Source organism: Aestuariivirga sp. (assembly GCF_041738905.1).
Classification (GTDB): Bacteria; Pseudomonadota; Alphaproteobacteria; order Rhizobiales; family Aestuariivirgaceae; genus Aestuariivirga.
Map to the genome: position 1 here is coordinate 1 of NZ_JBGSOZ010000088.1, position 53,485 is coordinate 53,485.

Annotated in this window: 68 protein-coding genes and 1 pseudogene (1 of these 69 cut by a window edge); 54 read left to right on the top strand and 15 right to left on the bottom strand. The window is 61.6% G+C overall.

Annotated features, from left to right (window positions below; genetic code table 11):
* The 29 genes and pseudogenes from tuf to ACEW8Q_RS07785 all read left to right on the top strand — a co-directional run.
* Positions 1-145 (top strand): annotated as a pseudogene (gene tuf, locus ACEW8Q_RS07645) (elongation factor Tu); the annotation flags it as partial.
* A gap of 14 nt (positions 146-159) precedes the next feature.
* Positions 160-468: a 30S ribosomal protein S10 gene (rpsJ, locus tag ACEW8Q_RS07650; RefSeq protein WP_373503459.1), complete on the top strand. Its 309-nt coding sequence runs from the start codon at positions 160-162 to the stop codon at positions 466-468.
* A 26-nt stretch (positions 469-494) separates the two neighbouring features.
* Entirely contained in the window at positions 495-1,199 is a 705-nt protein-coding gene (gene rplC, locus ACEW8Q_RS07655) for a 50S ribosomal protein L3 (protein ID WP_373503460.1), read from the top strand.
* Between the two features lie 12 nt (positions 1,200-1,211).
* Positions 1,212-1,829: a 50S ribosomal protein L4 gene (rplD, locus tag ACEW8Q_RS07660; RefSeq protein ID WP_373503461.1), complete on the top strand. Its 618-nt coding sequence runs from the start codon at positions 1,212-1,214 to the stop codon at positions 1,827-1,829.
* On the top strand, positions 1,826-2,119 hold the full coding sequence (locus ACEW8Q_RS07665; protein ID WP_373503462.1) for a 50S ribosomal protein L23: 294 nt from the start codon (positions 1,826-1,828) through the stop codon (positions 2,117-2,119). The genes rplD and ACEW8Q_RS07665 overlap by 4 nt, the downstream gene beginning before the upstream one ends.
* Before the next feature lie 16 nt (positions 2,120-2,135).
* On the top strand, positions 2,136-2,966 hold the full coding sequence (rplB, locus tag ACEW8Q_RS07670) for a 50S ribosomal protein L2 (RefSeq protein WP_373503463.1): 831 nt from the start codon (positions 2,136-2,138) through the stop codon (positions 2,964-2,966).
* A gap of 10 nt (positions 2,967-2,976) precedes the next feature.
* A complete protein-coding gene (gene rpsS / locus ACEW8Q_RS07675) occupies positions 2,977-3,261 on the top strand; it encodes a 30S ribosomal protein S19 (protein ID WP_373503464.1) in 285 nt (94 codons plus the stop codon).
* 3 nt (positions 3,262-3,264) lie between these two features.
* Entirely contained in the window at positions 3,265-3,657 is a 393-nt protein-coding gene (gene rplV, locus ACEW8Q_RS07680; RefSeq protein ID WP_373503465.1) for a 50S ribosomal protein L22, read from the top strand.
* Positions 3,657-4,370 (top strand): 30S ribosomal protein S3, encoded by a 714-nt coding sequence (rpsC, locus tag ACEW8Q_RS07685; RefSeq protein WP_373503466.1) that lies wholly within the window; start codon positions 3,657-3,659, stop codon positions 4,368-4,370. Before rplV ends, rpsC begins: the two co-directional genes overlap by 1 nt.
* Positions 4,371-4,389: 19 nt before the next feature.
* Positions 4,390-4,803, top strand: a complete 414-nt coding sequence (gene rplP / locus ACEW8Q_RS07690) for a 50S ribosomal protein L16 (RefSeq protein WP_373503467.1) — start codon at positions 4,390-4,392, stop codon at positions 4,801-4,803.
* Between the two features lie 13 nt (positions 4,804-4,816).
* Positions 4,817-5,011 (top strand): 50S ribosomal protein L29, encoded by a 195-nt coding sequence (gene rpmC, locus ACEW8Q_RS07695; protein ID WP_373503468.1) that lies wholly within the window; start codon positions 4,817-4,819, stop codon positions 5,009-5,011.
* 11 nt (positions 5,012-5,022) lie between these two features.
* Complete coding sequence (rpsQ, locus tag ACEW8Q_RS07700; RefSeq protein WP_373503469.1) at positions 5,023-5,271, top strand: 30S ribosomal protein S17; 249 nt, start codon at positions 5,023-5,025, stop codon at positions 5,269-5,271.
* A 44-nt stretch (positions 5,272-5,315) separates the two neighbouring features.
* Positions 5,316-5,684 carry a 50S ribosomal protein L14 gene (gene rplN / locus ACEW8Q_RS07705; protein ID WP_373503470.1) on the top strand — a complete coding sequence of 123 codons (369 nt, stop codon included), beginning with the start codon at positions 5,316-5,318 and terminating at the stop codon, positions 5,682-5,684.
* On the top strand, positions 5,684-6,007 hold the full coding sequence (gene rplX / locus ACEW8Q_RS07710; protein ID WP_373503471.1) for a 50S ribosomal protein L24: 324 nt from the start codon (positions 5,684-5,686) through the stop codon (positions 6,005-6,007). Before rplN ends, rplX begins: the two co-directional genes overlap by 1 nt.
* Entirely contained in the window at positions 6,000-6,701 is a 702-nt protein-coding gene (gene rplE, locus ACEW8Q_RS07715; RefSeq protein ID WP_373503472.1) for a 50S ribosomal protein L5, read from the top strand. Before rplX ends, rplE begins: the two co-directional genes overlap by 8 nt.
* A 39-nt stretch (positions 6,702-6,740) precedes the next feature.
* On the top strand, positions 6,741-7,046 hold the full coding sequence (gene rpsN / locus ACEW8Q_RS07720) for a 30S ribosomal protein S14 (protein WP_373503473.1): 306 nt from the start codon (positions 6,741-6,743) through the stop codon (positions 7,044-7,046).
* A gap of 25 nt (positions 7,047-7,071) precedes the next feature.
* Entirely contained in the window at positions 7,072-7,470 is a 399-nt protein-coding gene (rpsH, locus tag ACEW8Q_RS07725) for a 30S ribosomal protein S8 (protein ID WP_373503474.1), read from the top strand.
* A 10-nt stretch (positions 7,471-7,480) separates the two neighbouring features.
* On the top strand, positions 7,481-8,014 hold the full coding sequence (gene rplF, locus ACEW8Q_RS07730) for a 50S ribosomal protein L6 (protein WP_373503475.1): 534 nt from the start codon (positions 7,481-7,483) through the stop codon (positions 8,012-8,014).
* Between the two features lie 6 nt (positions 8,015-8,020).
* Positions 8,021-8,383 (top strand): 50S ribosomal protein L18, encoded by a 363-nt coding sequence (rplR, locus tag ACEW8Q_RS07735; RefSeq protein ID WP_373503476.1) that lies wholly within the window; start codon positions 8,021-8,023, stop codon positions 8,381-8,383.
* 33 nt (positions 8,384-8,416) lie between these two features.
* The gene (gene rpsE, locus ACEW8Q_RS07740) at positions 8,417-8,989 is read left to right on the top strand and encodes a 30S ribosomal protein S5 (protein ID WP_373503477.1); all 573 of its coding nucleotides are present in this window, start codon (positions 8,417-8,419) and stop codon (positions 8,987-8,989) included.
* A gap of 16 nt (positions 8,990-9,005) precedes the next feature.
* Complete coding sequence (gene rpmD, locus ACEW8Q_RS07745; RefSeq protein ID WP_373503478.1) at positions 9,006-9,194, top strand: 50S ribosomal protein L30; 189 nt, start codon at positions 9,006-9,008, stop codon at positions 9,192-9,194.
* A 12-nt stretch (positions 9,195-9,206) separates the two neighbouring features.
* Positions 9,207-9,692, top strand: a complete 486-nt coding sequence (gene rplO / locus ACEW8Q_RS07750) for a 50S ribosomal protein L15 (protein WP_373503479.1) — start codon at positions 9,207-9,209, stop codon at positions 9,690-9,692.
* A gap of 62 nt (positions 9,693-9,754) precedes the next feature.
* Complete coding sequence (gene secY, locus ACEW8Q_RS07755; RefSeq protein WP_373503480.1) at positions 9,755-11,086, top strand: preprotein translocase subunit SecY; 1,332 nt, start codon at positions 9,755-9,757, stop codon at positions 11,084-11,086.
* Positions 11,083-11,733, top strand: a complete 651-nt coding sequence (locus ACEW8Q_RS07760; RefSeq protein ID WP_373503481.1) for an adenylate kinase — start codon at positions 11,083-11,085, stop codon at positions 11,731-11,733. Before secY ends, ACEW8Q_RS07760 begins: the two co-directional genes overlap by 4 nt.
* Positions 11,734-11,936: 203 nt before the next feature.
* Complete coding sequence (gene rpsM / locus ACEW8Q_RS07765) at positions 11,937-12,305, top strand: 30S ribosomal protein S13 (protein ID WP_373503482.1); 369 nt, start codon at positions 11,937-11,939, stop codon at positions 12,303-12,305.
* A gap of 13 nt (positions 12,306-12,318) precedes the next feature.
* Positions 12,319-12,708, top strand: a complete 390-nt coding sequence (gene rpsK / locus ACEW8Q_RS07770; protein WP_373503483.1) for a 30S ribosomal protein S11 — start codon at positions 12,319-12,321, stop codon at positions 12,706-12,708.
* Between the two features lie 100 nt (positions 12,709-12,808).
* On the top strand, positions 12,809-13,831 hold the full coding sequence (locus tag ACEW8Q_RS07775; RefSeq protein WP_373503484.1) for a DNA-directed RNA polymerase subunit alpha: 1,023 nt from the start codon (positions 12,809-12,811) through the stop codon (positions 13,829-13,831).
* A gap of 51 nt (positions 13,832-13,882) precedes the next feature.
* Positions 13,883-14,308, top strand: coding sequence for a 50S ribosomal protein L17 (gene rplQ / locus ACEW8Q_RS07780; RefSeq protein ID WP_373503485.1), 426 nt, complete (start codon positions 13,883-13,885; stop codon positions 14,306-14,308).
* A 226-nt stretch (positions 14,309-14,534) separates the two neighbouring features.
* Positions 14,535-15,206: a helix-turn-helix transcriptional regulator gene (locus ACEW8Q_RS07785; protein WP_373503486.1), complete on the top strand. Its 672-nt coding sequence runs from the start codon at positions 14,535-14,537 to the stop codon at positions 15,204-15,206.
* A gap of 55 nt (positions 15,207-15,261) precedes the next feature.
* Here the strand turns inward: ACEW8Q_RS07785 and ACEW8Q_RS07790 are convergent, their stop codons facing one another.
* On the bottom strand, positions 15,262-16,446 hold the full coding sequence (locus ACEW8Q_RS07790; RefSeq protein ID WP_373503487.1) for a hypothetical protein: 1,185 nt from the start codon (positions 16,444-16,446) through the stop codon (positions 15,262-15,264).
* Between the two features lie 133 nt (positions 16,447-16,579).
* Between ACEW8Q_RS07790 and ACEW8Q_RS07795 the strand changes: the two genes are divergently transcribed.
* The 3 genes from ACEW8Q_RS07795 to ACEW8Q_RS07805 are packed head-to-tail and all read left to right on the top strand — an operon-like array spanning position 16,580 to position 19,763.
* On the top strand, positions 16,580-17,017 hold the full coding sequence (locus ACEW8Q_RS07795) for an Lrp/AsnC family transcriptional regulator (RefSeq protein WP_373503488.1): 438 nt from the start codon (positions 16,580-16,582) through the stop codon (positions 17,015-17,017).
* Positions 17,018-17,046: 29 nt separating this feature from the next.
* Positions 17,047-18,453 (top strand): DegQ family serine endoprotease, encoded by a 1,407-nt coding sequence (locus ACEW8Q_RS07800; RefSeq protein WP_373503489.1) that lies wholly within the window; start codon positions 17,047-17,049, stop codon positions 18,451-18,453.
* Positions 18,453-19,763, top strand: coding sequence for a replication-associated recombination protein A (locus tag ACEW8Q_RS07805; protein ID WP_373503490.1), 1,311 nt, complete (start codon positions 18,453-18,455; stop codon positions 19,761-19,763). The genes ACEW8Q_RS07800 and ACEW8Q_RS07805 overlap by 1 nt, the downstream gene beginning before the upstream one ends.
* 14 nt (positions 19,764-19,777) lie before the next feature.
* Here ACEW8Q_RS07805 and ACEW8Q_RS07810 read toward each other — a convergent pair whose 3' ends face one another.
* From ACEW8Q_RS07810 to uvrA, 5 genes are all read right to left on the bottom strand, one after another.
* Positions 19,778-20,209, bottom strand: coding sequence for a VOC family protein (locus tag ACEW8Q_RS07810; RefSeq protein ID WP_373503491.1), 432 nt, complete (start codon positions 20,207-20,209; stop codon positions 19,778-19,780).
* The gene (locus tag ACEW8Q_RS07815) at positions 20,203-20,901 is read right to left on the bottom strand and encodes an SDR family NAD(P)-dependent oxidoreductase (protein WP_373503492.1); all 699 of its coding nucleotides are present in this window, start codon (positions 20,899-20,901) and stop codon (positions 20,203-20,205) included. The genes ACEW8Q_RS07810 and ACEW8Q_RS07815 overlap by 7 nt, the downstream gene beginning before the upstream one ends.
* A gap of 74 nt (positions 20,902-20,975) precedes the next feature.
* A complete protein-coding gene (locus tag ACEW8Q_RS07820) occupies positions 20,976-21,377 on the bottom strand; it encodes a DoxX family protein (protein WP_373503493.1) in 402 nt (133 codons plus the stop codon).
* Between the two features lie 112 nt (positions 21,378-21,489).
* Entirely contained in the window at positions 21,490-21,966 is a 477-nt protein-coding gene (locus ACEW8Q_RS07825) for a gamma-glutamylcyclotransferase family protein (protein ID WP_373503494.1), read from the bottom strand.
* Positions 21,967-21,973: 7 nt separating this feature from the next.
* Positions 21,974-24,895, bottom strand: coding sequence for an excinuclease ABC subunit UvrA (uvrA, locus tag ACEW8Q_RS07830; protein ID WP_373503495.1), 2,922 nt, complete (start codon positions 24,893-24,895; stop codon positions 21,974-21,976).
* 50 nt (positions 24,896-24,945) lie between these two features.
* Between uvrA and ACEW8Q_RS07835 the strand changes: the two genes are divergently transcribed.
* Positions 24,946-25,125 (top strand): hypothetical protein, encoded by a 180-nt coding sequence (locus ACEW8Q_RS07835; protein ID WP_373503496.1) that lies wholly within the window; start codon positions 24,946-24,948, stop codon positions 25,123-25,125.
* Positions 25,126-25,247: 122 nt separating this feature from the next.
* Here ACEW8Q_RS07835 and ACEW8Q_RS07840 read toward each other — a convergent pair whose 3' ends face one another.
* The gene (locus ACEW8Q_RS07840) at positions 25,248-25,910 is read right to left on the bottom strand and encodes a hypothetical protein (RefSeq protein ID WP_373503497.1); all 663 of its coding nucleotides are present in this window, start codon (positions 25,908-25,910) and stop codon (positions 25,248-25,250) included.
* A gap of 247 nt (positions 25,911-26,157) precedes the next feature.
* Here ACEW8Q_RS07840 and recQ point away from each other — a divergent pair, with 247 nt between their 5' ends.
* Together recQ and ACEW8Q_RS07850 are read left to right on the top strand one after the other, a co-directional pair.
* Positions 26,158-27,966: a DNA helicase RecQ gene (gene recQ, locus ACEW8Q_RS07845; RefSeq protein ID WP_373503498.1), complete on the top strand. Its 1,809-nt coding sequence runs from the start codon at positions 26,158-26,160 to the stop codon at positions 27,964-27,966.
* 59 nt (positions 27,967-28,025) lie between these two features.
* Positions 28,026-29,387: an MATE family efflux transporter gene (locus ACEW8Q_RS07850; RefSeq protein WP_373503499.1), complete on the top strand. Its 1,362-nt coding sequence runs from the start codon at positions 28,026-28,028 to the stop codon at positions 29,385-29,387.
* Positions 29,388-29,399: 12 nt separating this feature from the next.
* Here the strand turns inward: ACEW8Q_RS07850 and ACEW8Q_RS07855 are convergent, their stop codons facing one another.
* From ACEW8Q_RS07855 to ACEW8Q_RS07865, 3 genes are all read right to left on the bottom strand, one after another.
* Positions 29,400-29,777 carry a YkgJ family cysteine cluster protein gene (locus tag ACEW8Q_RS07855; protein ID WP_373503500.1) on the bottom strand — a complete coding sequence of 126 codons (378 nt, stop codon included), beginning with the start codon at positions 29,775-29,777 and terminating at the stop codon, positions 29,400-29,402.
* Between the two features lie 32 nt (positions 29,778-29,809).
* The gene (gene gcvA, locus ACEW8Q_RS07860; protein WP_373503501.1) at positions 29,810-30,754 is read right to left on the bottom strand and encodes a transcriptional regulator GcvA; all 945 of its coding nucleotides are present in this window, start codon (positions 30,752-30,754) and stop codon (positions 29,810-29,812) included.
* 416 nt (positions 30,755-31,170) lie between these two features.
* Positions 31,171-31,563: a RidA family protein gene (locus tag ACEW8Q_RS07865; RefSeq protein ID WP_373503502.1), complete on the bottom strand. Its 393-nt coding sequence runs from the start codon at positions 31,561-31,563 to the stop codon at positions 31,171-31,173.
* Positions 31,564-31,704: 141 nt separating this feature from the next.
* On the opposite strand from ACEW8Q_RS07865, the gene ACEW8Q_RS07870 reads away from it, so the two are divergent.
* The 4 genes from ACEW8Q_RS07870 to ACEW8Q_RS07885 all read left to right on the top strand — a co-directional run bounded on the left by ACEW8Q_RS07870 (position 31,705) and on the right by ACEW8Q_RS07885 (position 36,295).
* Positions 31,705-32,193, top strand: coding sequence for a single-stranded DNA-binding protein (locus tag ACEW8Q_RS07870; protein ID WP_373503503.1), 489 nt, complete (start codon positions 31,705-31,707; stop codon positions 32,191-32,193).
* A 159-nt stretch (positions 32,194-32,352) separates the two neighbouring features.
* Positions 32,353-35,070, top strand: a complete 2,718-nt coding sequence (gene gyrA / locus ACEW8Q_RS07875; RefSeq protein WP_373503504.1) for a DNA gyrase subunit A — start codon at positions 32,353-32,355, stop codon at positions 35,068-35,070.
* Positions 35,070-35,687: a LysE family translocator gene (locus ACEW8Q_RS07880; protein WP_373503505.1), complete on the top strand. Its 618-nt coding sequence runs from the start codon at positions 35,070-35,072 to the stop codon at positions 35,685-35,687. Before gyrA ends, ACEW8Q_RS07880 begins: the two co-directional genes overlap by 1 nt.
* Positions 35,684-36,295 carry a LysE family translocator gene (locus ACEW8Q_RS07885; protein ID WP_373503506.1) on the top strand — a complete coding sequence of 204 codons (612 nt, stop codon included), beginning with the start codon at positions 35,684-35,686 and terminating at the stop codon, positions 36,293-36,295. Before ACEW8Q_RS07880 ends, ACEW8Q_RS07885 begins: the two co-directional genes overlap by 4 nt.
* Positions 36,296-36,312: 17 nt before the next feature.
* Here the strand turns inward: ACEW8Q_RS07885 and ACEW8Q_RS07890 are convergent, their stop codons facing one another.
* Entirely contained in the window at positions 36,313-36,735 is a 423-nt protein-coding gene (locus ACEW8Q_RS07890; protein ID WP_373503507.1) for a VOC family protein, read from the bottom strand.
* 85 nt (positions 36,736-36,820) lie between these two features.
* On the opposite strand from ACEW8Q_RS07890, the gene coaD reads away from it, so the two are divergent.
* From coaD to ACEW8Q_RS07925, 7 genes are all read left to right on the top strand, one after another.
* On the top strand, positions 36,821-37,321 hold the full coding sequence (gene coaD / locus ACEW8Q_RS07895) for a pantetheine-phosphate adenylyltransferase (protein ID WP_373503508.1): 501 nt from the start codon (positions 36,821-36,823) through the stop codon (positions 37,319-37,321).
* Between the two features lie 89 nt (positions 37,322-37,410).
* Positions 37,411-37,923, top strand: coding sequence for a peptidylprolyl isomerase (locus ACEW8Q_RS07900; protein ID WP_373503509.1), 513 nt, complete (start codon positions 37,411-37,413; stop codon positions 37,921-37,923).
* Positions 37,923-38,408 (top strand): peptidylprolyl isomerase, encoded by a 486-nt coding sequence (locus tag ACEW8Q_RS07905; protein WP_373503510.1) that lies wholly within the window; start codon positions 37,923-37,925, stop codon positions 38,406-38,408. The genes ACEW8Q_RS07900 and ACEW8Q_RS07905 overlap by 1 nt, the downstream gene beginning before the upstream one ends.
* A gap of 1 nt (position 38,409) precedes the next feature.
* Positions 38,410-38,820, top strand: coding sequence for a hypothetical protein (locus ACEW8Q_RS07910; protein WP_373503511.1), 411 nt, complete (start codon positions 38,410-38,412; stop codon positions 38,818-38,820).
* Complete coding sequence (gene queA / locus ACEW8Q_RS07915) at positions 38,820-39,878, top strand: tRNA preQ1(34) S-adenosylmethionine ribosyltransferase-isomerase QueA (RefSeq protein WP_373503512.1); 1,059 nt, start codon at positions 38,820-38,822, stop codon at positions 39,876-39,878. Before ACEW8Q_RS07910 ends, queA begins: the two co-directional genes overlap by 1 nt.
* A complete protein-coding gene (tgt, locus tag ACEW8Q_RS07920) occupies positions 39,875-41,017 on the top strand; it encodes a tRNA guanosine(34) transglycosylase Tgt (protein ID WP_373503513.1) in 1,143 nt (380 codons plus the stop codon). Before queA ends, tgt begins: the two co-directional genes overlap by 4 nt.
* A 28-nt stretch (positions 41,018-41,045) precedes the next feature.
* Positions 41,046-41,489 carry a CoxG family protein gene (locus tag ACEW8Q_RS07925; protein WP_373503514.1) on the top strand — a complete coding sequence of 148 codons (444 nt, stop codon included), beginning with the start codon at positions 41,046-41,048 and terminating at the stop codon, positions 41,487-41,489.
* Between the two features lie 13 nt (positions 41,490-41,502).
* On the opposite strand, the gene ACEW8Q_RS07930 is transcribed toward ACEW8Q_RS07925, so the two are convergent.
* The 4 genes from ACEW8Q_RS07930 to ACEW8Q_RS07945 form a co-directional block, all read right to left on the bottom strand.
* A complete protein-coding gene (locus ACEW8Q_RS07930) occupies positions 41,503-42,318 on the bottom strand; it encodes an ABC transporter permease (protein WP_373503515.1) in 816 nt (271 codons plus the stop codon).
* Entirely contained in the window at positions 42,308-43,255 is a 948-nt protein-coding gene (locus tag ACEW8Q_RS07935) for an ABC transporter permease (protein ID WP_373503516.1), read from the bottom strand. Before ACEW8Q_RS07935 ends, ACEW8Q_RS07930 begins: the two co-directional genes overlap by 11 nt.
* Positions 43,252-44,265, bottom strand: coding sequence for an ABC transporter ATP-binding protein (locus tag ACEW8Q_RS07940; RefSeq protein WP_373503517.1), 1,014 nt, complete (start codon positions 44,263-44,265; stop codon positions 43,252-43,254). The genes ACEW8Q_RS07935 and ACEW8Q_RS07940 overlap by 4 nt, the downstream gene beginning before the upstream one ends.
* A gap of 125 nt (positions 44,266-44,390) precedes the next feature.
* A complete protein-coding gene (locus ACEW8Q_RS07945) occupies positions 44,391-45,566 on the bottom strand; it encodes an ABC transporter substrate-binding protein (protein WP_373503518.1) in 1,176 nt (391 codons plus the stop codon).
* A 126-nt stretch (positions 45,567-45,692) separates the two neighbouring features.
* Here ACEW8Q_RS07945 and ACEW8Q_RS07950 point away from each other — a divergent pair, with 126 nt between their 5' ends.
* The 8 genes from ACEW8Q_RS07950 to ACEW8Q_RS07985 all read left to right on the top strand — a co-directional run.
* Entirely contained in the window at positions 45,693-47,024 is a 1,332-nt protein-coding gene (locus ACEW8Q_RS07950; protein WP_373503519.1) for an 8-oxoguanine deaminase, read from the top strand.
* Between the two features lie 14 nt (positions 47,025-47,038).
* A complete protein-coding gene (locus tag ACEW8Q_RS07955) occupies positions 47,039-47,848 on the top strand; it encodes an alpha/beta hydrolase (protein ID WP_373503520.1) in 810 nt (269 codons plus the stop codon).
* Positions 47,849-48,132: 284 nt separating this feature from the next.
* The gene (locus ACEW8Q_RS07960) at positions 48,133-48,375 is read left to right on the top strand and encodes a DUF2934 domain-containing protein (protein WP_373503521.1); all 243 of its coding nucleotides are present in this window, start codon (positions 48,133-48,135) and stop codon (positions 48,373-48,375) included.
* A gap of 269 nt (positions 48,376-48,644) precedes the next feature.
* Positions 48,645-48,968 (top strand): ATP-dependent Clp protease adapter ClpS, encoded by a 324-nt coding sequence (clpS, locus tag ACEW8Q_RS07965; protein WP_373503522.1) that lies wholly within the window; start codon positions 48,645-48,647, stop codon positions 48,966-48,968.
* 3 nt (positions 48,969-48,971) lie between these two features.
* Entirely contained in the window at positions 48,972-51,389 is a 2,418-nt protein-coding gene (gene clpA, locus ACEW8Q_RS07970; RefSeq protein ID WP_373503523.1) for an ATP-dependent Clp protease ATP-binding subunit ClpA, read from the top strand.
* Between the two features lie 132 nt (positions 51,390-51,521).
* Positions 51,522-52,322: an ABC transporter ATP-binding protein gene (locus ACEW8Q_RS07975; protein WP_373503524.1), complete on the top strand. Its 801-nt coding sequence runs from the start codon at positions 51,522-51,524 to the stop codon at positions 52,320-52,322.
* Between the two features lie 80 nt (positions 52,323-52,402).
* Entirely contained in the window at positions 52,403-53,203 is an 801-nt protein-coding gene (locus ACEW8Q_RS07980) for a transporter substrate-binding domain-containing protein (protein WP_373503525.1), read from the top strand.
* Between the two features lie 51 nt (positions 53,204-53,254).
* On the top strand, positions 53,255-53,485 hold the 5' end (the start) of the coding sequence (locus ACEW8Q_RS07985; RefSeq protein ID WP_373503526.1) for an ABC transporter permease. Its footprint extends 492 nt past the window's final position; 231 of the gene's 723 nt are visible here — the first part of the coding sequence; the start codon lies at positions 53,255-53,257; its stop codon lies beyond the right edge, outside the window.

The window sequence follows — 53,485 nt, forward strand, 5'->3', positions numbered from 1 at the left end:
CACGGAAATGGTGATGCCTGGCGACAACATCTCGTTTGCCGTCGAGCTGATCACGCCGATCGCGATGGAAGAAAAGCTGCGCTTCGCCATCCGCGAAGGCGGCCGCACCGTCGGCGCCGGCGTCGTCGCCAAGATCACGGATTGAGGGCGGACACGAACATGCAACGTCAGAACATCCGTATCCGTCTGAAGGCCTTCGATCATCGCATTCTCGACTTGTCGACGCGCGAGATCGTGAACACGGCCAAGCGGACGGGCGCACAGATCAAGGGCCCGGTGCCCCTGCCGACCAGGATCGAGCGGTTCACGGTGAACCGTTCGCCCCATGTCGACAAGAAGAGCCGCGAGCAGTTCGAAATGCGGACTCACCGCCGCCTGCTCGATATCGTGGATCCGACCCCGCAGACCGTCGACGCTTTGATGAAGCTCGATCTGGCCGCTGGTGTCGATGTTGAAATCAAGCTCTGATTTCAGAGCTTTGAAGGAGTGAAGCGATGCGTTCTGGTCTCATCGCACAGAAGCTGGGCATGACCCGCATCTACACGGACGAGGGGACGGTTGTTCCCGTGACCGTGTTGAAGGTCGACAACTGTCAGGTCGTTGCTCAGAAGACGAGCGACAAGGATGGTTACACTGCCCTGCAGCTTGGTGCTGGCGTTCCGAAGATCAAGCGGCTGACGAAGGCCGAGCGTGGACACTTTGCGGTGGCCAAGGTCGAGCCGAAGCGGAAGCTCAAGGAATTCCGCGTCTCCCCGGATAACGTTATTCCGGTTGGCGCCGAAATCACGGTCGAGCATTTCGTGCCTGGCCAGTTCGTCGATGTCACCGCGACCTCGATGGGTAAGGGTTTTGCCGGCGGCATGAAGCGCTGGAACTTCCGCGGTCTGCGCGCCACACACGGCGTGTCGGTCAGCCACCGTTCCATCGGTTCGACTGGTAACCGTCAGGATCCCGGCAAGGTCTTCAAGAACAAGAAGATGCCTGGCCACTTGGGTTCCGAGACGGTGACCACGCAGAACATCGTGGTTGTGAAGACCGACGCCGGCCGTGGCCTGATCCTGGTCAAGGGCTCGGTTCCGGGTGTCAAGGGTGCGTGGGTTTCCGTGCGCGATGCGGTGAAGCGCAAGCTTCCCGACGCTGCGCCGAAGCCGGGCGCCTTCAAGATGCCGGACGCCGCAGCGGCACCGGCAGCAGAGTAAGGGTTGACGGACATGAAAGCCGACATTCAAACCATAGAGGCGAAGGCCGCAGGCTCGATCGAGCTCGCGGACCACATCTTCGGCCTCGAACCGCGCAGCGACATCATTCACCGCGTGATCCAGTGGCAGCTGAACAAGCGTCAGCAGGGTACGCACCAGGCGAAGTCGCGTGGCGAAATCAGCCGCACGACGAAGAAGCTCGGTCCCCAGAAGGGTTCGGGCGGCGCTCGCCACGGTTCGCGCAAGGCCGGCATCTTTGTCGGCGGCGGCAAGGCCTTCGGTCCCCGTTCGCGCAGCCACGAGACATCGCTGAACAAGAAGATCCGCGCTCTGGGCCTCCGCCATGCCATTTCGGCTAAGGTGAAGGATGCATCGCTGCTGATCATCGACAAGGCCGATTGTGACGGCAAGACCAAAACCCTGGTCAAGGCTTTCGAGCAGCTCGGTCTGGTCAATGCGCTTATCATCGATGGCGCCGCTGTGAACGACAGCTTCGCCAAGGCCGCTGCCAACATCCCGAACATCGACGTACTTCCGATCCAGGGCATCAATGTTTACGACATCCTCCGCCGCAGGAAGCTTGTGCTGACCAAGGCGGCCGTTGAAGCGCTGGAGGCGCGGTTCAAGTGAGCAAGGAACACTGGTACGACATCATCAAGAGCCCTGCGATCACCGAAAAGGGAACGCTGGTCTCCGAGCATAACACGATCGTCTTCAACGTGGCGAAGACCGCCACGAAGCCTGAGATCAAGAAGGCCATCGAAGGCCTGTTCGGTGTCAAGGTGAAGGCGGTCAACACGTTGATCCGCAAGGGCAAGCAGCGTCGTTTCAAGGGCCAGTTGGCCATGCTGAGCGACGTAAAGAAAGCCTATGTGACCCTCGAAGAGGGACAGCGGCTCGACGTGACGACGGGCCTCTGAGTGGTGAGATAGAACAATGGCACTCAAAACATTCAATCCGACCAGCGCCGGCCGCCGCCACCTTGTACAGGTCGATCGCAGCCAGCTGTGGAAGGGCAAGCCCGTCAAGGCGCTTGTCGAGGGACTGAGCAAGAACGGCGGCCGTGGCAACACGGGCCGGATCACCACGCGCGGACAAGGCGGCGGCCATAAGCAGGCCTATCGTCTCATCGACTTCCGCCGCACGAAGCATGACGTTTCGGCAGTCGTCGAGCGTCTTGAGTATGATCCGAACCGCACGGCCTTCATCGCCCTCATCAAGTATGCGGACGGCGAGCAGTCCTATATCCTGGCACCGCAGCGCCTCGCCGTTGGCGATACCGACATCTCCGGCAAGTCGGCGGACGTGAAGCCGGGCAATGCGATGCCGCTCGGCGCGATGCCGGTGGGCACCATAGTCCACAACATCGAGACGAAGCCCGGTAAGGGTGGCACGCTGGCACGTTCGGCTGGCACCTACGCCATGGTGGCCGGACGCGACCAGGGCTATGTCCTGCTGAAGCTCAAGTCGGGTGAAACCCGCATGGTCGACGCCACCTGCATGGCGAGCGTCGGTGCGGTGTCGAACCCGGATCACATGAATGAAGTGGTTGGCAAGGCCGGACGCGCCCGCTGGAAGGGCCAGCGCCCGATCTCGCGCGGTATCGCCCGGAACCCGGTCGACCATCCGAACGGTGGCCGTACCAACGGCGGCAAGCACTGGGCAACGCCCTGGGGCAAGCCGACGAAGGGCACCAAGACGCGCAGCAACAAACGGACCCAGAAGTTCGTTGTGCGCTCGCGCCATGACCGCAAGAAGTCGAGTTAAGAGGTAGACCGTGACACGCTCTGTTTGGAAAGGCCCGTTTGTGGACGGGTATCTCCTGAAAAAGGCGGATGCCGCGCGCGGCACTAGTGGCCGCGCTCAGGCTATCAAGACGTGGAGCCGCCGCTCCACGATCCTGCCGCAGTTCGTGGGCCTGACATTCCAGGTCCACAATGGCCACAAGTTCATTCCTGTCCTCGTGTCGGAGGAAATGGTGGGTCACAAACTCGGCGAGTTCGCGCCGACACGGACCTTCCATGGCCACTCCGCCGGCGACAAGAAATCCGGGGGCAAGTAAGCCATGAGCAAGAAAGCACATCCTCGCGCGCTGCCCGACAACGAGGCGAAGGCCGTCACTCGGTCGATCCGCATCTCGCCGCGCAAGCTCAATGACGTCGCTTCGGAAATCCGCGGCATGAAGGTCGACAAGGCGCTCGCCTACCTGACCTTCTCGCGCCGGCGCATCGCCAAGGACATCAAGAAGACGCTCGAGTCGGCGATTGCCAATGCCGAGAACAACCATGATCTCGACATCAACAACCTGATCGTGGCCCAGGCCTGGGTTGGCAAGAACCTAGTGATGAAGCGCTGGATGCCGAATGCCCGCGGCCGCGTGGGTCACATCCAGAAGTTCTTCAGCGAACTGACGATTATCGTCCGCGAAGTGCGTGAAGAGAGCAAGGAGGCCGCCTGATGGGTCAGAAAGTCAATCCGATTGGCCTGCGCCTCGGCATCAACCGCACGTGGGATTCCCGCTGGTTCGCGGGTTCGCGCGAGTACGGCAAGCTCCTTCACGAGGACATCGCGATCCGCGAGTACCTCAAGAAGGAACTGAAGCAGGCTGGCGTTTCCAAGGTGCTGATCGAGCGTCCGCACAAGAAGTGCCGCGTCACGATCTATTCGGCCCGTCCCGGTGTTGTCATCGGCAAGAAGGGCGCGGACATCGAGAAGTTGCGCCGCAAGGTGCAGGACATGACTGGCTCGGAAGTGCATCTCAACATCGTTGAAGTGCGCAAGCCCGAGGTCGACGCAACCCTGGTTGCCGAGAACATCGCCCAGCAGCTCGAACGCCGCGTGGCTTTCCGCCGTGCGATGAAGCGCGCCGTGCAGTCTGCACAGCGGATGGGCGCCGAGGGCATCAAGATCACCTGTTCCGGCCGTCTGGGTGGTGCAGAAATCGCCCGCACCGAATGGTATCGCGAGGGCCGGGTTCCGCTGCACACGCTTCGTGCGGATGTGGACTACGGCACGTCGACCGCCTTCACGACCTACGGCACCAACGGTGTCAAGGTCTGGATTTTCAAGGGCGAGATCCTCGAGCACGATCCGATGGCGCAGGACAAGCGCATGAATGAGCCGCAGGACACCGGGTCCCGTGGCGGCCGCCGCGACCGCGACGCGGCTTGAGGTTTGAGGGTTAGCTAAAATGCTGCAACCAAAGAAGACAAAGTACCGGAAGGCCTTCAAGGGGCGTATTCACGGTAAGTCCACCAGCTGCAACACGCTGGACTTCGGATCGTTCGGCCTCAAGGCTGTCGAGCCGGACCGTCTGACGGCCCGCCAGATCGAGGCGGCCCGCCGTGCTCTTGCCCGTGGCATGAAGCGCGCCGGCCGCATCTGGATTCGGGTGTTCCCGGACGTTCCGGTGTCGAAGAAGCCGGCCGAAGTCCGCATGGGCTCCGGCAAGGGTTCGACCGAGTACTGGGCGGCCCGCGTAAAGCCCGGCCGTGTGCTGTTCGAGGTCGACGGCGTGCCGCGCCAGGTCGCCGAGGAATCGCTGCATCTCGCAGCTGCCAAACTCCCGATCAAGACGCGCTTCGTGGCGCGTCTGGGCGAATAAGAGGGTGACCGCCATGGATATGAAGGACATCCGCGTTCTGACCAAGGACCAGGTCAAGGACGAGATTCTGAAGCTCAAGAAGGAGCAGTTCAATCTGCGCTTCCAGCGGGCGACGGGCCAAGTTGAGAATACCGCGCGCATCCGCCAGATCCGCCGCGACATCGCCCGTCTGAAGACGGCGCAGTCGCAGCAGGCCGCCGCGAAGTAGGAGAGAAGAACATGCCGAAGCGCATCCTGCAGGGCGTCGTGGTGAGCGACAAGAACGAGAAGACCATCGTGGTGCTCGTCGAGCGCCGCCTGCGTCACCCGGTTCTGAAGAAGACCGTGCGTCTTTCGAAGAAGTACCACGCCCACGACGAGAAGAATGAAGCCAAGGCTGGCGATATCGTCCGCATCGAGGAGACGCGCCCGCTGTCGAAGCAGAAGCGCTGGACCCTCGTCGAGAAGGTCGCCGCAGGTCAGGCATAACGAGAACAAGCGGGCTCACGCCCCACGAGTGAACGGGTGATCAGATGATCCAGCAAGAAACAAACCTCGATGTCGCGGACAATTCCGGTGCTCGCCGGGTGCAGTGCATCAAGGTGCTGGGCGGTTCGAAGCGGAAGTATGCCTCTGTCGGCGACATCATCGTGGTGTCGGTGAAGGATGCCATTCCGCGCGGCCGTGTGAAGAAGGGCAGCGTGATGAAGGCTATCGTCGTGCGGACCGCGAAGGACATCCGCCGCGCGGATGGCTCGGTGATCCGGTTCGACCGCAATGCGGCCGTTCTCATCAATGCCCAGGGCGAACCGGTCGGGACCCGTATCTTCGGACCCGTGCCGCGCGAATTGCGCGCCAAGAACCAGATGAAGATTATCTCACTTGCGCCGGAGGTGCTGTGATGGCGGCGAAACTGAAAATCAAGAAGGGTGACAAGGTTGTCGTCACCACCGGCAAGGACAAGGGCAAGCAGGGCGAAGTCGTCCGCATGATCCCCACCGAGAACCGGGCTGTTGTGCGCGGCGTCAATCTCGCCAAGCGCCATCAGAAGCAGACCGCTGCCCAGGAGGGTGGCATCGTCTCGAAGGAAATGCCGATCCATGTGTCGAACCTGGCTCTGCGTGACCCCAAGGACGGCAAGCCCACCCGCGTGGGCTACAAGACTCTGGCTGACGGCAAGAAAGTGCGTGTCGCCAAGCGTTCGGGAGAAGTGATCGATGGCTAAGGAAGAGGCAAAGAAGCCGGCGAAGGCCGCTTCCGCCGGCAAGGACAGCGCCAAGGTGCCTGTCGAGAAGAAGGTGAAGGCCGACAAGTCCGCGCCGAAGGCGGCGACGGTTCAGGAAGCCTTGCCCGCTGACTACGTTCCGCGCCTGCGCAAGCACTATGACGAGGTCGTGCGGCCGAAGCTGGTGCAGGAGTTCGGCTACAAGAACGCCATGCAGGTTCCGAAGATCACCAAGATCGTTCTGAACATGGGTGTCGGCGAAGCGACACAGGACTCGAAGCTGGTGCAGGTTGCCGTCAGCGAACTCGAGAAGATCGCCGGCCAGAAGGTCGTTGTCACCAAGGCCCGCAAGGCCATCGCGCAGTTCAAGATCCGCGAGAACCTGGCGATCGGCGCCAAGGTAACGCTCCGCAAGGTGCGCATGTACGAGTTCCTCGACAGGCTGATCAACATTGCGCTGCCGCGTGTCCGCGACTTCCGCGGCTTGGCCGACAAGAGCTTCGATGGCTATGGCAACTATGCCTTTGGCATCAAGGAACACATCATTTTCCCGGAGATCGATTACGACAAGATCGATCGCGTCTGGGGCATGGACGTCATCATCTGCACGTCGGCGAAGACCGATGCCGAAGCACGTGCTTTGATCGATGCCTTCAACTTCCCGTTCCGCAAGCCCGCCCGCAAGGCGGCGTGAGCGGCATTCGAAACAGATTAAGGCTGAGGTAAAGCCCATATGGCTAAGACGAGCTCGGTAGAGAAGAACAATCGCCGCCGCAAGATGGTGAAGCAGTACGCCGGCAAGCGTGCGAGGCTCAAGGCAATCATTCAGAGCAAGACCGCTCCGATCGAGGAGCGCTTTGCGGCCCAGCTGAAGCTTGCCGAAATGCCGCGGAACTCTGCCAAGACCCGGATCAGGAACCGTTGCGAAGTGACGGGCCGTCCCCGGGCCTACTACCGGAAACTTAAGATGTCGCGTCTGGCGCTTCGCGAGATGTCCAACCAGGGTCTGATCCCTGGCATGGTCAAGTCGAGCTGGTAACAGATACGGACTTCAGGAGAGAAGAATGAGTGTCAATGATCCGATCGGTGACATGCTCACCCGTATCCGGAACGCGCAGCAGCGGGGCAAGACGAAAGTCGGCGTCCCTCACTCGAAGCTGCGCGAGAACGTCCTGAACGTGCTTCAGGGCGAGGGCTTCATCCGTGGCTTTGCCGTGGTGCAGCAGGGTTCCAACAAAGCTGAGATCGAAGTCGAGCTCAAGTACTTCGACGGCGCCCCGGTGATCCGCGAGTTGCAGCGCGTGTCGAAGCCCGGCCGTCGCGTCTATGTGTCGGTATCGACACTCCCTACCGTCTACAACGGTCTTGGCATCTCGATCCTGTCGACGCCGAAGGGCGTCATGTCCGACGCGGATGCGCGAGCCCAGAACGTGGGCGGCGAAGTCCTCTGCACCGTATTCTGAGGTAGCAAAGATGTCTCGTATCGGTAAGAAATCAGTTCCTGTGCCAGCCAGCGTAACCGTGAATCTCGCGGGAAGCAACGTCTCGGTAAAGGGTCCCAAGGGCGAACTCAAGTTCGTGCTCACGGATGCCGTGATCGCGAAGATGGAAGAGGGTGCCGTCAAGGTCGACCCGAAGGACAAGTCCAAGCTGTCGCGCTCGCAGTGGGGCATGTCGCGCACCATGATCTCCAACATGATCACGGGTGTGACGGCGGGCTACACGAAGTCGCTGGAAATCACTGGCGTCGGCTATCGTGCGGCCGTTCAGGGCAAGACCCTGCAGCTGGCACTTGGTTACAGCCACGACATCAACTATCCGATCCCGGAAGGGATCGAGATCAAGACGCCGAAGCCCACGGAGATCGTGGTGTCCGGCATCGACAAGCAGCGCGTCGGCCAGGTGGCCGCCGAGATCCGCGAGTTCCGCGGTCCCGAGCCCTACAAGGGCAAGGGCGTGAAGTACGCTGGCGAATACATCTTCCGCAAGGAAGGCAAGAAGAAGTAACAGGTGATGGCCATGGCAACGAAATCTCAAGGACTCCGCAAGATCCGCGTGCGCAAGGCACTCGCGGCTCGCGGCAAGCTTCGCCCCCGGCTGTCGGTGTTCCGTTCTTCCAAGAACATCTATGCCCAGATCATCGACGACACCAAGGGCGTCACCGTCGCCGCGGCGTCGAGCCTCGAGAAGGATCTCAAGGGCTCGATCAAGACCGGAGCGGACAAGGCGGCGGCGACTGCAATCGGCAAGCTGATTGCCGAGCGCGCCCTCAAGGCCGGTGTCACGGATGTCGTGTTCGACCGCGGCGGATATCTCTACCACGGGCGCGTCAAGGCGCTCGCAGATGCCGCCCGCGAGGGCGGACTGAACTTCTAATTTTCTCCGACGCAAAGATAGGCGGAAAGCAATATGGCTAAAGAACGTTCGGAGCGCGGCGATCGCAAGGACCGCGATAACCGGGAAGACCGCGACAGCGAGTTCATCGACAAGCTCGTCCACATCAACCGCGTCGCCAAGGTGGTGAAGGGCGGCAAGCGCTTCGGCTTTGCTGCACTCGTCGTTGTGGGCGATCAGAAGGGCCGCGTCGGGTTCGGTCATGGCAAGGCGCGTGAAGTGCCGGAAGCTGTGCGGAAGGCCACCGAGTCCGCCAAGCGCGGTCTGATCCGCGTTCCGCTCCGCGAGGGCCGGACGCTGCATCACGACATCGATGGCCGCTGGGGTGCCGGCAAAGTCACGCTCCGCACCGCTCCTCCGGGAACGGGCATCATCGCGGGCGGCCCGATGCGCGCCGTCTTCGAGTCGGTGGGCATGCAGGACGTCGTTGCCAAGTCGAAGGGGTCATCCAACCCCTACAACATGGTTCGCGCCACGTTCGACGCGCTCAAGAAGCAGACTAGCCCCCGTGCAGTCGCCTCGCGCCGTGGTAAGAAGGTGTCTGACGTGCTTCGTCGCACGGGCGGCGCTGCCGCCGTCGCCGAGTAAGTGAAGGAATCTGATCATGGCAAATGAAAAGAAGACCGTCACGCTGAAGCAGGTTGCAAGCCCGCAGCGCCGTCCCGGCGAACAGCGTGCGACGCTCATCGGCCTCGGCCTCAACAAGATGAACAGGATCTCGACGCTGCAGGATACCCCTGCGGTCCGTGGCATGATCGCCAAGGTCGCGCACCTCGTGCGCGTCGTGGAATAAGGATTACCTCCCATGAAGCTCAATGAGATCGCCGACAATCCGGGCGCCAAGCACACCAAGAAGCGTGTTGGCCGCGGCATCGGTTCGGGCCTCGGCAAGACCGCGGGCCGTGGCGGCAAGGGTCAGACGGCCCGCAAGGGCGGCGCAAAGGCAGGCTTCGAAGGCGGCCAGATGCCGATCTATCGCCGTCTCCCGAAGCGCGGCTTCAACAAGCCGAACCAGGTCGACTACAACGAGGTCAACCTGTCGCGCGTGCAGGCTGCGGTCGATGCGAAGAAGCTCGATGCGTCGGCTCCCGTGACCTCCGCGGCACTCGTCGCTGCGGGCGTCATCTCGGCACCGCTCGGTGGCGTGCGTCTTCTCGGCAAGGGCGAAATCAAGTCCAAGCTGAATTTTGAAGTCTATCACGCGACGGCTGGTGCTGTTGCGGCGGTGGAGAAGGCTGGCGGCAGCGTCAAGATGCTGAAGCCGGTCGAAAAGGCTCCCGAGGCCAAGTAAGCTTGCAGGCTCTGGGTGGGGGCCCCACATGAGGGGTCCTGTCTCAGCCCGAGGACGTTAGAATGGCATCTGCCGCGGAACAACTTGCTGCGAACCTGAACTTCGGCGCACTCGCCAAGTCGGAAGACCTGAAGAACCGTATCTGGTTCACGCTTGGTGCGCTGATTGTCTATCGCCTCGGCAGTTACATTCCGATTCCCGGCATCGATGCCGCCGAGCTGGCAAAGTTTGCCGCCCAGAATTCGTCCGGTATTCTCGGCTGGGTGAACAATCTGGCGGGCGGCGCGCTCGGCCGCATGGCCATCTTCGCCCTCAACATCATGCCATACATCTCGGCGTCGATCATCATCCAGCTGATGACGTCCGTGTCGCCTCATCTTGAAGCACTCAAGAAGGAAGGCGAGCAGGGCCGCAAGAAGATCAATCAATACACGCGCTACGGCACGGTGTTCCTTGCTGCACTTCAGTCCTACGGTATCGCCGTCGGCCTCGAGGGGCAGGCGGGCCTGGTTTCCGATCCCGGCATGTTCTTCCGGATTTCAACCGTCATCACGCTGACGGGCGGAACCGTGTTCCTCATGTGGCTGGGCGAACAGATCACGTCGCGCGGCATCGGCAACGGTATTTCGCTCATCATTTTCGCCGGCATCGTGGCGGGGCTTCCCAGTGGCATCGCGGGTCTACTGGAGCTTGGCCGCACCGGTCAGATCTCGACCTTCGTGATCCTCGGCATCATCGTGATGGCGATTGCTGTCATCGCCTTCATCGTGCTGATGGAGCGGGCCCAGCGCCGCCTGCTGATCCAGTATCCGAAGCGCCAGGTCGGCAACAAGATGTTCCAGGGCGAAAGCTCTCACATGCCGCTGAAGCTGAACACATCGGGCGTCATTCCGCCGATCTTCGCGTCGTCGCTTCTGCTGCTGCCGATCACGGTCGCCAATTTCACCAGGGGGCAGGGGCCCGACTGGCTGAACACGCTGACGGCCATGCTTGGCCACGGCCAGCCGCTGTTCCTGTTCTTCTATGCCGTCCTCATCATCTTCTTCGCCTTCTTCTACACCTCCATCATGTTCAACCCGAAGGAGACCGCCGACAACCTGAAGAAGTATGGCGGCTTCATTCCGGGCATCCGGCCCGGCGAACGGACGGCGGAATACATCGACTATGTGCTGACTCGCATTACGCTTATCGGTGCGCTTTACCTGACCCTGGTGTGTTTGCTGCCTGAGTTCCTCATTGGCTACACCGGTGTGCCCTTCTACTTCGGCGGCACGTCGCTGCTGATCGTGGTGAGCGTCACCATGGATACGGTTGCTCAGGTGCAAGGACATCTTCTGGCCCAGCAGTACGAGGGCCTGATCAAGAAGTCCAAGCTCAGGGGTAGCAAACGGTGAACATCATTCTTCTTGGGCCTCCGGGTGCTGGCAAGGGCACCCAGGCCAAGCTTATCGAAGACCGCCACGGCATGAAGCAGCTCTCGACGGGCGACATGCTCAGGGCCGCGGTGGCCGCAGGTACTGAAACCGGCAACAAGGCCAAGGCGATCATGGATCGCGGTGAACTGGTTTCCGACGCCATCGTGGTCGGAATCATCGCGGACCGGCTGGACGCGCCTGATGTGAAGAAGGGCTTCATTCTCGACGGCTTCCCGCGCAACACGGCACAGGCAGAGGCGCTCGATGCCATGCTGTCCGGCAAGGGCCTGAAGCTCGATGCTGTGGTTGAGATGAAGGTGGACGACGAGGCGCTCGTGGAGCGCATCACGGGCCGCTATACCTGCGCCAAGTGCGGCAAGGGCTATCATGACCGGTTCCAGAAGCCGGAGAAATCAGGCGTTTGCGATGTGTGCGGGTCAACCGACTTCACGCGCCGCGCCGATGACAACGAGAAAACGGTCCGTGACCGCCTCGCTGTCTACAACAAGCAGACCGCGCCGCTGGTAGCGTATTATGGCGGGCGCGGAACGCTGAAGTCGATCGATGGTATGGCGGACATCTCTGAGGTGACCCGCCAGATCGAGGACGTGCTGAAAGGCGTTTGAGGCCTGATTATTGCGGAGTCTTGAGGTTGACGCGGAAGCGATTCCCCTCTAGATACTGCCGCAATCTCGGTCGAGGACAGGCTGACTTCAGGGGGAAATACCTCTTGGGGTACGGCCTTGTGCCATTGAAGGCACCCGGCAGAAGCACGAAAACAGATGTGAATTCGACAGATCAAGCTGTTGATACGATTAGGAGAACAGGCGTGGCCCGTATTGCAGGCGTCAACATCCCGACCAACAAGCCCGTGGCGATTTCGCTGCGCTATATCTATGGAATCGGGCCGGTCAACGCGCTCGAGATCTGCGCGAAGACGAAGATCGAGCCGGCAAAGCGCGTCAACGAGCTGTCCGACGCCGAAGTCCTGTCGATCCGCGAAGTGATCGACCGTGACTATATGGTCGAGGGCGACCTCCGTCGTGACGTCTCGATCAACATCAAGCGCCTCATCGATCTCGGCTGCTATCGCGGCCTGCGTCACCGCAAGGGACTTCCCGTCCGCGGCCAGCGCACCCACACCAACGCCCGCACCCGCAAGGGTCCCGCCAAGGCGATTGCAGGCAAGAAGAAGTAAAGGCTGAAAGATCATGGCTAAGGAAGCTGCACGTCCGCGCCGCAAAGAGCGCAAGAACATTTCCTCCGGCGTTGTCCACGTCAATTCGTCGTTCAACAACACGATGATCACGATCACCGATGTCCAGGGCAATGCAATCGTCTGGGCCTCCTCGGGCAAGCTGGGATTCAAGGGTTCGCGCAAATCCACTCCCTATGCGGCCCAGGTCGCGGCGGAGCAGGTTGGCCGCGCTGCCATGGAACACGGCATGCGCACCGTCGAAGTCGAAGTGTCGGGACCGGGCGCTGGCCGCGAGTCGGCTCTGCGTGCTCTTCAGGCTTGTGGCCTGCAGGTCACCTCGATCCGCGACGTGACACCCATTCCGCATAACGGCTGCCGTCCGCCGAAGCGCCGCCGCGTCTGATTACAGTCGCCGGTTCCCGCATTTACGGGAATGACAACATTGTCTTTGTGAAAAAGGGCTCCCCTTGCGGGGAGCCGGATTTTCGACAGGAAACAAACATATGCAAGTGAATCAGAAGAACTGGCAGGAATTGATCCGTCCGTCGAAGCTTGACGTTCAGCCGGGCCGCGACCGCCGCCGCGTCGCTACCTTCGTGGCGGAACCGCTGGAGCGCGGTTTCGGCACCACGCTCGGCAACGCCCTGCGCCGCATCCTGCTGTCTTCGCTTCAGGGCGCAGCGGTGACGTCGGTTCACATCGACGGCGTGCTGCATGAGTTCTCGTCCATTGCCGGCGTCCGCGAGGACGTGACGGACATGATCCTGAACATCAAGGAAATCGCCATTTCCATGCAGTCCGAGGGCCCCAAGCGCCTCATGCTGCGCAAGGAAGGCCCGGGCGTCGTCCGTGCCGGCGACATCCAGACGACTGGTGACATCCACGTCCTGAACCCCGAGCATGTGATCTGCACGCTCGACGAGGGTGCAGAGATCCGCGTCGAGTTCACCGTCAGCACCGGCAAGGGCTATGTCTCCGCCGAGCGCAACCGTCCGGAAGACGCGCCCATCGGCTTGATCCCGATCGATTCGATCTACAGCCCCGTCAAGCGCGTATCGTTCAAGATCGAGAACACCCGCGAGGGTCAGATCCTGGACTATGACAAGCTCATCATGACCGTCGAGACCGATGGTTCCGTGAGCCCCGAGGATTCGGTGGCCTATGCCGCCCGCATTCTTCAGGACCAGCTCTCCGTCTTCATCAACTTCTCGGAACCTTCCAAGGCCATCATCGAGGAAGCCCGTCCCGAGCTCGAGTTCAACGCCGCCCTTCTCAAGAAGGTCGACGAGCTGGAGCTGTCGGTGCGTTCGGCCAACTGCCTGAAGAACGACAACATCGTCTATATCGGCGACCTCATCCAGAAGACCGAGGCGGAAATGCTCCGCACGCCGAACTTCGGCCGCAAGTCGCTGAACGAGATCAAGGAAGTGCTGGCCCAGATGGGTCTGCACCTCGGCATGGAAGTGCAGAACTGGCCGCCCGAGAACATCGAAGAACTCGCGAAGAAATACGAACAACACTATTGAGAACAGCGCGGCGCTCCGTTAAGCGTGCGCCGGTATTGAAGGAGAACGGTTATGCATCATGGTTTCAGGGGACGCCGGTTCAACCGCACGGCGGAGCATCGTCAGGCGATGTTCGCCAATATGTCGGCGGCCCTCATCAAGCATGAGCAGATCATAACTACGCTTCCGAAGGCGAAGGACCTCCGTCCTGTCGTCGAGAAGCTGGTGACGCTGGCCAAGAAGGGTGGGCTTCACGCCCGCCGCCAGGCCATGTCGACGCTCCGCGACGAGACGCAGCTCAAGAAGCTGTTCGACGTTCTCTCGGCGCGCTATGCATCGCGTTCGGGCGGCTACCTCCGCATCATGAAGGCCGGTTTCCGCTACGGTGACTCTGCACCGATGGCTGTCATCGAGTTCGTCGACCGTGACGTCAATGCGCGCGGCCTCGACTCCGGCCCGGTGGAAGCCCGTGAGGAAATGGTCGAAGCCGCCGCCTGATTACGTCTGTAATGGATTGCAGAAAAGGCAGCAGCAATGCTGCCTTTTCTTTTTGTTCGCCATGTTCCGTAAAGTAAGCCGGTTCCAGACAATTCAATCTGCTTACTTGCACGCCGGTTCACGACTGCCCGCTAGCATGACACCTAAAAAATGGTTAATGCTGATTCACGGGCTGATGACAAACCGCTTCGACATATTCAACGCTTCCCTGTCTCCATTCGCAAGCATGAGCGAGTCGGGGGCCTTTCTGCAGTCCGCGCGGGACAGATTTGGCGTACTCAACCTGTCCTACTGGTTCCTGGGCGCATCGCCGGAACTTCCGGATCGCATGACCTGGCTCTCCACCTATGACGAGAGCTACATGGCGATCTACATGCGGGACTACACCCCGCTGAAAGACAAGGCATTCCAGATCTGTTTCCAGCGCCTTCTTCCGCTGGACTGGGATGAGGTGAGAAGTACTGAGCAGAGTGTTCAGGACATTCACGACGTGGCCGAGCAATATGGCGTGGGCCGCCATGGCATTTCGATTCCCATCCGCGATCCGGGTGTGGGCGACGCCATGTTTTCCATCAATTTCGAATGCGAGGACCGTCACTGGCTCGAAGTCCGCCAGCAACTGGTCAACAACATCCATCTCTTTGCGCACTACTATCATCTGCGGATGAAGGGCGTGATCGCGGCGCGTCCGGTCACTGCGGAGTTCGATCTCAGCCCCCGTGAGCGCGAAGTCCTGAGGTGGGCGGCTGACGGCAAGACGGCCTGGGAAACGGCTCAGTTGATCGGTGTCAGCGAACGCGCCATACGGCTTTACACCGAGAACGCGATGAACAAGCTCCGCGCCAAGACGAAGACTCAGGCCGTCGCCATCGCGATGAAGAACGCCATCCTGCACTGACGGTGGGATGATCGGGGCTTCTCATGGCAGCCCGGATCGTCCGCAAGACAGGTGTTCAGCCGTTGAAGACCGAACTCACCGGCATCACGGCATGGGCACCATAACCATTGAACATCGTGGACGTGGCAACACCATAGGCGCCGAGCGTTCCGAACTCGATGAAGTCCTCGTCGCGGATGTCCATCGGCAATTCGAGCTTCGCAGGCAATACGTCGAGCGGGTCGCAAGTGGGACCGAACACCTTCCACGGCTTGGTGGCGCCGTCCAGCACGCGTCCATCACGGATCACCCGATAGGGCGGCTGCAGCTCCGGCACCTGCATGAATTCCATGAGGCCGCCATAGACGCCATCATTGATGAAGATGTCGTCGCCATCGGTGCAGACGAGCTTGACCCGGGTGAGCAGCGACATGCAATTGGCGACAAGCCCGCGGCCCGGCTCGCATTCGAGTTCGGGTTCCGTGCCATTGCCGAAGTAGCGGGTCACGGCTTCGCCGATGGCGGTGAAGAAGTGGTCGAGAGGCGCGGGCTTGCTCAGGGGATAGCGCGCCGGAAAACCGCCGCCGACATTGAGCTTGCCCACATGCACGCCGGCCGCCTTCGCGATCCGGTGCGCGGCCTCGATGTGGCGGACATAGACCTGCGGATCGCGCGATTGCGAACCCGGATGGAACGTGAGCACCGGCACGAAGCCGCGGCGGTTGATATCCTGCAGCAGTTCGATAGCAATGTGTTCGGGCGCGCCGAACTTTGTCGAGAAGTCATGCGCCGAAGACGTGCGCTCACGCGGGAGCACGAAGCGCACGGCCAGTTCCACCGAGCGGTCCGCGCCCACGATGTCGGCGATCTTCTTCACTTCCTCGCGCGCATCGACGGCAAAGCGCCGGCAGCCGTGGATGTGATAGGCATCCGAAATCTCGCGGCGCGACTTTACCGGGTTATGATAGTGAAAATGGGCATGATCCGAGATCGAGTTCACCAACGCCATCTCGTGAACCGAGGCGACGTCCCAGTGCGCGAGGCCAGCCTCGGCCAGCGTTTTCACGACTTCCCGTGATGGGTTGGATTTCACCGCGAAGCTCACCGTTCCCGGAAAGCCGTCAGTGAAGAGCGCCAGCCTGGCCCGCAGTGCATCCGCGCTGAAGCAGAACGCGGCCTCTTCGGGCAGCATCGACTGGGACACTGCGATGGCGTCGGCGGCAAGCGGTGCGGGAACGACGTTCAGGGCGGTGCGGGACATTTTATCCTCCGATCGGCAGAAGCGATATGAGTTGGGTGACATAACGTGCGCGGCGGTTGGTTTACACACGGCATTATGCTGAAATATGACGGTTGAGTCGTCGCTCTGACGGTCGAGGACAGCGTTTCGCCGAATGGTGCAAATTACCCCCAAGGACGAGGAACTGATAGCACTCCTCAAGGTCGATTCACGCGAACCCGTGGCGGCGCTGGCGCGCAAGCTTGGCCTGTCTCGTACCACGGTTCAGGATCGCCTGAGGCGGCTGGAAGAGTCCGGTGTCATCGCCGCCTATTCGATCAAGCTCTCGCGCGAAATGGAACTGGGCGGCATGCGCGCCTATGTGACCCTCTCCGTGGAGCCGCGCCGCCAGGTGGAAGTGGCCCGCATGCTCGCGCGCTTTCCACAGATCGAGACATTGCATACGCTGAGCGGCAAGTTCGACCTGATCGCTCAGGTGAAGACCACATCGTCGGAGGCCATGGACCGCCTCATCGATGAAATGGGGCAGATGCCCGGAATTACCCGTATAGAAACATCGGTCATCTTGTCGACAAAGCTTGATCGCAGATAGGCGCGGAAAAGCGCCCCAAGAGGATGAACATGCGTATCGTCACAGCCCTACTGTCCGCCATTCTTCTGGCCGCAGCCAGCCCATCGTCCATGGCGGACAAGGCAGTTCCGCAGTCGCAGGCGGACGTTCAACTCTCCTTCGCGCCCATCGTGAAACGCACCGCGCCCGCTGTCGTCAACGTCTATTCCCAGCGCCGGGCGGCCAGCCGCGAGGATCGCAACCGCTACTTCGAAGACCCTTTCTTCCGCCGTTTCTTCGGCAATGACGGCTCCTTCGGGCGTCCGCGCGAGCGTGTTCAGAACTCGCTTGGGTCCGGCGTCATCGTCGATCCCGCGGGGCTGATCGTCACCAACAACCACGTGATTGCCGGCGGTACCGACATCACGGTGGTGCTGGCGGACCGCCGCGAGTTCGAGGCGCGCGTGCTTCTGACCGACGAGCGCACCGACCTGGCCGTGCTCAAGATCGATGTTCCCGACGAAGCGCTTCCGGCATTGACCCTCGGCGACTCCGATGCGCTTGAAGTGGGCGACCTGGTGCTCGCCATTGGCAATCCCTTCGGTGTGGGTCAGACCGTCACCAGCGGCATCGTGTCGGCGCTGGCCCGCACCAAGGTGGGGGTCAGCGACTACCAGTTCTTCGTGCAGACCGATGCCGCCATCAACCCCGGCAACTCGGGTGGCGCTCTTGTGAGCATGTCGGGCGAGCTGATCGGCATCAACACCGCCATCTTCTCGCGCAGCGGCGGGTCCATCGGCATCGGCTTCGCCATTCCGACCAACATGGTGAAGACCGTCGTCGCGACCGCCGAGAGCGGCAGCGCCGCGATCAAGCGGCCGTGGCTGGGTGCTGAACTTCAGGATGTGACGCCGGACATCGCCACGTCGCTTGGCATGGCGAGGCCGGAAGGCGCGCTCATCGTCGATCTTCATCCGCAAAGCCCGCTGACGAAATCCGGGCTGAAGCGCGGCGACGTCATCCTGGCCATCGAAGGAAAGCCCATCGAGAACGCGCAGGAACTTGGCTACCGGGTCGCCACCACCGCAATCGGCGCCAACACCATCGTGGAATATCAGCGCAAGGGCGACCGCCGCGAAACCCAGGTCACCATGGTCGCCGCTCCCGAAACGGTGGACCGCAGCGACACGTTGATCGAAGGCCGCAATCCCTTGGCAGGACTCGTCGCCGCCAATCTGTCTCCAGCGGTCGCGGATGAACTGGGATTGCCCGCGGAGGCCAGCGGCGTTGTCGCGTTGAAGATCGGCAAGGGCCCGGCGCAGCGCTTCTTCAAGCGCGGCGACATCATCCTCGAGGTGAATGGTACGCCCGTCGACAGCGTGGAAACGCTCAACCGGATTCTTGCCGGAGACGAGGGCTTCTGGCGCATCGCCATCAATCGCGGCGGACGCGTCATCAAGCTCGCCGTCGGCGGCTGATGTCCAGTCTCTTCGAGGCGGCAGGCATGGGCAGGGAGGGGCCTCGCCCCCTTGCCGACCGCCTGCGGCCCCAGAAGTTGACGGATGTGGTGGGGCAGGATCATCTGGTCGGCCCGGAAGGCGTCATCACACGGATGCTGGCGGCGGGCCGCATCCCCTCGATCATTTTCTGGGGACCGCCCGGCACCGGCAAGACCACCATCGCGCGGCTTCTGGCGGGTGAGACGGGCCTCGCCTTCGAGCAGATCTCGGCAATTTTCTCGGGCGTCGCCGACCTGAAGAAAGTCTTCGAACAGGCACGGATCAGGCGCGAGCAGGGCCGCGGCACGCTGCTCTTCGTGGATGAAATCCACCGCTTCAACAAGTCCCAGCAGGATTCGTTTCTGCCCAATGTCGAGGACGGCACGATCATCCTCGTCGGCGCCACCACCGAGAATCCGTCCTTCGAGTTGAACGGCGCTCTTCTGTCGCGCGCGCAGGTGCTCGTTCTGAACCGGCTCGATGCCGAGGCGATGACGGCGCTCATCAGGCGAGCGGAAATGTTCGAGCGCCGGGTGTTGCCCGCCGACGAGGCGGCGCGGGAGGCAATGATCGTGATGGCCGATGGTGACGGCCGCTACTTCCTCAACATGCTGGAGGAGGTTTTCGCGACCGTGCCCGAGAGTGGAATGCCGCTCGACCCGGAAGCCTTGTCGCGCACCGTGCAGAAGCGCATGCCGCTTTACGACAAGGCGGCGGACGGTCACTACAACCTCATCTCGGCACTTCATAAATCGGTTCGCGGTTCCGATCCCGATGCCGCGCTCTACTATCTGGCCCGAATGCTTGTCGCCGGAGAAGATCCGCTCTTCATCGTGAGGCGCGTCGTCCGCATGGCGATCGAGGATGTGGGGCTGGCCGATCCGGAGGCCATCCACCAAGCGCTCGCGGCCAAGGAGACTTATGACTTCCTCGGCAGTCCCGAAGGCGAACTGGCGATTGCGCAGGCGGTCGTCTATGTCGCCACCGCGCCGAAGTCGAACGCGCTCTATTCCGCCTACAAGGGTGCCACCGAACGCGCGAAACAGACTGGCTCGCTGATGCCGCCCAAGATCATTCTCAACGCGCCGACGAAACTGATGAAAACCCAGGAATATGGCGCGGGCTATCGCTATGACCATGACCAGCCGGACGCCTTTTCGGGCCAGAACTATTTCCCCGATGGCATGGGCCGCGAGAGGTACTACGATCCCGTCGAGCGCGGTTTCGAGCGAGAGGTGAAACGCCGGCTCGACTACTGGTCGAAGCTCCGCAAGGAGCGGCAAGGCTAGCTCACAAGTCTAACTCAAGGGTTCGGCTGGCCGTTCTCCCAGGTCCTCGAAAAAGCGCAGCAGATAACCGTCCGGACATTGGACGAGGAATTGTCTGTTCCCGAGAAGCACATCGCCAGAGCGATACCAGTCATCCCTGGGTGGGCGGAACAAGGGCCAGGCACTGGCTGCCAGCCGCTCCAGCAGCGGTGCGATGGCCGCAACCTCGATCTGGAGGTTGATGCCTCTTCCATATGGCCGCTCCCCAATGGTCCCGTGAGCCACGGTTCGTCCGGCTGTTCGAGCATCAGTTGTGCCCCGTCCATGTCGAGGTAGGCAAAGCGGTCCTCGGGCCGGTCATAGGCAATCCTGAAGCCGATCACTCCGGAGTAGAAATCAAGACTTGTGGCGAGATCGCTCACCACAAGCTCCGGCACCAGCCGGGCCCATTTTGTGGTCCTCACCACGCGATGGGCTGCCCATCCCGGAAGAAGCCGTTCGTGGGGCCGCCGGGCGAAAGGTGAGCGGCCCACACGATGCCCGAGGCGCCTTCCTCAACACTGCGCGGGGCATTGGAGCCGCCCATGTCGGTCTTCACCCAGCCAGGACAAACCGAATTGACCATGATCCCGCGCGAGCGGAGTTCGAGCGCCAGTGTCCGTGTCAACACGTTCAGCATGGCCTTGGAGGCCCGATAGCCGAAATAGCCGCCGCCCATCTCCTGCAGTCCGCCCATGCCGGATGAGACATTCACGATCCGCCCATCCTGCGCGATATGGGGCACGATGAGCTTCGTCAGGCGCCACGGACCCATTCCATTGATGGTGATGGTATCGAGTACGTCGTCGTCACTGGCGCCCTGCACACTCGACCCGTTGCCGCTCTCGGGCAGAATGCCTGCCGCGTTCACCAGCACGTCGATGGGACCAAGAGATTTCGCCCAGGTTGCGAAGGACTTGATGGACGCCGGCGAGGCCATGTCCAGCACCCGCGACTGGACATCGAAGCCATGGTCCTTCAGCGCCTTCGCGGCCCCTGTCAGCTTCTTCTTGTCGCTTGATCCGATGACGAGGCGATAGCCCAGCCCCCCAAGCTGGCGCGCGGTTTCAAATCCAAGGCCGCGAGAGCCCCCGGTGACGATGGCGAGTGGCGTTCTCATGAATGAGTTCTCCTGTCGAAACGAAAATGGCCGGGACTAGCCCGGCCATCAAGTTGAAAACGTGGAAATCGAGATCAGGCCGTGCGGCGTGCGTCGACGCTCCAGGGGCCCGCACCCTGCGCGGCAAGGTACAGGAAGATGAAGCAGTAGAGGATCGCCAGTTCGCCCTGGTTGATGATGGGGTAGATGGAGGCCGGCGCATGGAACATGAAATAGGCGACCGCCATCATGCCCGAGAGAACGAAGGCCACGGGCCGGGTGAAAAAGCCGATGACGATCAGGATGCCGCCGACGATTTCAATCAGGCCGCCGATGCCGAAGAGCGAGCCCAGCGGCACGCCATCCTTGAACATCTCGACGAAGGGCCACTGGATGAGCTTCGCCGTGCCGTGGGCGAGGAACAGCAGGCCGGTGATGATGCGGAGGAGCGAGAGGATGGGCCCGGACCACGAGGCGGGGATGATGGCGAAGTTCATATGAGGTGTTCTTTCGTTGTTGTTGAAAATGGTAACGACGAAATACACAGATTATCATTCGGTAACAAGAGTAATTACGAAAAAGTGAACCGGATAAAACTTTCGTTAAATATCATATATTTAAATATGAAAGCTCCTTCAGTTTCTTAACGTACCCATCAGGAAGACCATTCTCGGCAGCCCCTGTCAGGATGGTCGAGAGATACTCCGCGCTTGGGCCGTGGACACCTGGCTGTGGTATGGCAGCATAAACATGGCACTGGAGAATCGCCGTTGGTTCCCCATCGACATGAATGCTGAACTCTCGCCGCACATAGCGATTGGCGGCGTCGGGCAGGGATGGATCGTAACCCTCGCGCTTGTCGAGGCTGGCGAGATCGATCCCGCCAAGGCGATAGATGACACCCCAAACGTCCTCGGCAGCCGGCACAATCCCCGCCACCCCGCAGTTCCGCACCGGCGAGTGGCGCGGGAACACCACCCGGTGACCCGGCAGAACACCGATACCCACCTTCACGCTCCCCGGACACCGGCTCCGCATCTGGGCCAGCGACATGTTGGACCCATAGGCAAAATAGAGGTTGCTCAAGCGCGCATCACTCCGCCGCCTCTTTCTTCGCCCGCCTCAGCACGTCCTTGAGATAGTGACCGGTGTAGCTGCGCTTGTCGCGGGCGACGTCTTCCGGCGTTCCGGCCACGACGATTTCGCCACCTCCGTCGCCGCCTTCCGGCCCCAGGTCGATGATCCAGTCTGCGGTCTTGATGACTTCGAGGTTGTGCTCGATGACGACCACCGAATTGCCCTGATCCACCAGCTCATGAAGCACTTCGAGAAGCTTCTTCACGTCATGGAAGTGCAGGCCCGTCGTCGGCTCGTCGAGCAGGTAGAGTGTGCGCCCCGTGGCCCGCCTTGAGAGTTCCTTGGCAAGTTTCACGCGCTGCGCCTCGCCGCCCGAAAGCGTCGTCGCCTGCTGGCCGACCTTGATGTAGCCCAGCCCCACGCGTTCCAGCGTCTCCATCTTGTCGCGCACTGAAGGCACGGCGCGGAAGAAGTCGGCGCCCTCTGACACAGTCATATCAAGGACATCCGCGATGGACTTGTCCTTGAACTTGATCTCCAGCGTCTCGCGGTTGTAGCGGTGGCCGTGGCATTCGTCGCAGGTCACGTAGACATCGGGCAGGAAGTGCATCTCGATCTTGATGACGCCATCGCCCTGGCACGTCTCGCAACGTCCGCCCTTCACGTTGAAGGAGAAGCGCCCCGGCTCATAGCCGCGCGCCTTGGCTTCGGGGAGCCCCGCGAACCAGTCACGGATGGGCGTGAAGGCGCCCGTATAGGTCGCAGGGTTCGAGCGTGGCGTGCGGCCGATGGGGCTCTGGTCGATGTCGATGATCTTGTCGAGAAGTTCCAGCCCCTCGATGCGGTCATGCTCGGCAGGCGCTTCCCGGGTTCCCATGAGTTTGCGCGCGGCGGCCTTGTAGACGGTGTCGATGAGCAGCGTGGACTTGCCGCCGCCCGAAACGCCGGTCACGCAGGTGAAGACGCCCAGCGGAATTTCAGCCGAGACGTTCTTGAGATTGTTGGCGCGAGCACCCTTGACCCGGATCGACCGGCCCTTTTCCCATTTGCGGCGAAGCCCCGGCACGGGCACGGATTGAAGACCGGTGAGATACTGCCCGGTCAGGGACTTCGGGTTTGCCATAACCTCGGCGGGCGTCCCTTGCGCGATGATTTCACCGCCATGAATGCCGGCACCCGGGCCGATGTCGACCACGTAGTCCGCAAGCCGGATCGCATCCTCGTCATGCTCGACCACGATCACCGTGTTGCCGAGGTCACGCAGGTGGACGAGAGTCTCCAGAAGCCTTGCGTTGTCGCGCTGGTGCAGGCCGATCGATGGTTCGTCCAGCACATAGAGAACGCCGGTGAGGCCAGAGCCGATCTGTGAAGCCAGCCTGATGCGCTGGCTCTCACCGCCTGAAAGGGTGCCCGAAGTGCGCGACAGGTTGAGATAGTCCAACCCCACATCGACGAGGAACTGAAGGCGCTCACGGATTTCTTTCAGGATGCGGGCCGCGATCTCCTGATCCTTCGGCTTCAGCTTTGCCAGCAGCGCGCCGAACCAGGCATTCGCCTCGCGGATCGACATGGCCGAGATTTCGCCGATGTGCTTGCGGTCCACCTTGACGGCCAGCGACTGCGGCTTGAGGCGATAGCCGTTGCACGTGCTGCAAGGGTGATCGGACTGGTACTTGGACAGTTCCTCGCGCATCCAGTCGGAATCGGTCTCGCGCCAGCGCCGCTCGATGTTGCCGATGACACCCTCGAAGGGCTTCTTGGTCTTGTAGGCACGGATGCCGTCGTCATAGGTGATGGCGATTTCATCTTCACCCGTGCCAAACAGAACCGCCTCGCGTGCCTTTTTCGGAAGGTCCTTCCACGGCGTCGTCATCGACACCTTGTAGTGCTTGGCCAGCGCCTCGAGCGTTTGGTTGTAATAGGGTGACGTATTGCCGGTCTTGGCCCATGGCAGGATGGCGCCTTCCCGCATCGAGAGGCTTGCATCCGGCACCACCAGTTCGGGCTCGAAATGAAGCTCGGTTCCGAGGCCGTCACACTTGGGGCAGGCGCCGAACGGGTTGTTGAACGAGAACAGCCGCGGCTCGATCTCGTCGATGGTGAAGCCCGATACGGGACAGGCAAAACGCTCGGAGAACAGCAAGCGCTCATGCGTCTCGTTCTTCGACTTGTTGGCGCTGTCCTCGGAGGTTTGCGAGGCGGGCAGGGGCTTGTCGGCAAACTCCGCAACCGCCAATCCGTCAGCAAGTTTCAGCGCCGTTTCGAAACTGTCGGCGAGGCGTGTCGCAATATCGTCCTTCACCACAAGACGATCCACCACCACGTCGATGTCATGCTTGAATTTCTTGTCGAGGGCTGGAACGCTGTCGATCTCGTGGAAATGGCCGTCCACCTTCACGCGGGTGAAGCCCTTCTTCTGAAGTTCGGCCAGTTCCTTGCGGTATTCGCCCTTGCGCCCGCGAACGATGGGCGCAAGCAGATAGAGCCTCGTGCCCTCCGGCAGCGTCATCACGCGGTCGACCATCTGCGTGACCGTCTGGCTCTCGATGGGCAAGCCGGTTGCAGGCGAGTAGGCAACACCGATGCGCGCAAAGAGCAGGCGCATATAGTCGTAGATTTCGGTGACGGTGCCGACCGTGGAGCGCGGGTTGCGGCTGGTCGTCTTCTGCTCGATCGAGATGGCGGGCGACAGGCCGTCGATCTGGTCGACGTCCGGCTTCTGCATCATCTCCAGGAACTGCCGGGCGTAGGCCGAGAGCGATTCCACATAGCGGCGCTGGCCCTCGGCATAGATTGTATCGAAGGCTAGTGATGACTTGCCCGAGCCGGAGAGGCCCGTGAACACGATCAGCTTGTCGCGCGGCAGGTCGATCGAGACATTCTTCAGGTTGTGCTCGCGCGCACCCTGGATGGAGAGAACTTTCTTGTGCTCTGGCATGGCAGTTGACTAGACCAAAAGGAGAACGGGGGCAAGGATGGACGGGGTTTATGTCAGCAGATACGGTCAGCGGGTGTCAGCAGTTCGAAGGTATCCACATGTTCCTGCGCAGCCTTGCCATGTTGTGCCTGCTTGTCTCAACCACGGAAGCGGTGAACGACATCGGGTTGCTAGAAGGCTCCAGCTTGCACCCTGATGTTTCGGATTCACTGACAAAAGGCAATGCCTAAGCGCTCGAAGCCCGCATCAATCCGTGCTACCTGCAGGGCGACTGACCCGGACGTCCACACCTATCGGGAAGCATGTCGCGTACCGACCGTTTTCGCAACGGCTCGTCTGGAGACGGGTTTACCTACGTATTGCCTCTCAATTGCTGGCAATAGGCCAAAGTCCCGTTGTTGATGGCGCTATCAGGCGGAACGACATACAGCTTCATTTCCCGGTAACTCCAGCCGAAGAGCTGGCCGTCTTTGAAGGCCATCAGATGAAGATCGAATTGGAACTCTTCGCCCTTGATGCCCAAGGAATGCCAGAATGAAAACCGAACCACGCAATCCGGCTGCATCGCTGCCAAGGCTTCCGACTGTTGATGGTTCGACCACCAGGCTGCCACAAGCAGGCTCGTGGCGACTGTCGCATTGCTCCCAATGGACCAGACCAGTGATGGACAAGACTTGCAATAGAGCTTCCATGAAAGAACAATTGCAAGCCCCATGGCCGAGCCGATAAGTAGTGGTAGCCAAAGGAATTTCAGGAAAAAAATAACAATGCCAGAGCCGTCAGCATCGCGAGTGGAGGGTTCAACAAAACGAGAATACTTGGGCCATACACAATCGCTGCGGCCATCACGTAAGCCGGAATGAGCTGTAAAAGAACAGTTCGAGTCGGGCCAAGGCCTCCATCTCTGCCAACTTTGTTCAGCATGGGCCAGAGCAGGTACGCCCAAAAGGCCAATCCTGGCATTACGGGGATCGCCATGACAAGGATCGCCATGCTTATCGAGAATGCTGACCACTCGCCACCCATTGGAGCAGCTTAGCCATGAGATCGGAACATTTCATCGGAAAAAGTTCCGTAGCGAAATCTCGCACATGGTGTTTGGCACTCACGCGACCAGCTTGAGCATCGCGATCCCCGCTCCCGGCAGGGAACGCATGTATCATCGCAACGAAGAGAACAGCAAGCAGGACGTCAGTGGGCGTGACTTCCACGAATCAGGCGGAGGCAGCTAAAGCTCGCATCGATTGAGGACAAATGCCCAAGTGACCAAGCACGACGTTCTGCGCCAGACCTTCGGCTACGAGACCTTCCGGCCGGGGCAGGAGGAGATCGTCGATACGCTGCTCGACGGGCGGAACGTGCTGGCGGTGATGCCGACGGGCTCGGGCAAGTCGCTGTGCTATCAGGTGCCGGCGCTGGTGAAGGGGGGGCTGTCCATCGTCGTCTCGCCGCTGGTGGCTCTGATGCAGGACCAGGTGGCCGCCCTGAAGCTTGCGGGCGTGGCGGCCGAAAGCATCAATTCGTCCTTCACCCGCGAGGACAACGTCTCGATCTGGCGCAAGGTGGCCTCGGGCGAAGTCACGCTTCTCTACCTCTCACCCGAGCGCCTGATGACCGAGCGCATGATCTCGGCGTTGCAGAAGCTCGATATCCGCCTGATCGCCATCGACGAGGCGCATTGCATCTCGCAATGGGGGGCGAGCTTCCGGCCGGAGTACGACATGCTGCAAAGCCTGAAGGAAGTCTTTCCGGGCATTCCCATCGGTGCCTTCACGGCGACCGCCGACGAGGTCACTCGCCGCGACATCGTGCAGAAGATCTTCGGCGGGAATGCGGAGATGTTCGTCTCCGGCTTCGACCGCCCGAACATCCGCCTGAGCGTCGAACCGAAGGCGACGCCCAAGCAGCAGCTTCTGGATTTCCTCGATGGACGCAAGGGCCAGTCGGGCATCGTCTATGCGCTGTCGCGAAAGTCGACCGAGGAACTCGCAGCACACCTCGTGTCCAAGGGCTATCGCGCCATCGCCTATCACGCCGGCATGAGTGCGGACGACCGTGCCGAGGCGCAGAACCTCTTCATGGCGGAGAAGGGCATCATCGTCTGCGCCACCATCGCCTTTGGCATGGGGATCGACAAGCCAGACGTGCGCTTCGTCTTCCACGCCGACCTGCCTTCGTCCCTCGATGCCTACTATCAGGAGATCGGACGGGCGGGCCGCGACGGCAATCCGGCGGATGCCCAGATGGTCTATGGCCTGGGCGACATCCGCATGCGCCGCCAGTTCATTGACCAGGAGGAGGGCGGCGAGGAACGGAGGCGGCGAGAGCACAAGCGCCTCGACGCGCTGGTCGCCTATTGCGAGGCGCCCGAGTGCCGCAGGCAGAATCTCCTTCTTTATTTCGGCGAGGAGTCTCTGCCCTGCGGCAATTGCGATGTCTGTCTCGACCCCGCGCAACTGGTCGATGGAACGGCGGAAGCGCTCTGGGTGCTGGAGGCCGTGACGGCAACGGGTGAGCGCTTCGGGGCCGGCCATGTGAGCGACGTTCTCTCCGGCAAGGAGAATGAGAAAGCCACGCAACTTCGTCATACCGATCATCCTGTGTTCGGCATCGGCCGCGCCCATGGCCGCCAGCATTGGCAGTCGATGATCCGCCAGATGGTGGGCGGCGGCTTCCTGACGATCGACGTTGCGGGGTATGGAGGGATTTCGATTTCGTCCAAGGGCCGCGCGCTGATGAAGGGCGAGGGCGCGTTCCGGCACAGGCTCGATGTGATGCCGCGCTCGAAGAAGGCGGAACGGGCCAAACGCATGATCACGGCAGTGGCCGAAGGCGGCGTGTTGGACGAGCTGCTGCAGCGCCTGAAGGCACTCCGCGCCAAGCTCGCCCGCCAGCGCTCGGTCCCGGCCTATGTGATCTTCTCAGACCGGACCCTGATCGACATGGCCGCCAAGCGCCCCTTGACGCGCTGGGACTTCGGCGAGGTCCATGGCGTTGGTGAATCGAAGCTGCAGCAGTTCGCCGATGTGTTCCTCGGTGAAATCACCGGCTTCGTGCGCGAGAACGCCTGAGCGCCTGCCTTGCCCGTGGTGGCCGAAGCAGATAAGCGGGGCGCCGGAGGACCACAATCTTGAAACCGACCCGGCTTGCCGAAGCGAAGACGCTTCTCGTCATCGCGTTGCCGCTCGTCTTTGCCTATCTGGCGGACGTGCTCATGGTCGTGACCGCGAAGATGACGGTTGGCCAACTTGGCGCGCTTGAACTTGCCGCCGCCGGCATCTCGACCGACCTCTCGTATCAGATGTGCATCGTGCTGATGGGCTTCTTCTCCGTCGTCGGCGTGCTGGTGTCGGAGGCGATTGGCGCGGGTCGCAAGGGCGATGCGCTGCCCGAATTGATCCGTGGACTGATCCTTTCGAGCATCCTCGGGGTCATCGTGACGGCGGTCGTTCTCAATCTCGATCTCGTGTTGAATGCCTTCGGGCAGGATGCCGAGGTGATCCGCATGTCGGCGCCTTACTATTTCAACTTTGCCTTCGCCATGCTGCCGATCATCTGGTTCGGCGTGCTCCGGAGTTTCGCAGCCGCCATGATGCGCACGGGCTTCGTCATGGGCATCACCATCTTCACGGTGGTCCTCAACTACATTCTCATGCAGGGTCTAGTGCACGGCGGTTATGGCCTGCCGGCACTGGGCATCAGTGGCGCCGGTCTCGCCTGGTCGATCTCGATGTGGTTCAAGTGCCTCTGCCTTGCCGCCTATACGCTGTGGCTGGTGCGCCGCCAGAAGCTTGCCGCGCGCGGCTGGAGCAGGGGCGGGGCGAGGGCCTATTTTCCCCTCATGCGGCTCGGTTTCCCGGTGGCTGGCGTTGTGGCGCTGGAGTCCGGCCTGTTCGCAGCAACGGCTCTTCTTTCCGGAATCATGGGGCCTGTAGAGCTTGCGGCCTACCAGATGGTGATGGGCTGGATCGCCATTCCCTTCGTCATCTCGCTTGGAATCTCGGAGGCCGCGATGGTGCGCGTAGCCTATTACATCGGTGCCGACGATCCGGCGGCCGCCCGTCAGTCCGGCAATCTGGGCATGGTCATCGGTGTCGCCGTGCCGTTTGTGCTGGTGCTGATCCCGGTTTTGGCACCAGGTGTCGTGTCGCGCATCTTCCTTGATCCGTCCGACCCGCGCTACGCTGAAATCGCGGCGCTGGTCGCCATCCTGCTGATCATCGCCGCCGTGTTCCAGGTCTTCGACAGCTTGCAGGTCATTGCCTCCCATGCGTTGCGCGGATTGAGGGATGCGACCGTGCCGCTGGTCATCGCCGGGTTCGGCTACTGGATCGTCGGCATGGGGCTGGCCTATCTCTTCGGCTTCACCTTCGGCTGGGGCGCACCCGGCATGTGGGCAGGCCTCGCCATCGGCCTCGCCTTCACCGCCTCGCTTCTGGCGTGGCGCTTCGAACTTCTGGCAAAGCGGGGCGTATATTTTCCCGCGCAGTGAGAGAGACGACGGTCAATTCGCCGAATGGTCGGTCGTGGAAATGAATGTCTCGTCTTCCTGTCCATCGCGCTCGAAGGTGAGGAAGTCGTAGTAGCCGCAGCGGCCTTCGCCGGGAAACACGCGGCAGATTGAAGGCCGGGCCTCGTAGATTCCGCAGCAGCGCTTCTCCTGGTCGAAGAACTGGCAGATCTTGCCATAGTGCTCGTCGGCCTTGCGGCGCAGCACCCGCTTGTAGCCGTGGGCGGCCTTGAAATACCTCTTCTCGGCGGCGGCGAGCGTCACGCCGAAATGCTTGGCGATCCGAAGTGCGTCGCGGTCCTTCACTTCGATGACCGGGTAGGAGCAGCAATAACCGGGGCACTTGGAACAGTCGTATTTCTTGCGGGGCATCCGTCTCGAATCCGTAAAAACTTCGGGAAACGCTATGCGGTCGCGGGCTTGGCCGCAACGGTCGGCAGGCGCTGGCCGGTCAATTGCGCGAATTTCTTGTTGGTATCCGCGATTTCGCTCATCAGCCATTCACGGAAGGCCCGTGCGGTGACCGTTTCCTTCATGCCCTTGCCGCGTACGATCCAGTAGTGCCAGTGGTCGCGCATGTCGAAATTGAAGGGCCGCACCAGCCAGCCTTCAAGCAGCGCATCGGTGCAAAGGATCTGGTCGCTCAGGGCAAAGCCCTGACCGGCTTCGGCGGCCTCGATGGCGAGGTGGTTCTGAAACACTGTGCCGCGCCAGTCTTCGACACCAGTCACGCCGGCCGCCTCCAGCCAGTCTGCCCACCACTGCTTGCGCGATTCATGGAGCAGGTTGTAGTCCGCGAGATCGGCGGGCTTCAGCTGTTTGCCCTTGAGCAGGTCAGGAGCGGCCACCGGAAAGATCACGGCGTCGGTGAGTTTCAGCGCCTCGACGTCATCCCAGTTGCCGGCGCCATAGCGAATCCCCACATCTGCCTCGCCGGAGCGGAAATCCGCCAGCTTGGAATTGGGGTCGATCGAGAGTTCGATATCGGGATGGAGATCGTTGAAGCGTCCCAGCCGCGGCACCAGCCAGCGAGACGCGATGGAGGGCTCGACGGTGACTTTCAGCTGGCGGACATCGCCCACGGCGGCGGCCTCCCGCGTTGCTTCCGCCAACTGGTCGAACAGGGGCGTGAGCCGGGAGGCATAACGCTCGCCCGCGTCCGTCAGGTCGACGCCGCGTCCGGTGCGGATGAAGAGTTGCGTACCGAGCCATTCCTCGAGGTCGCGGACATGCCGGCTGATCGCCGCATGGGTGACGAAAAGCTCGGCGGCGGCATCGGTGAAGCTTTCCAGCCGGGCGGCGGCTTCGAAGGCCTTGAGCGCATTGAGTGAGGGGAGGCGGCGCCCCATGTTTCAACCCTGTGAGTTTTTGTTACAGGTACCGTAGGTTATTGCCGTTTGTGTTGCAAGAGCGAAAAGACCATATTGCAGTCATTGAACAGAAGCCCTTGAGGGCCAAAGGAGATACACTATGAACTGGATTGTCGACACATATTCAAACGTTTACTCGACTGCCATGATGCAGTCACACGACTCGAAGCAGAATGCTGCACCTGCGAAGGAGCGAGTCAATGTCAAGCGTTCTGCGTTGTTCGGATTCTTCGGCCGCCGCTGAGGCGCACCGTTTTCAGCGGCTCCGGCTCATGTGGCCGGGGCCGCTGCCACAGGCCCAGCCGCCTGCGAGGCTGTTTCAAACGGCATGTCCCAAAACAGTTTTCAGATGACCTGACTCCGGGATCTTCCGGCATCGGGGATATGGAACAGATTTATGCCGCCGGTGCCGCAGCCACCAGATCGACTTCCACCACCAGCCGCTCATCCGCCAGTCCTGCAACGACCAGAAGCGTTGCGGCGGGCTTGTGGCCCTTCAGCATGCGGTCGCGCGCCTCCCGGTAGATGCCGAGATGTGCGCGGTCGGTGATGTAGACGTGGCCATCGACGATGTGGGTGTGGTCCATGCCGGCCGCCGCCAGAACGGCCAGGGCATTGTCCCAGGCGAGTTGGTGCTGGCGGGCCACGTCAGTCGGAATCTCACCTGTGACGGTGACACCCACTTGGCCTGAGACGTGCACGATGCGGCTGCCCGGGGCGACCTCGATCCCTTGGGCGTATTGTGAGAGGGGTTTGGGGGCATCGGCCGTTTCGATGGTTTTCAGCATGGGGAACCTCCGTTTTGGCGATCATATATGCCTTGAAGCAGAACAAAAAGCGAACTATACATCGTGTGGATAAGGTGCCCGCCGCAGGTGTACCCATGCGCGGCTTTGACTAGGGTGCCCGCAATCACAGGAGTTGGTGTCATGGCAGGATCGGTGAACAAGGTCATTCTGGTGGGTAATCTGGGCAAGGACCCGGAAGTCCGCCACACGCAAGATGGCAAGCCGATTGTCAATCTGAGCATCGCCACGTCTGAAACCTGGCGCGATCGCAACTCTGGCGAACGCAAGGAAAAGACCGAGTGGCATCGGGTCGTGATCTTCAGCGAGGGCCTTGCCAAGGTGGCCGAGCAATATCTGAAGAAGGGCTCGACGGTTTATATCGAAGGCCAGTTGCAGACCCGGAAGTGGACCGACAAGGACGGCGTCGAGAAGTACTCGACGGAAGTCGTTCTCCAGGGGTTCAACAGCGTGCTGACGATGATCGGCGGACGTCCCGGATCGGGCGAGGGTTCCTCCCCGATGGGTGGCGACGAGTTCGGTCAGTCGAGCCCGATGGGCCGTCCGCGCGCGGCTGCTCCCGGCAAGTCCCAGACCTTTGCCCGCGACCTGGACGACGAGGTTCCGTTCTAGCCCTTGCGAAGCATTTCCGGTCGGGCATTTTTCGCCGGAAAATCAACTGTTTTCGTTGTATCGGCGGGGCTCCCATCCTAGATTGGGAAGACCGCCGAATCGTCGTGTCCGGAGCCCCGATTCCGTGCGGTTTTCGACTGAGGTTTGAGAAGGTTTTCAGTGGCCGATAACGACGACCAGAAGGGTGCGCCCGCGCCCGTCAACCCCTCCGAGATTTCGCCCATCTCCATCGAAGAGGAAATGCGCAAAAGCTATCTCGACTACGCCATGAGCGTGATCGTGAGCCGCGCGCTACCCGACGTGCGCGATGGACTGAAGCCGGTGCATCGCCGCATTCTTTTCTCGATGAACGAGAACGGCTATGACTGGAACAAGCCCTATCGCAAGTCGGCTCGCATCGTCGGCGACGTCATCGGTAAGTATCACCCGCACGGCGACCAGTCGATTTATGACGCGCTCGTCCGCATGGCGCAGGAGTTCTCGCTCCGTCTTCCGCTGATCGACGGCCAAGGCAATTTCGGCTCGGTTGACGGAGATCCGCCGGCGGCCATGCGTTACACCGAATCCCGCATGGCGAAGGTCGCGCATTCATTGCTCGACGATATCGACAAGAACACCGTCGACTTCCAGCCCAACTACGACAATTCCGAACGCGAGCCGACGGTCCTTCCCGCGCGCTTCCCCAATCTGCTTGTCAATGGCTCCGGCGGCATCGCGGTCGGCATGGCCACCAACATGGCGCCGCATAATCTGGGCGAAGTGATCGACGCCTGCATTGCGGTGATGGAAAATCCCGCAGTCGGCATTGACGACCTGATCGACATCATGCCGGGGCCGGATTTTCCCACCGGCGCCTTGATCCTCGGCCGCACCGGCATCAAGTCGGCCTTCCATACCGGGCGCGGCTCTGTCGTCATGCGCGCCAAGGTCCACACCGAGGAGATCCGCAAGGACCGCGAGGCCCTGATCGTCACCGAGATTCCCTATCAGGTGAACAAGGCGATGATGATCGAGCGGATCGCCGACCTTGTCCGCGAGAAGAAGCTCGAAGGCATTTCCGACATTCGTGACGAGTCCGACCGCCAGGGCATGCGCGTCGTCATCGAGATCAAGCGCGACGCGATGGCCGACATCGTGCTGAACCAGCTCTATCGCTTCACGCCGCTGCAATCGACCTTCGGCATCAACAATGTCTGCCTCACCGGTGGGCGCCCCGAACTGATGAACCTGAAGGACCTGCTGCAGGCCTTCATCGCCTTTCGCGAGGAAGTGGTCACCCGCCGCACCAAGTTCCTGCTCACCAAGGCGCGTGACCGCGCGCATATCTTGGTGGGCCTTGCCATCGCGGTTGCCAACATCGACGAGGTCATAGCCCTCATCCGTCGATCGAAGGACACGGCAGAGGCGCGCGAAGCGCTGATGGGTCGCGAATGGCCGGCGAAGGACATGGCGCCGCTGATCGCGCTCATCGCCGATCCGCGCCACACTCTCACGCCCGAAGGTAATTATCGCCTGTCGGATGAACAGGCCCGCGCCATTCTGGAACTGCGCCTCGCACGCCTCACCGCCCTTGGCCGCGACGAGATCGCCGAGGAACTCGAAAAGCTCGCCACCGAGATTGCCGACTATCTCGAAATCCTGCGCTCACGCGCGCGCGTGATGACGATCATCAAGGACGAGCTCACCGCCATCAAGACCGAGTTCGCAACGCCCCGCCGCACCGTCATCGTCGAGAACGACGGTGAGGTGGAAGATGAAGACCTCATCCAGCGCGAGGACATGGTGGTGACGGTGAGCCACGCTGGCTACGTCAAGCGCGTGCCGCTCTCCACCTACCGGGCTCAGCGCCGCGGGGGCAAGGGGCGCGCGGGCATGCAGACGAAGGACGAGGATTTCGTCACCAAGCTATTCGTCGCCAACACGCACACGCCGATCCTGTTCTTCTCGTCCGCCGGCATGGTCTACCGCATGAAGGTGTGGCGTCTGCCCGTCGGCAATCCGCAATCAAAGGGGAAGGCGCTCATCAACCTGCTTCCGCTGGAACAGGGCGAGCGCATCACAACCATTTTGCCGATGCCTGAGGAAGGCTCGAACGGCGGCACCATGCAGCTGATGTTCGCGACGAAGTCGGGAACCGTCCGCCGCAACGAGATGTCGGACTTCGAGAGCATCAACCGCGCCGGCAAGATTGCCATGAAGCTCGACGAGGGCGACATGATCGCCGGCGTCGAGATCTGCACCGATGCGGACGATGTGCAGCTCACCACCGCGCAAGGCCAGTGCATACGCTTTGAAGTGAGCGATGTCCGTGTGTTCAAGGGCCGCGATTCAACCGGCGTGCGCGGCATCAGGCTGGAGGAGGGCGATCACGTCATCTCGATGTCGATCCTCCGCCATGTCGAGGCAACCCCGGAGGAACGTGCGGCCTTCATCAAGATGTCGCGCGCCGTTGCGGGCGAGGAAGCCGACCAGGCTGTATCGGGTGCCGACGAAGAGGCAGCCGCCGAAACCAATCTCAGCCAGGAGCGCTATGTGGAACTGGGGGCCGCCGAGCAGATCATCCTCACGGTGTCCTCCAATGGCTACGGCAAGCGCACGTCGTCCTACGAGTACCGCGTGACGGGACGTGGCGGCAAAGGCATCGTCGCCATGGCGGTGAACGAGCGCAACGGGCCGTTGGTGGCCAGCTTCCCGGTCGAGAACGGCGACCAGATCATGCTGGTGACCGACGGCGGCCAGTTGATCCGTTGCCCCGTCCACGACATCCGCAAGGCGGGCCGCTCCACGCAAGGCGTCATCGTCATCGACGTGGCGGATGACGAGCATGTGGTTTCCGTCGAGCACATCACGGAGGAAGAGGAAGGCAGCGAGGGCTGATGGCCCCCGAAATTCTCCTCGCTTTCGCCGGCGCCTGTTCGCTGCTGTTTCTCAAGCCCGGTCCCGCCATGTCGGTGATCGTGGCGAATTCGGTCGGCTATGGCGTGCGCGGCGGCCTCGTGTCCGTCGGCGGAAACGTCCTGGGTTTCGTGCTCCTGCTGACCATCGTCGGCTTCGGTTTGTCGTGGATCGCCGAGACCATGCGGAACTGGTTCGACTGGATCAGGCTGGGCGGTGCTATCTATCTCATCTGGCTTGGCGTCAGCCGGTTGAGGTCCGCCGGGCGGCTGACTTCATATGGTGAGAACCCTACGGGCGAACTCTTCCGAGATGGATTTCTGGTCGCCGTCGCCAACCCGGAAGTCCTGCTGTTCCTCGCGGCGTTCCTGCCGCCTTTCGTTGATCCTCAACAACCCGCGGCTCCTCAAATTCTGGCGCTTGCCGCCATCTTCATCGCCGTCAGCGCCATCGCGGGAAGCTTGCTTGCCGTGCTGGCCGGGCAGGCGCGGCAGTTCCTGTCGGGCGGCAGGTTGACGCTGATCGACTTTCTTTCCGGGGGCTTGCTTGTGGTGGCCGGTCTGTGGCTAGCTTGGCCTTCGCTGGAGTCACTCACATGACGCTCGAATCCTTTCTCGCATTCTGTGCCGCCGCCGCTGCGCTGGCCTTCGTGCCGGGCCCCACTGTGACAGTCATCATCGCCAACAGCCTGCGCTTCGGTTCGCGTGCCGGGATGATGAATGTGCTTGGAACGCAAGCCGGGTTCGTCATCTGGCTCGCCGTTGCGGCACTGGGACTCGGTGCTGCCATCCAGCTGATGGGCATCTGGTTCGATGTGCTCCGTTATGCGGGCGCGGCCTACCTCGTGTGGCTGGCGATCAAGTTGTTCCGCTCCAAGGGCGATCTTGCAATAGCGGTGGACAGGGCGCGGCCCAAGGGCAGCTTCTTCCTGCAGGGCTTCATCGTCATCATCTCCAACCCCAAGATGCTGGTTCTGTTCGGAGCGATGATCCCGCCGTTCATCACGCCCGGCGGCGATCCGATGCAGCAGATTGTCCTGCTCGGTTTCACCTTCATGGCGATCGCCGCGGTCGGAGACACGGCCTATGCACTCATGGCGGGCAAGGCGGGGTCTTTCCTGTCGCGTTCACGCATCAGGGCGCTTGAAATCGCCAGCGGCTGCTTCCTCATGGGCGGCGGCATCTGGATGGCCCTGAGAGGCCGGTGAGAAAACGTTGATTCGGCTTAGCCTTGGCCGAGCTTGGCAGCCAGTTCCATGTCCCAAAAGGCCGCCTCGATCTTGTTGCCGTCAGGATCTCGGACGAAACACCCGTAAAAGGGTTCTCCATACTCGGGACGCGGGCCGGGTTTGCCATCGGGTGCAGCGTGATGGGCGATGGCCGCCTGATAAAAGGCATCAACCTCAGCCTTTGAATTCGCCATGAATCCCACATGCACGCCGTTTCCAATGGTGGCTGGTTTCCCGTCATGCGGCGCGCAGATCCAGAATTCCGGAAAGCTTTTCCCGAATGCCGCAGCCTCCGGATGTTCCATGATGAGCTTGCAGCCAATGGTGGCCAGGACGGTCTCATAGAAATGCTTGGCGCGTCGATAGTCGTTCGTGCCGAGCGAAACATGTGAAATGCAGGACGGATTGTTGTCGGTCATCGGTGTTCTCCTGTTGTTTCCATGATCAAAGCAAGTGGTCCTGACAGGTTGCGGCAGCAGGGGGCAGGGAGTAAGAAATGAAGCCATGGCACGCACCGGCTTTTACCCAGGCTCCTTCGACCCTGTCACCTATGGCCATCTCGATATCATCGCGCGGGCTGCCCGCGTGGTCGATAAACTTGTGCTGGGCGTAGGCGTTCACCACGGCAAGCAGGCCCTGATTGACGCTGATACCCGCATCCACCTGCTGGAACAGGTGACGCGGCCTATCGCCGAGCATACGGGCGTCAAGATCGTGGTCGTCACCTTCGATGGACTGGCCGTCGATGCCGCCCGCCGCAATCATGCGGGCCTCATCATCCGCGGCCTGCGCGATGCCTCGGACTTCGACTACGAGGTCCAGATGGGCCAGATGAACGGCGCAATGGCGCCCGATATCGAAACCGTCTTCCTCGCCGCGTCTCCCGCCACCCGCATGATCGCCTCGTCCCTGGTAAAGCAGATTGCGAAGATGGGCGGCGACATCACGCTCTTCATCCCGAAAGAAGCGCAGGACGTGGTCGCAAGGGCGCTCAAGACGTCCTGATCGACAGGTTTGCCGTCTTCCGCGTCATCGCATTGACATTTTGTTGCGGTGCCGTCAGGAGAACGTCAACGATAGCAATGGGAGTCACCATGATCAGGAAACTGGCCCTGGCCGCAATCGCGGCGGGCCTCATCGCAACACCGGCGCTCGCCGCCGGGAAGCTCAAGGTCGAGACCAGCAAGGGCTGTTCTTTCGTCATCACGCTCCGGGCCGACCTGGCGCCGAAGCATGTAGCGCAGATCACCAAGCTGGCGAAGTCGGGCTTTTATGACGACATCGTCTTCCACCGCGTGATCGACGGTTTCATGGCCCAGACCGGTGACCCGACGGGTACCGGCATGGGCGGCTCGAACGAGCCCGACATCAAGGCCGAGTTCTCCAAGGAGAACTTTGGCCGCGGCACGGTCGGCATGGCCCGCTCCAGCGACCCGGACTCCGGCAACAGCCAGTTCTTCGTGATGTTCGCCGATGGCGGCTTCCTCAACGGGCAGTACACCGTCTGGGGTCAGGTTGACGAGAAGGGCATGGCCTGCGTCGACCAGATTGAACGCGGCGAACCGCCCGCAAACCCCGACAAGATGACAAAGGTTACAGTGCAATAATGGCCGATCTCGAAAACACTCTCATTCTCGACATTGCAAACGCCAAGGGCGAGCCCAAGGGCCGCGTGACGATCGAACTCCGTCCCGACCTCGCTCCGAACCACGTCAACCAGATCAAGTCCCTGGCGCGCGAAGGCTTTTACGACAATGTGGTGTTCCACCGCGTGATCGAAGGCTTCATGGCACAGGGCGGCGACCCGACCGGAACCGGCATGGGCGGCTCCAAGAAGCCGAACCTGAAGCAGGAATTCTCGAAGGAACCGCACGTGCGCGGCACCTGCTCGATGGCCCGTTCGCAGAACCCGGATTCGGCCAACAGCCAGTTCTTCATCTGCTTCGGCGATGCCGGATTCCTTGACCGTCAGTACACGGTCTGGGGCAAGGTGACGGAAGGCATGGACGTGGTCGACGGCATCAAGCGCGGCGAACCGGTGCGCGAGCCCGACAAGATCGCCAAGATGCAGGTCGCAGCCGACGCAAAGTAACATGAAGAGAATTCTCGCCGCCGCGGTTCTCGTCTCGGGCATGGCGCTTCCCGCCCATGCCACGGAATGGATGGACTGCGGCGACGGGGACGACAAGGTAACCTTCCGCGTCCTGCTTGGCATGATGCCGGTCATCTCCATCAACTCGATCGAAATCGAAGCCGCCGGACAGAAGTGGTCGAACACCGGTACGGCCGGCGCCATTCCGGTCATGGTTGGACAGGCTTTCGAAACGGCGGACCAGGTGTGGATCGACGTCACCGATGACAACATCAACAGGGTCGTCGCCAGCCTCCGCGTCTTCAAGGGCTTCGAGGACAAAGCTGCGGAAGGCATGAACGCGGATGCCAAGGGCGGGATACTGCATCTGCCGGGCATCGGCGTGTGGCCGGTGTCCTGTTCCGGGCCCTGATGCGCGTTTCCGATTTCGATTTCGAGCTTCCGCCGGAGCGGATCGCTTTGCGCCCGGTATCGCCTCGCGACTCATCCAGACTGCTGGTCGTGAAGCCTGATGGTCTGGAAGACCGTGTCTTCCATGACATCCCGCAGTTCCTGCGGAAGGGCGATGTGCTCGTCTTCAACAATACGCGGGTCATTCCCGCGGCGCTTTCCGGTCACCGCATTGGACGGCTGGGCACCACGCCGAAGATCGAAGCTCTTTTGCACATGCGCCTCGATGGTCACCGCTGGAAGGCCTTCGCCAAGCCCGGCAAGAAGCTGCAAGCGGGTGACCGCATCCAATTCGGACGGGAAGGAAAAGCGTGTCTTCTTGGTGGTTTGGAGGCAACGGTTGAGGAGAAGGGCGAAGCGGGAGAGATCACGCTCGCCTTCGATTTTTCCGGGCCAGTGCTGGACGAGGCCATCGCCGCCGTGGGCGAGATGCCGCTCCCGCCCTACATTGCGGGAAAGCGCGGGACCGACGAGCGCGATGCCGTCGACTACCAGACCATCTATGCCGAGAAAGAAGGCGCCGTCGCCGCGCCGACGGCCGGTCTACACTTCACGCCGGACTTGATGAAACGACTCCAACAATCTGGAATATCGACGGAATTCGTTACGTTGCATGTGGGAGCCGGAACCTTCCTGCCGGTGAAAGCCGAAGACACGGCCGATCACAGGATGCATTCCGAATGGGGAGAGGTGACGGCGGACACCTGCGCGCGCCTCAAGGCCGCACGCGCTGCCGGTGGCCGGATCGTGGCCGTCGGCACGACGTCGCTGCGGCTTCTGGAAAGCTCCGGGCTGGAACCTTTTTCAGGTACGACGGACATTTTCATCACGCCCGGCTATCGGTTCAAGGCGGTCGATCTGCTGGTCACCAATTTCCACCTGCCGAAATCGACACTCTTCATGCTTGTCTCGGCCTTCGCCGGGCTGGACCGCATGCGGGCCGCCTATGCCCATGCCATCGCGAATGACTATCGGTTCTATTCCTATGGCGACTCCAGCCTGCTATTCCCGGCGTCATGACGACAGAACCAAAAACCGCTGAATTCGGCTTTACGCTCCACACCACCGATGGCGCTGCCCGCCTTGGCACCGTTCGCACGCTCCATGGCGACATCCGCACGCCGGCCTTCATGCCGGTGGGCACCGTCGGCACCGTGAAGGGCCTTTACCTCGATCAGGTTGAGGAAACGGGCGCCGACATCATCCTCGGCAACACCTATCACCTGATGCTGAGGCCCGGTGCGGAGGAGGTGGCGAAGCTTGGCGGCCTCCATCATTTCATCGGCTGGAAGCGGCCGATCCTGACCGACTCGGGCGGCTTCCAGATCATGTCGCTGTCGAAGATCCGCAAGATCACCGAGCAGTCCGCGATGTTCCAGTCGCATATCGATGGCAAGAAGCACGAGCTTTCGCCGGAACGCGCCATGGAAATCCAGCGGCTGCTCGGCTCCGATATCCAGATGCAGCTCGACCAGTGCCTCGAATATCCGCACACCGAGAAGGATGCGGAGAAGGCCATGCAGCTCTCACTCCGCTGGGCTGACCGCTCCCGCAAGGCTTTCGGGCGTCAGCCGGGCAGGGGCAATTTCGGCATCGTGCAGGGCGGCATCAACGAGCGCCTGCGCCGCGAGAGTGCCGAGGGGCTGAAATCCATCGGCTTCGAGGGCTATGCCATCGGGGGCCTGGCCGTGGGCGAGGGCCAGAAGCTGATGCTGGAAGCCATCGGCTTCACCGAACCGCACCTGCCAAAGGACCGGCCGCGTTACCTGATGGGTGTGGGCACGCCGGAGGACATTCTGGAATCGGTCGCCCGCGGCATCGACATGTTCGACTGCGTGATGCCCACCCGCTCCGGCCGCCATGGCCAGGCCTTCACGCGCTTCGGCAAGATCAACCTGCGGAATGCAAAGCACGCAACCGACAATCGTCCGCTGGATGCCGAGCATCCGTGCCCGGCCCTGTCGAAATACTCGCGCGCCTACCTCCATCACCTCATCCGCTCGGGTGAGCTCTTGGGCATGATGCTGCTGTCATGGGCCAACATCGCGTATTATCAGTCGCTGATGCAGGGTATCAGGCAGGCCATCTCGGAAGGCCGCTTCGAGGAATTCCGGACTGCGACGAAGGAACAGTGGAAACGCGGCGACGTGGCGGCATAATCGCCCGAAAACTTGGGAGGACGACGACATGAACCTATCCGACGAGGTGATCATCCCCGTGCCGCGCCAGAAGGTGTGGGAAGCGTTGAACGATCCTGAAATCCTGCGTCAGTGCATTCCGGGCTGCGAGGAGATCATCAAGAGTTCCGACACCGACATGTCGGCCCGCGTGACGGTCAAGATGGGACCGGTGAAGGCCACCTTCAAAGGCGCCGTGACGCTGTCCGATCTCGATCCCCCCAATGGGTACCGGATTGCGGGCGAGGGCAAGTCCATGATGGGCGGCGCAACGGGTGGCGCCAACGTGCGGCTTGAGGATGTGCCCGAGGGAACCAAGCTCAGCTATGACGTCGATGCCCAGGTGACAGGCAAGATCGCCAGCCTCGCCCAGCGCTTCATCGAGCCGACGGCGCGCCAGCTCTCGGCACAGTTTTTCGAGAAGTTCGCCGAAGTGGTGGGTGGCCCCAAATAGGGGCCGCGCCCACCTATTTGCCGGAGCCGCCCGTGTGCTCTCCCTCGCGCGTCAGGTAATAGGCAGCGAGGATCGGGATGAAGGTGACGGCGATGACAAAGATCGCCACCACGTTGGTCACCGGCCGCTGGCGTGGGCGGATCAGTTCATTCAGCATCCAGATCGGCAGTGTCGCCTGCTGGCCTGCCGTGAAGGTGGTGACGATCACCTCGTCGAACGACAGGGCGAAGGCCAGCATGCCGCCCGCCAGCAGGGCCGAGCCGATCTGCGGCAGCACCACATGGCGGAAGGTCTGGAAACCGTCGGCGCCCAAGTCCATCGAGGCCTCGATCATGCTGCCGCTGGTGCGCCGGAAGCGCGCCAGCGCATTGTTGTAGACGACGACGATGCAGAACGTGGCGTGGCCCAGAACGATGGTCCAGGTGGAAAACGGAATGTCCATCATGCTGAAGGCCGAGCGGAGCGAAATGCCGGTGATGATGCCTGGAAGCGCGATTGGCAGGATGAACAGCAGCGAGACATAGTCACGCCCGAAGAACCTCGCGCGTGAAACGGCCGCCGCGGCGCAGGTGCCGAGCACCAGCGCAATCGCGGTCGCGATGCTGGCGACCTTCACCGACAGCCACATGGCGTCCCAGATGTCCTGGCGCCCCCACACCACGCCAAACCACTTCCATGTCAGCCCCGGCGGCGGAAACTGATAGCTCTTTTCCTCCGTTGTGAAGGCATAGAGAAAGATCAGCAGCAGCGGCACATGCAGGAACAGCAGGCCCCCGAATGCGGCGATCTTCAGCGCCGTTGGTGCGCGCGATAATCCATCAGAGCGCATCGAATGCTCCCATCTTCTTGGCGATGGTGAGGTAGATGAGCATGATCACGATCGGCACCACGGTGAAGGCGGCAGCGAGTGGAATGTTGCCCGCCGTTCCCTGCAGCGTATAGACCGCCTGTCCGAGGAAGTAGCTCGAATTGCCGATGATCTGCGGGATGATGTAGTCGCCGAGCGTCAGCGAGAAGGTGAAGATCGACCCGGCGATAAGGCCCGGCAGCGCCAAAGGCAGGATCACCGTCCGGAATGTCTGACGGGGATGCGCGCCCAGGTCAGCTGATGCTTCGATCAGGTTGCCCGGCACGCGCTCGAGCGCAGCTTGCGTCGGCAGGATCATGTAGGGCAGCCAGACATAGCAGAAGACCAGGAACGTCCCGAGGTAGCTGATCGACAGCGAAGGACCTCCGATAATCGGAATGGCGAGGATCGCGTCGAGCAGCCATGTCAGGTGAAGCTGTGCGGCAAACCAGCTAACGATGCCTTCCTTGGCGAGGATCAGTTTCCAGGCATAGACCTTCACCAGGTAGCTCGACCACAACGGCAGCATGATGAGGAGGTAGAACAGGGCCTTCCACTTCCCCTTCGCATAGCGGGCCGCATAGTAGGAAATGGGAAACGCCAGAACGGCGCAACCGATGGTGACGGATACTGCCATCACCAGTGACCTGATGATCACGTCGAGATTGGAAAGCCGGAAAAGTTCGGCATAGGTCGAGAGCGTGAATTCGTAGACGATGAAGCCCGAAAACTCGTCGATATAATAGAAACTGTGCAGCAGCAGCGCCAGCAGCGAGCCGAGGTAGACGATGCCCAGCCAAAGTATTGGCGGCAGCAGCAGGAGCATCAGGAGCCAGAGCGGATGGCGGAACAGCACGTCCGAAAGGCGGCGGAACAATCCGCCCTCGGTACTCACGACTGCGACAGCGGAGGTATTCACCGTTCGCGCCCCATCACATGCACGGATTCAGGTGACCAGTGCAGCGTCAGCTTCTCTCCGTCCGCAAACCTGCCGAGCGAGGAGGGCGCCATGACATTGAGGGCTGAACCGTCGACCGTCACCGTGTTGAGGCGCGTCCCCGCACCCTGATAATGCACGGCGCGGACGGTCACCACGGCGGACATCATGCCTGCGGGGATCGCGCCGCTGCGTTCGATGGCGATCTTCTCCGGCCTCAGGCTCGACCAGCGCGCGGCACCGCCGGAGGCTTTCGAGAAGTCCGGCGACAGCACGTTCGAGGATCCCACGAAATCTGCGACGAAGCGCGTTTCGGGCCGCTCGTAGATGTCTTCCGGCGTGCCGACCTGAACGATCTTGCCGTCGTTGAAGATCGCAACGCGGTCGGCCATCGAGAGGGCTTCCCCCTGATCATGCGTGACGAAGACGAAGGTGATGCCGAGATTGCGCTGCAGGGTTTTCAGTTCCACCTGCATCTGTTCGCGGAGCTTGAGGTCGAGTGCGCCGAGCGGTTCGTCCAGCAACAACACCTTGGGCTGGTTGACGAGTGCGCGCGCGAGCGCCACGCGCTGCCGCTGCCCGCCCGACAATTGCGATGGCCGGCGGCCGCCAAAACCGGGAAGTGCGACGAGGGCAAGAGCCTCTTCAGCCTTGGCGTCGCGCTTGGCCTTGTCGACACCCTTCACCATCAGGCCGTAGGCGACATTGTCCAGCACCGTCATGTGCGGGAACAGCGCATAGTCCTGGAAGACGGTGTTGACGTTTCGGCGATAGGGCGGAACGCCCTCAGCGGTCGCGCCGAAAATCTCGATGTGGCCCGACGATGGCTGCTCGAAGCCGGCGATCAGCCTCAGGCAGGTTGTCTTGCCGGAACCCGAGGGGCCGAGCATGGCGAAGAACTCGCCTTCCGCGATGTCGAGTGAAACGTCATCGACGGCGCGCACGGTGCCGAAATGTCGGCTGACATGCTGAAAACTGACGGCAGTGGTCATTTGAACTATCCATACGCCTATGCAGTCATCGCCGGACGAGTTCCGGCGACCCAAGGTTCAACTGGCGCGTGAGCTGAAGAGTGGGTCCCCGGGCCAAGCCCGGGGAAGACAGATGTGTAAAGGTATTAGCGTCCGCCGAGCACCGCGATCATGTCTGTGACCCAGCGGTAGTAGGGCACGCAGCCGGCTGACTGGCTTTCGCACTTGGCGACGGGCGTGCGCCAGAAGTGGATCTTCTCGAAGTTTTTGATGCCGTTGGTTTCGCAGCCCTTGTCCGTCAGAAGGGCATTGCCCGTGCAGGCGGCGGGAACCGAGGGCACTGAACCGAACCACGCTGCGAGGTCACCCTGCAGCTTCGGATTGATCGAGTGCTCGAGCCACATATAGGCGCAATTCGGATGCGGCGCATCGGCGTGCATCATGGTCGTGTCGGCCCAGCCCGTGGCGCCTTCCTCGGGGATCGTCGAAGCGATCGGGGTCTTCTCCATCGCGGCCTTGTCGGCCTGCAGGATGTTCACCTGGAAAGGCCATGACGACGACGCGACGACGCCCTCGTTCTTGAAGTCGTCAATCTGGATGAACGCGTCATGCCAGTAGCGGCTGACCAGCACCTTTTGCGCGCGCAACAAGTCGAGGGCCGCCTTGTACTGCTCTTCGGTCAGCTCGTAGGGGTCCTTGATGCCGAGTTCGGGCTTCTTCGCCATCAGGTAGAGTGCCGCGTCGGCGATGTAGATCGGTCCGTCGAAGGCCTGGACGCGGCCCTTGTTGGACTTGCCGTCCGGCAGGTTCTGTTCTTCAAAAACCACTGACCAGCTCTTGGGGGCCTCCGGGAAGACCTTGGTGTTGTAGGCCAGCACGTTGGCGCCCCACTGGTAGGGAACGCCATAGTGCACGCCGCCGACCGTGTGCCACGGCGAGGACTGCAGGCGCTCGTCCACCGTTTTCCACGATGGGATCAGGTCGGTATTGACCGGTTGCACGCGCTTGCCCGAGATGAGGCGGAGCGAGGCATCGCCCGAGGCGGTGACGAGGTCGAAACCGCCTTCGTTCATCAGCGCGACCATTTCGTCAGACGTGCCGGCGGTCTTGATGTTCACCTTGCACTGGGTCTTGGCTTCGAAATCCGTTACCCAGTCGAAGGCCTTGTCGGTTTCGCCGCGCTCGATGTAGCCGGGCCATGCCACGATATCGACCTGGCCTTCGCCCGGTCCGATTTCCTTTTTCATCTCCTGGGCCAACGCGAGGCTGGTCACAGCGCCAAGCGCCGCAAGAGACGCGACCGCTTTCATCATGAAGGTCATGTGTTCTTTTCTCCCTGTGGGCTCTTGTTACGATGCGCCTGTTGGCAGCACCACACAGCCCGTGCGATGTATTGTGAACCGAAGTCCGGGCGGAGTTCAACCCCTATGGGGGTAAAAGGGGGTTAAATGGCGAGCCTGCACATCAAGACTCCCCTTGCGGTGCTGGCTGATGACTGCGCAGGCGGAATTGTGGTGCGTGACGGGCGGATCGCTGAACTTCTGCGTGTCGGTCAAAGGCCGTCCTCACCCGTCGACGAGGTCTTCGATGCGTCCCGGCATGTCGTTCTGCCGGGTCTGGTCAATACCCACCATCATTTCTACCAGACGCTGACGCGGGCGCACCCTCAGGCCATCAACAAGAAACTTTTCGACTGGCTGAAGGCGCTTTACCCGGTGTGGTCGCGCCTCACGCCGGATTCGATGCGGATCGCCACCAGGCTGGCGCTGACCGAACTCCTGATGTCAGGCGTGACCACGACATCGGACCATCACTACCTGTTTCCGTCAGACCTCGACGACGCGATGGACATTCAAGTGGAGGAGGCGCGGAAACTCGGCATCCGCATGACGGTGACGCGCGGTTCCATGAACCTGTCGGAGAAGGACGGCGGATTGCCGCCCGATTCGGTGGTGCAAGACGAGGATGAGATCCTCGCGGACTGCGAGCGCGTCATTGCCAAGTATCATGAGCGGGGCGAGGGGGCGGCGATCCAGATTGCCCTCGCGCCATGCTCGCCGTTCTCGGTCACCAAGTCCCTGATGACCGCATGTGGCGCACTGGCCGAGAAACACGACTGCCGCCTGCACACGCACCTGGCCGAAACGCATGACGAAGACGAATTCTGCAAGTCCATGTTCGGCATGAGTCCGCTCGACTATCTGGAGAATGTCGGCTGGCTCAACGATCGCACCTGGCTCGCCCATGGGATTCACTTCTCGGAAAGTGACGTGAAACGCCTCGGCCGTCACGGAGTAGGGGTCTGCCATTGCCCCACCTCGAACATGATGCTCGCCTCGGGCCAGTGCCGCACGCGTGAACTTGAGGCTGCGGGCGCACCTGTCGGGCTGGGCGTCGATGGGTCGGCCTCCAATGACTCTTCGAACCTGATGGAAGGCGTCCGCCACGCGCTGATGATCAACCGCCTGACCTATGATGCCTCGGTGACCCACCTCGATGCACTGCGTTGGGCCACGCAAGGCTCGGCCCGATGCCTGGGCCGCTCCGACATCGGCGAGATTGCAGTCGGCAAGCAGGCCGATCTTGCGCTGTTCACGCTGGACGAACTGCGGTTTTCAGGCGCGGGCGACCCCATCGCCGCCCTTGTGCTCTGTGGCGCCCACAGGGCGGATCGCGTCATGGTGGCAGGCCAATGGAAGGTCATCGATGGATGGCCCGTCGACATCGATATCGCACAACTCCGCGCCGCCCATGGCGCGGCAGCACTCTCGTTCCTCTGACAGCCGGTGAATCCATGACAATCGATGACGAGTACAACAACCGCGCGATGGTGCCGGATCATCCCCGCATCATCATCGACTGGCACCGCGATGCAAAAGCCTATCGCGACAGCTCCCGCAACGACCTCGACATCGCCTATGGCGCACACGACCGCAACCGGCTGGACATGTTCTATCCGGAAACCGATGCCGGTGGCCCACTCGTGGTCTTCATCCACGGCGGCTATTGGCGGTCCTTCGACAAGTCGGTGTTCAGCCACATGGCGGCGGGTGCAAATGCCCATGGGCTCACTGTCGCGGTGCCGAGCTACTCCCTCTGCCCGGCAGTGACGATTCCCGGCATCATCGATGAAATCCGACAATGTTGCCTTTTCCTTGCGCGCGAACATGGCCGCAGGCTGCTGGTGACGGGGCATTCGGCTGGCGCCCACCTGGCGGCCTGCATGGCTGCAACCGACTGGTCGGGCTATGGCGCCCGTGCCGATCTGGTGCAGGCGTGTTTCAGCCTGAGCGGCGTGTTCGACCTTCGGCCGTTGATGGCGACCACGCACAACGCTGACTTGCGACTCACGCCGATTGATGCCCTGGCGGCAAGTCCTCTACTCTGGCCGATGCCGAACCAGCTGCCCTTCGACAGTTGGGTGGGCGGGGTGGAAAGCTTTGAATTCCTGCGCCAGGCCCGGTCACTAGCCGCAGCCTGGGAGGGCCTCGGCTTGCCATGCCGCTACGAAGTGGTGCCGGGCGAAAACCATTTCTCGGTCCCGGCGGGGTTCGCCCAACCTGAACACCCGATCACCCTGAGGCTGCTGGAACTCTCCCGCTGATCCGCCGTCCTGCCATGGCACGCCATCTGCAACGTTCTGTTCAGACGGACCGCAGTGTCCCACGGAGGAACAGATGGCAAGGAAGTTCTTGAAGATCGGCGGATTGTATCTCGCCTATGAGATCACCTCGACCGCAGCTCTTGCCGCCGCCGTGGCCTATGGCATCCAGCTGCCCGGCTTCTGAAATCTGGAACGTCTGGTCAAAATTTGATGCAGCGCGAAACGATTATTGCATTGCACAAATTCTTGGCATAGTGAGAATCACCCCAACAAAGGTGATTCACATGACCACTCTCTCCGTCCTCGTCGAAGACCGTGTCCGCGCCATCGCGCACTCACTCTGGATCGAGGAAGGCATGCCGGAAGGCCGCGCCGAGAGCCATTGGTTCAAGGCGCTTGAACTGGTGAACGCCGAGGCCGCTGAGCCGGCCGTTGCCGCAACCGTCAAGGCTCCTGCCAAGCCGAAATCCAAGGCGCCTGCTGCCGCTGCGAAGAAGGCTGCTCCGAAGGCTCGCACCAAGGCCTGATCCGGACTCGATAAACAATGGGGCGGGAGATTTTCCGCCCCTTGAATATTTCTTGAGCAGGCCGTCCGTTTCCGAGCGGCCCCACGACGCCGGTTGAGAGTTGGCCTCCCGGCGCGGGCAATGCCCAGCGGCAGTCTCTGAAAACAGCAGGGAAACATGGTGATTCCGGCCTGTTGCCGCACGGCAGTGCGCGGCTTGCGCGGCACCGTCCCAATTTGGCCGTGAAAAGACCCTCCCATTTCGCTGCGAAGCAACTATATACTTGAGCCATGCCGAAGCAGCCTGTTCACAAGGACGACAATCAGACGGGTGTCATCACCCGGACTGAGACGAAGACGAAGAAGCCTTCTCTCTATAAGGTTCTGTTGCTCAACGACGACTACACACCGATGGAATTCGTCGTGCACGTGCTTGAGCGGTTTTTCGGCAAGGGACGCGAAGAGGCGACCCGCATCATGCTGCACGTCCACCAGAAGGGCGTTGGCGTATGTGGTGTCTATACGTTTGAAGTGGCGGAGACCAAGGTGACCCAGGTCATGGATTTCGCCCGGAACCACCAGCATCCCCTCCAGTGCACGATGGAAAAGGAATAGGCCATGCCGACATTCTCCCGCAGTCTCGAAAAGGCGCTCCACCGCGCCCTTGCACTGGCCAACGAACGCCGCCACGAATACGCGACGCTCGAACACCTGCTTCTGTCTCTCACCGACGACAAGGACGCAGCCGCGGTGATGAAGGCCTGCAACGTCGATCTCGACGTGCTCCGCCGCAGCCTGACCACCTACATCGACACCGAACTGGGCCAGATGATCGCGGCTGACCGCGAGGATTCGAAGCCGACAGCCGGATTCCAGCGTGTCATCCAGCGCGCCGTCATCCATGTCCAGTCGTCTGGCCGCGAGGAAGTGACCGGCGCCAACGTGCTGGTCGCCATTTTCGCAGAGCGCGAGAGCCATGCCGCCTTCTTCCTGCAGGAGCAGGACATGACCCGCTATGACGCGGTGAATTACATTTCGCACGGCATTGCCAAGCGCTCGGGCCTGTCCGAGACGCGGCCCGTGCGCGGCGTCGACCAGGACCAGCAGGGCGCCTCAGGCAACGCCGAGAACAACGAGGAAGGCACGTCGGCCAAGAAGAAGGGCGACGGCGATGCGCTCGACGCCTATTGTATCAATCTCAACAAGAAGGCCGCCGAGGGCAAGGTCGATCCGCTGATCGGCCGTGAGCCGGAAGTGCGCCGCACCATCCAGATCCTCTGCCGCCGCCAGAAGAACAATCCGCTGTTCGTGGGCGATCCGGGTGTCGGCAAGACCGCCATCGCTGAGGGGCTCGCCCGCAAGATCATCAATGGCGATGTTCCGGAAGTGCTGCTGAACTGCACGGTCTATCAGCTCGACATGGGCGCACTTCTCGCCGGAACCCGCTATCGCGGCGATTTCGAGGAACGCCTTAAGGCGGTCGTGAAGGAAATCGAATCCCGCCCCGGCGCCATCATGTTCATCGACGAAATCCATACGGTGATCGGTGCGGGCGCCACGTCAGGTGGCTCCATGGATGCCTCGAACCTCCTGAAGCCGGCGCTCGCCAATGGCGCGCTCCGCTGCATCGGCTCGACCACCTACAAGGAATACCGCCAGCATTTCGAGAAGGACCGCGCATTGGTCCGCCGCTTCCAGAAGATCGACGTGAACGAGCCGTCGATCCCGGATGCCATCGAGATACTCAAGGGACTGAAGCCCTACTACGAGGAGTTCCACAAGGTCCGTTACACCGATGACGCGATCGAGACGGCGGTGCAACTATCGGCCCGCTACATGGCCGACCGCAAGCTGCCCGACAAGGCCATCGACGTGATCGACGAGACCGGCGCATCGCAGATGCTGGTGGCCGAGGGCAAGCGCCTCAAGGTCATCGGTGTCCCTGAGATCGAAGCCACAATCGCCACCATGGCCCGCATTCCGGCCAAGACGGTGTCGAAGGACGATGCCTCGGTACTGAAGAACCTTGAACTGGAACTGAAGCGCCTGGTGTTCGGCCAGGAAAAGGCTATCGAGGCGCTCGCCTCATCGATCAAGCTGGCGCGTGCTGGCCTCCGCGAGCCCGAAAAGCCCATCGGCTGCTATCTCTTCTCCGGCCCCACCGGCGTCGGCAAGACCGAGGTTGCCAAGCGCCTCGCCGAGGTCATGGGCGTCAACATGCTCCGCTTCGACATGTCCGAATACATGGAGCGCCACTCCGTCTCGCGGCTGTTGGGCGCGCCTCCCGGATATGTCGGTTTCGACCAGGGCGGGCTGCTCACCGACGGCATCGACCAGCATCCCTATTCGGTGCTGCTGCTCGATGAAATCGAGAAGGCCCATCCGGACATCTACAATATCCTGTTGCAGGTGATGGACCACGGCAAGCTGACGGACCACAACGGCAAGTCGGTCGACTTCCGCAACGTGATCCTCATCATGACGACCAACGCCGGCGCGCAGGACATGGCCCGCGCCGCCATCGGCTTTGGCTCCAGCGTCCGCGAGGGCGACGACATGGAAGCGATCCAGCGGCTGTTCACGCCGGAGTTCCGCAACCGTCTCGATGCGGTCATTCCCTTCGGCCATCTGCCGCCGGAAGTCGTCCGCAAGGTCGTCGAGAAGTTCGTGTTGCAGCTCGAAGCCCAGCTCTCCGAGCGCCAGATCAACATCGAACTGTCTTCGGAAGCAGCCGATTGGCTGGCGAAGAAGGGCTACGACAACGCCATGGGCGCGCGTCCTCTGGCCCGTGTCATCCAGGAACAGGTCAAGAAGCCGTTGGCCGAGGAAGTTCTGTTCGGCAAGCTGTCGAAGGGCGGCACCGTGCGCATCCTGCTGAAGGATGATGCGCTGCACTTCGACTATCTCGGCCGTGACGAGGAAAAGGTTCTGCCCAAGGCGGTCGAACGCAAGGCCCTGCCGCGCGCCAAGGCGGAAAAGGGGTCAGAACCGAAGAAGGCGGCGCCCAGGCGCAAGCCGAAGGCCAAGACCGACTGACGGTGCGGCTGGTCAATTTGACGGCACGAGGCGTGAAAAACCGGCAAACTGCTCAATTGCAGTTGCCGGTTTTCTTGTTATTCTACCCCCCATAAGAACAAGGGCCGAACCGGCCTATCGGGGAGTAACGGCGTGGCGAAAGCTGCAACGCAGGCAAACGGCGACCGCGCGGTCGCGGTCAGGGTAAACGATCTGCATAAGCGCTTCGGCGAACTCGAGGTCCTGAAGGGCGTGTCCCTGCAGGCGAAGGAAGGTGATGTGGTCTCCATGATCGGGGCATCCGGCTCCGGCAAGTCGACCTTCCTCCGCTGCATCAATTTCCTCGAGATGCCGACGTCGGGCGAGATCGAGGTGACCGGCGAGCAGGTCGCCCTCACGCGCCACAAGGACGGCAACCTGCATCCGTCGAACCGCCACCAGCTTGAACGGATCCGCACCCGGCTCGGCATGGTCTTCCAGAGCTTCAACCTGTGGCAGCACATGACGGTGATGCAGAATGTCATCGAAGCGCCGGTCCATGTGCTGGGGGTACCCAGGGCCGAGGCCATCGAGCGTGGTGAGAGGTTGCTGCACAAGGTCGGCCTCTACGATAAGCGCGACCAGTATCCCGCCTTCCTGTCGGGAGGCCAGCAGCAGCGCGCGGCGATTGCGCGGGCGCTGTGCATGGATCCCAAGGTGATGCTGTTCGACGAGCCCACGTCCGCGCTCGATCCCGAACTCGTGGGCGAGGTTCTGAAGGTCATCCGTGACCTTGCGGAAGAGGGCCGCACCATGATCCTCGTGACGCACGAGATGAAGTTTGCACGCGACGTGTCGAGCCACGTCATCTACCTCTACAAGGGTATTATTGAGGAAGAAGGCCCGCCAGCCCAGGTGTTCGGCGCGCCGAAGAGCGACCGCTGCCGCCAGTTCGTGTCCGCCCTTCATTCCTGAGTTGGCGGCATCAACCAATTATGTTTAGCTTTCATCATCACGGCGGGCACAAGCCCACCGGAAAACACAGGGAGAACCAGATGAAGTTTACGCGCCGTTTCGTATTCGCAGCCGCAGCTGCCGCCATGATGGCTGGCAGTGCGCCCGCCATGGCTGACATCAAGTTCGGCGTCGCCGCCGAGCCCTATCCGCCCTTCTCCTCGAAGGATGCGTCGGGCACCTGGGTCGGCTGGGAAATCGACCTGATGAATGCCGTCTGTGCACAGATGAACGAGAAGTGCGAACTGGTTGAAGTGGCGTGGGACGGCATCATCCCGGCCCTCACCTCGAAGCAGATCGACGTGATCTGGTCCTCGATGTCGATTACCGGCGAGCGCAAGCAGACCATCGACTTCACCGATATGTACTACAACACGCCGACAGTGATCATCGGCGCCAAGACCGGCGACCTCGACATCACGCCCGACCACCTCAAGGGCAAGGTTATCGGCGTTCAGGTTTCGACCATCCACGAGAAGTACCTGCAGAAGTACTATGCGGCCGCGGGCGCCGAGCTCAAGACCTATGCCACGCAGGACGAGGCCAACAACGATCTCGCTGCCGGCCGTCTCGACTATGTGCAGGCCGACGGCTCGGCCCTCGACGCCTTCCTGAAGACGGAGCAGGGCACCGCCTGCTGCGAGCTCAAGGGCCAGGTGGCCGACGATCCGGAAATCCTCGGCGAAGGCGTCGGCGGCGGCATCCGCAAGGAAGACACCGCCCTCAAGGACAAGCTGAATGCGGCGATCGCCGAACTGGCAACAGCCAAGAAGTTCGATGAGATCACCGCGAAGTACCCGGATCTTGTGGGGAAGATGATCACGCCGGGCGGTGGCAAGTAGACTGACAGGGGCCCGCCGCGAAAGCAGCGGGCCCACTTCGTTTGGGGCATCATGGCAGACAAACCCGGCTTTCCTGAAATCCTGTCCTTCGGTCCCACGGGCTACGGCGACGAACTGCTGTGGGGCGCGGCGATGAGTATCAGCATCGCCGTTCTGGCCTATGTGCTGGGCCTGCTGATCGGCATCACCGGCGCACTCGGCAAGCTCGGTGGAAGCGACCTGACAAAGAAGGTCTTGAACGGCTACACCACGCTTGTCAGGGCAGTGCCGGAACTCATCCTC

Bases quoted from the DNA above. Each gene is read 5' to 3' on its own strand.
- ACEW8Q_RS07820 (WP_373503493.1), bottom strand. From the start codon at position 21,377: ATGAACTTCGCCATCATCCCCGCCTCGTGGTCCGGGCCCATCCTCTCG.
- rpmD (WP_373503478.1), top strand. From the start codon at position 9,006: ATGGCAAATGAAAAGAAGACCGTCACGCTGAAGCAGGTTGCAAGCCCG.
- rpmC (WP_373503468.1), top strand. From the start codon at position 4,817: ATGGATATGAAGGACATCCGCGTTCTGACCAAGGACCAGGTCAAGGAC.
- ACEW8Q_RS07805 (WP_373503490.1), top strand. From the start codon at position 18,453: ATGTCCAGTCTCTTCGAGGCGGCAGGCATGGGCAGGGAGGGGCCTCGC.
- rplQ (WP_373503485.1), top strand. From the start codon at position 13,883: ATGCATCATGGTTTCAGGGGACGCCGGTTCAACCGCACGGCGGAGCAT.
- ACEW8Q_RS07865 (WP_373503502.1), bottom strand. From the start codon at position 31,563: ATGCTGAAAACCATCGAAACGGCCGATGCCCCCAAACCCCTCTCACAA.
- rpsJ (WP_373503459.1), top strand. From the start codon at position 160: ATGCAACGTCAGAACATCCGTATCCGTCTGAAGGCCTTCGATCATCGC.
- ACEW8Q_RS07955 (WP_373503520.1), top strand. From the start codon at position 47,039: ATGACAATCGATGACGAGTACAACAACCGCGCGATGGTGCCGGATCAT.
- ACEW8Q_RS07940 (WP_373503517.1), bottom strand. From the start codon at position 44,265: ATGACCACTGCCGTCAGTTTTCAGCATGTCAGCCGACATTTCGGCACC.
- ACEW8Q_RS07885 (WP_373503506.1), top strand. From the start codon at position 35,684: ATGACGCTCGAATCCTTTCTCGCATTCTGTGCCGCCGCCGCTGCGCTG.
- rplR (WP_373503476.1), top strand. From the start codon at position 8,021: ATGGCCATGGCAACGAAATCTCAAGGACTCCGCAAGATCCGCGTGCGC.
- ACEW8Q_RS07855 (WP_373503500.1), bottom strand. From the start codon at position 29,777: ATGCCCCGCAAGAAATACGACTGTTCCAAGTGCCCCGGTTATTGCTGC.
- ACEW8Q_RS07945 (WP_373503518.1), bottom strand. From the start codon at position 45,566: ATGACCTTCATGATGAAAGCGGTCGCGTCTCTTGCGGCGCTTGGCGCT.
- rplX (WP_373503471.1), top strand. From the start codon at position 5,684: ATGGCGGCGAAACTGAAAATCAAGAAGGGTGACAAGGTTGTCGTCACC.
- ACEW8Q_RS07880 (WP_373503505.1), top strand. From the start codon at position 35,070: ATGGCCCCCGAAATTCTCCTCGCTTTCGCCGGCGCCTGTTCGCTGCTG.
- ACEW8Q_RS07775 (WP_373503484.1), top strand. From the start codon at position 12,809: ATGCAAGTGAATCAGAAGAACTGGCAGGAATTGATCCGTCCGTCGAAG.
- ACEW8Q_RS07950 (WP_373503519.1), top strand. From the start codon at position 45,693: ATGGCGAGCCTGCACATCAAGACTCCCCTTGCGGTGCTGGCTGATGAC.
- ACEW8Q_RS07925 (WP_373503514.1), top strand. From the start codon at position 41,046: ATGAACCTATCCGACGAGGTGATCATCCCCGTGCCGCGCCAGAAGGTG.
- ACEW8Q_RS07835 (WP_373503496.1), top strand. From the start codon at position 24,946: ATGTCAGCAGATACGGTCAGCGGGTGTCAGCAGTTCGAAGGTATCCAC.
- rplE (WP_373503472.1), top strand. From the start codon at position 6,000: ATGGCTAAGGAAGAGGCAAAGAAGCCGGCGAAGGCCGCTTCCGCCGGC.
- uvrA (WP_373503495.1), bottom strand. From the start codon at position 24,895: ATGCCAGAGCACAAGAAAGTTCTCTCCATCCAGGGTGCGCGCGAGCAC.
- ACEW8Q_RS07980 (WP_373503525.1), top strand. From the start codon at position 52,403: ATGAAGTTTACGCGCCGTTTCGTATTCGCAGCCGCAGCTGCCGCCATG.
- rpsH (WP_373503474.1), top strand. From the start codon at position 7,072: ATGAGTGTCAATGATCCGATCGGTGACATGCTCACCCGTATCCGGAAC.
- ACEW8Q_RS07800 (WP_373503489.1), top strand. From the start codon at position 17,047: ATGCGTATCGTCACAGCCCTACTGTCCGCCATTCTTCTGGCCGCAGCC.
- rpsN (WP_373503473.1), top strand. From the start codon at position 6,741: ATGGCTAAGACGAGCTCGGTAGAGAAGAACAATCGCCGCCGCAAGATG.
- ACEW8Q_RS07910 (WP_373503511.1), top strand. From the start codon at position 38,410: ATGAAGAGAATTCTCGCCGCCGCGGTTCTCGTCTCGGGCATGGCGCTT.
- rplO (WP_373503479.1), top strand. From the start codon at position 9,207: ATGAAGCTCAATGAGATCGCCGACAATCCGGGCGCCAAGCACACCAAG.
- queA (WP_373503512.1), top strand. From the start codon at position 38,820: ATGCGCGTTTCCGATTTCGATTTCGAGCTTCCGCCGGAGCGGATCGCT.
- rplB (WP_373503463.1), top strand. From the start codon at position 2,136: ATGGCACTCAAAACATTCAATCCGACCAGCGCCGGCCGCCGCCACCTT.
- rpsQ (WP_373503469.1), top strand. From the start codon at position 5,023: ATGCCGAAGCGCATCCTGCAGGGCGTCGTGGTGAGCGACAAGAACGAG.
- rplN (WP_373503470.1), top strand. From the start codon at position 5,316: ATGATCCAGCAAGAAACAAACCTCGATGTCGCGGACAATTCCGGTGCT.
- ACEW8Q_RS07930 (WP_373503515.1), bottom strand. From the start codon at position 42,318: ATGCGCTCTGATGGATTATCGCGCGCACCAACGGCGCTGAAGATCGCC.
- ACEW8Q_RS07905 (WP_373503510.1), top strand. From the start codon at position 37,923: ATGGCCGATCTCGAAAACACTCTCATTCTCGACATTGCAAACGCCAAG.
- ACEW8Q_RS07900 (WP_373503509.1), top strand. From the start codon at position 37,411: ATGATCAGGAAACTGGCCCTGGCCGCAATCGCGGCGGGCCTCATCGCA.
- gcvA (WP_373503501.1), bottom strand. From the start codon at position 30,754: ATGGGGCGCCGCCTCCCCTCACTCAATGCGCTCAAGGCCTTCGAAGCC.
- clpS (WP_373503522.1), top strand. From the start codon at position 48,645: ATGCCGAAGCAGCCTGTTCACAAGGACGACAATCAGACGGGTGTCATC.
- rplF (WP_373503475.1), top strand. From the start codon at position 7,481: ATGTCTCGTATCGGTAAGAAATCAGTTCCTGTGCCAGCCAGCGTAACC.
- clpA (WP_373503523.1), top strand. From the start codon at position 48,972: ATGCCGACATTCTCCCGCAGTCTCGAAAAGGCGCTCCACCGCGCCCTT.
- ACEW8Q_RS07870 (WP_373503503.1), top strand. From the start codon at position 31,705: ATGGCAGGATCGGTGAACAAGGTCATTCTGGTGGGTAATCTGGGCAAG.
- rplD (WP_373503461.1), top strand. From the start codon at position 1,212: ATGAAAGCCGACATTCAAACCATAGAGGCGAAGGCCGCAGGCTCGATC.
- ACEW8Q_RS07960 (WP_373503521.1), top strand. From the start codon at position 48,133: ATGACCACTCTCTCCGTCCTCGTCGAAGACCGTGTCCGCGCCATCGCG.
- ACEW8Q_RS07785 (WP_373503486.1), top strand. From the start codon at position 14,535: ATGAGCGAGTCGGGGGCCTTTCTGCAGTCCGCGCGGGACAGATTTGGC.
- rplP (WP_373503467.1), top strand. From the start codon at position 4,390: ATGCTGCAACCAAAGAAGACAAAGTACCGGAAGGCCTTCAAGGGGCGT.
- rplV (WP_373503465.1), top strand. From the start codon at position 3,265: ATGAGCAAGAAAGCACATCCTCGCGCGCTGCCCGACAACGAGGCGAAG.
- rpsK (WP_373503483.1), top strand. From the start codon at position 12,319: ATGGCTAAGGAAGCTGCACGTCCGCGCCGCAAAGAGCGCAAGAACATT.
- secY (WP_373503480.1), top strand. From the start codon at position 9,755: ATGGCATCTGCCGCGGAACAACTTGCTGCGAACCTGAACTTCGGCGCA.
- ACEW8Q_RS07795 (WP_373503488.1), top strand. From the start codon at position 16,580: ATGGTGCAAATTACCCCCAAGGACGAGGAACTGATAGCACTCCTCAAG.
- coaD (WP_373503508.1), top strand. From the start codon at position 36,821: ATGGCACGCACCGGCTTTTACCCAGGCTCCTTCGACCCTGTCACCTAT.
- ACEW8Q_RS07815 (WP_373503492.1), bottom strand. From the start codon at position 20,901: ATGAGAACGCCACTCGCCATCGTCACCGGGGGCTCTCGCGGCCTTGGA.
- rpsE (WP_373503477.1), top strand. From the start codon at position 8,417: ATGGCTAAAGAACGTTCGGAGCGCGGCGATCGCAAGGACCGCGATAAC.
- ACEW8Q_RS07790 (WP_373503487.1), bottom strand. From the start codon at position 16,446: ATGTCCCGCACCGCCCTGAACGTCGTTCCCGCACCGCTTGCCGCCGAC.
- rpsC (WP_373503466.1), top strand. From the start codon at position 3,657: ATGGGTCAGAAAGTCAATCCGATTGGCCTGCGCCTCGGCATCAACCGC.
- ACEW8Q_RS07890 (WP_373503507.1), bottom strand. From the start codon at position 36,735: ATGACCGACAACAATCCGTCCTGCATTTCACATGTTTCGCTCGGCACG.
- tgt (WP_373503513.1), top strand. From the start codon at position 39,875: ATGACGACAGAACCAAAAACCGCTGAATTCGGCTTTACGCTCCACACC.
- rplC (WP_373503460.1), top strand. From the start codon at position 495: ATGCGTTCTGGTCTCATCGCACAGAAGCTGGGCATGACCCGCATCTAC.